Here is a 57,024-nt window from a genome sequence, read left to right as displayed (position 1 = left end):
GCGATGGCCTGCGGAATGCGGGTTTCCGTCAGGTAACCACCCACCACCGCAGAAGCAGCGACCAGCAGCATAACAACGGCCGTTTGCACACCAGCGCTTTTGCAGGAGTCGATGAAGTTTTTGATGGTAAATTCACGATACACAACGGCGCTGATAAAGATGGCCACACAGACGGCCAACGCAGCCCCTTCCGTTGCGGTCACAAAGCCACCAAAAATACCGCCCAAAATAATGACCGGAATTAACAGAGCCCAGACGGCCTCTTTTAATGCTGTCCACAGCGTAGAGAGGCGAAAGCGCCCTTCCGAGGGGAAGTTATATTTACGCGCCAGGTAGTAGCACATGGCTGCTAAGCCCATCGCTCCCAAAAGCCCAGGGAAAATACCGGCGACAAACATCTGAACCACAGACTCACCCGACATCACCGCGTACAAAATCATCGGAATGGACGGCGGCAGAATAATGGCCAAACTGGCGGCTGAGGAAGAGATCGAGGCGGCAAACTCTTTTGAGTAGCCTTTTTTACGCATCGCTGGAATCAAAATACTGCCAATCGCCGACACCCCAGCCACCGATGACCCAGAGATTTCCGCAAAGAACACCGATGCGCCAATGGTCACCATCGACAGCCCGCCCTTAATGAACCCCACCATGGCCATGGCAAGATCAATTAAGCGCCGCGATATACTGGAGGCATTCATAATGGCGCCTGCCAGAATAAATAACGGGATCGCGATGAGAGGGAAGTTGGTCGCCCCTTCAAACATGGTCATCCCAACGGTAGGCATCGCCATACTGCCGTAGGTAATAAAAGTGGCGATAGTGCCCACTAGAGCCAGTGCGACCGCGACGGGTACATTGATCAGAATCAGCGCGATGAGTGCAATAAAGATATAGAGAATAATCATGGTGGTTACTTATCCTCGCTGCTGCGTGCTAACGGCTTCAATGTCATCGGCATCAATACCGGCCTCTTCCAGCTCATGATCGATAAAACCTTTGCCGCGTGCGCTTTTCAGGATATCGGGAAGCCGTAGCAGCTCAGCGATAATGAACAGCACCGATGCAATCGGGATGGCCGACTGAGTTACCTGCATGGAAATAGAGGGCAGGCTGACCATATTCATACCGTCAAGAATCAGCATGACCTGATAGCTCGCCAGTCCCAAAAAGATGAAAAACCCGATGGTGATAGCTTCGGCAAGCAATGCGATAGGCACCCGAATGGAGGGCGGGCACATGTTCAACACGCTAGGGCACGTAATATGCGCGCCCTTTGCTGCCGCCAGCGCTGCCCCGTAGTACGTCACCCAGGCCAGTAACACTGCCGCTAATTCGTCATACCAGCTAAGCGGGGAACCTAGATAGCGAGATACAAACCCAATGGTTACCACCCCCGCTAACGCAATCACCAATACCACTACAACGCCTTCAAGAAACGCGAAATAGGCGTTCTTGAACTTGGTATAAGCGCTCATTGAAACCTCCTATGGATAGAGGCGGCGGCCCTTTAGGGCGGCACGCCTCTAAGAGATGATGACGGGGTTATTCGCGCAGAGCGGCAACCGAGTCCAGCATTTCCTGGCCGCCTTCGACATCATTGGCGAAGGTGTCATAAATCGACTGGGAGGCACTTACGAAGGCATCGAAGTCCACCTCATTGACTTCCATACCCGCATCACGCATCTGCACCAAGGTTTCATCATCCAGGCGCTGGCCCTCTTCCAGGGCAAAGTCTTCTAGCTCAAGCGCGACTTCTTGCAGCACATTCCGGACATCTTCCGGTAGGCGGTTCCAACTGGCACCCGCAGTTAAGTAGGCAGGGGTATAAACGTGATTGGAGATAGAGAGATAGTCTTGCACTTCATGAAAGCGCGAGGAGTAGGTCTGAATCAGTGGGTTCTCTTGGCCATCCATCGCGCCGGTCTGCAGCGCGACAAATACTTCAGACAGCGACATGGGGGAAGGGGCCGCGCCGTAGCTGCGGAACATCTCTATGCGCCAGACACCGCTTGGGGTGCGTAATTTGATACCGCGGAGATCTTCAGGGGTGGTAATCGGCCGTACGTTATTAGTGATTTGGCGGAAGCCGTTTTCCCACACGGCAATAATGTTGAAACCCTTGGCTTGGGCAGCATCATAGAGCGGGCCACGCACTACCTCATCGCGAACGCGCTTCATGTGCTCACGATCCTCAATGAGATACGGCATTTCAAACAGCGCAAACTCTTCAGCTTCTGAGCTCATGACCGTAGAGGGAATCGCAAGATCCAGCGAACCGAGGCGTAAACGGCGCATCATGGATTCATCGCTGCCTAGCTGGCTATTGCCATAGACATTCACTTCAGCAGCGCCGTCCAGGCGTTCATTGGCAAGCTCAGCAAAGCGGTTTGCGGTAATTTCAAACAGCGAGCCAGGCCCACCAACATGCCCAAGCCTGACTTCGATATTCGCGCTGGCAACTGATGCATGTAGCCCGAAGGTGACGGCGGCGGCCGCTAGCGCTGTTTTGATAAATTTCATGGGGGTACTCCAAGTGAACCGTTGTTGTTGTTGGGTCTTCACCACTTCAATTTGAATTCAAAATTCAAAATTAGGTATTAAACTTTCGTATTGCAACGCCGGTCACAATGACAACTCATTGATACACCGTGTATTTAGAAAAGCCGTGTCACAAAAAAAGCAGCGTCTATTGAACGCTGCTTCTCTGAACCACCCCCTGTTGGGCCTAGCTCTCCTCGCCGCCGGGCGCTAGCCCCCAACGCAATTCAGCCGCTTTGATACCGTCAATGGCGACCTGCTGATCCTCGTCAGAAGAGGCCCCACTTACTCCTATGGCCCCAATCACACACTGCTGCGCGTCTAAAATGGGCACGCCTCCCGCTACCGGCACAAAATGCCCGTTAGATGCTGCCGCCACGCTGGCTAAAAAAGCCGGCCTCTCAGTATTGCGCTCACCGATAATACCGCTGGCAATGCCCATCCCAAGCGCGGCGTGCGCTTTACCTTGGGCAACGGGAAAGCGCAGCGGCGCGCAGCCATCTTCACGCTCGGCAACTACCACATGGCCACCGCCATCAAGCACCACCAGTGTGAGCGGCGGTAACCCAGCCGCCCGAGCCTGTGCGATTGCTCCATCTACGATGGCGCTAGCCTTCTCTCGACTTAACTGCACGCTACACATGAAGACATTTATGGCCATATACCGCCTCCTAAGTTGTTATTGGTTGTTATGGGGAGCAGTGCCACCACTCCCACCTACCTAGCATAGCCCGACTTATTGCAATTGAATTCATAATTACTTTTGCAGATCATACAAAGAGTCGCCAATATATCCTTATGGCTTTGTGTTCAAATGGTATTTACAAAGCGGCAGCCGTCGCTTGGGGGGATACCAAGCGGACACACACTAAGGGACAGAACAATGACGAAAATCTTACAGCGCAATCTTTACCGTGAAGTCGCCGACCGCATTGGTGAACTGATTGAGCATGGGGAGCTAGCCCCCGGCGAGCGCATCTCAGAAAAGCAGCTGTGTGAACGGTTTGGCGTGTCGCGTACCCCCCTCAGGGAAGCACTAAAGGTACTAGCAACGGAGGGTCTTATTGAGCTCCTGCCTAATCGCGGCGCTCGGGTGGTGCGCTTAACGTTTAAAAAAGTGAAAGACACCTACGACTTGATGGCAGCGCTGGAAGGTTTATCAGGCGAGCTCGCCTGCCAGCATATTAGCGACTCAGAGATTGCCGCTATTCGCGCCTTGCACGATGCCATGCTAGAGCACTATCGCAACCGGGACTTGGCCACCTACTTTGCCGTTAACCAGCAGATCCACGAAAGTATCTTGGCCGCCTCGCGCAATGAAGTCTTGCAAGAGATGTACAGCAACCTCAGCCAGCGGGTAAAACGCGTGCGCTACTCGAAAAAAATGACGCAAAAGTTTTGGAGCCAAGCCGTTCAAGACCACGAAAACATGATGGCCGCTCTTGAGCAACGCAATAGTAAACAGCTGGGTCAGATTTTACGCGACCACCTGTGCAACAAGCTCGAAGTGGCCACTCTGGCAGGCGTCATCGAAGATGACAGCTTAAGCGCTGCTAACGCTTAGCCTGCTATTGCCACTGTTCAAGACGCATAGCAGAGCGCTCTAAACGGTCGTGCTCCGCCTCTAGCTCACGCAACAGCTCACTAATACTGGTTAAGTGCTCCAACGCGATACGCCGCGCCTGCTCGGCATCACCGCTCACCACCGACTCATGTAGCCGGGCATGCTGCTGGTTAATCATCTCCCGAGGGCCAGGCCGATGGTAAAGGTGTTTCACCGAGGCAAACACAGAGCTAAGCAGCAAATCGGTCAGGCTTTGTAAGGTGTGAACCAATACCGGGTTATGGGAAGCTTGAGAAATGGCGAGGTGAAACGCATGGTCTAACCGGGCCAACTGCTCTACCTCTAATGCGTCTGGCGAGGCCGCGTAGGCTGCCATTTCACGGTAGCGCCGAGTGATTAACACGCGGTCCATGGAGGTGCCGCGCCGCGCTGCTAGGTAAGCCGATTCCCCTTCCAGCAGTGCACGCACTTCTAATAAATCAAACAGCGTGCGTGGATGATCGTTAAACAGATGCATCAGCGGGCTTTGATGATGCATGGGCAGCAGCGACGCCACGGTTGAGCCGTGCCCCTGGCGGGTATTAATAATGGCTTTACTGCGCAGAATGCGTAGCCCTTCCCGCAGCGATGCCCGCGAAACCCCTAGCCGTTCACAAAGACGCCTTTCAGAAGGCAGCAACTGTCCAGGCCGAAAGACGCCTTCCAGAATTAACTCTTCCAGACGAGCCGCCACATGCTCAGGCGTGCGCCGCCCCATGGGAATATCATCTCTATTCAGCACCATTTACCGTTCCTTTGGTTTTACCAAGCTAACCCAGTTGGGTAAGACCATGTCATTTAGGCTGCCCAGGGGGCCAGTCATCGCCTTGCTATCGACCAATTACTGGTCAGACCATTGCACCACAACCTAGACAGGCGCACAAAAAAAGCTCAAATTGAGCGCCATGGTAAAGCAACGCTACCGTTACTTTTAATGATAAAAAACTTAGGGATGTCGCTATGAATATCCTTTACGACGAGCGCCTTGATGGTGAGCTTGTCCGCCGTGATAAAGCCGAAGTGCTCAGCGACCTGCAAGGCGCTGTGCCTTCGTTAACGCTACTGCATCGGGAAGAAGATTTACGCCCTTTCGAGTGCGATGGCTTAGCTGCGTACCGCGTGCTGCCAATGCTGGTGGCCTTGCCAGAAACGCTGGAACAGGTCGAAGTCCTGCTTAAGCGCTGCCACGCGCTGGGTGTACCGGTGGTCACCCGCGGCGCAGGCACCGGCCTTTCCGGTGGCGCACTGCCCCTTGAGCAGGGCGTACTGCTGGTCATGTCGCGGTTCAACCAAATCATTACCGTTGACCCCGACGCGCGCATTGCCCGCGTTCAGCCTGGGGTGCGTAACCTTGCCATTTCCGAGGCGGCTGCCCCTTACGGGCTCTACTACGCCCCCGACCCCTCGTCGCAAATTGCCTGCTCGATTGGCGGCAACGTGGCTGAAAATGCCGGTGGCGTACACTGCCTGAAGTACGGCCTGACCGTGCATAACGTCATGCGGGTGGATGTGCTGACCATTGAAGGCGAGCACATGACGCTGGGCTCTGAAGCGCTGGATGCGCCCGGTTTTGATCTCTTAGCCTTAATGAATGGTTCCGAAGGCATGCTGGGCGTGGTCACGGAAATTACCGTGAAGCTGCTGCCGAAACCGGAAACCGCCAAAGTGTTGATGGCCAGCTTCGACGACATCGAAAAAGCAGGCCGCGCGGTGGGCGATATTATTGCCGCAGGCATTATCCCCGGCGGCCTGGAAATGATGGATAAGCTGGCCATCAAAGCAGCCGAAGATTTCATCAAGGCAGGCTATCCGGTAGAAGCTGAAGCAATTTTGCTTTGTGAGCTGGATGGTGTGGAAGCCGACGTGGACGACGACTGCGACACCGTTCGCCGCGTACTTGAAAAGGCCGGTGCCACCAATATTCAACAGGCTCGGGACGAAGCCGAGCGCGCCAAGTTCTGGGCCGGTCGCAAAAACGCCTTCCCTGCCGTAGGCCGTATGTCTCCTGATTACTACTGCATGGATGGCACCATTCCCCGCCGCGAGCTACCCCGTGTACTCAAGGGCATTGCCGCGCTATCCGAAGAGAGCGGTTTGGCGGTGGCCAACGTGTTCCATGCGGGCGACGGCAACATGCACCCGCTGATCCTGTTTGATGCCAATAAAGAGGGCCAGCTTGCCCTGGCAGAAGACGTGGGCGGCAAGATCCTGGAGCTATGCGTGGCCGCCGGTGGCTCCATTACCGGTGAGCATGGCGTGGGGCGCGAAAAAATCAATCAGATGTGCAGCCAGTTCCAGCCCGATGAGCTGACGGTCTTCCACGCGCTGAAAGCGGCGTTCGACCCCAAACGGCTGCTCAACCCAGGGAAAAACATTCCTACCCTGGCGCGCTGTGCCGAGTTTGGTGCCATGCATGTACATAACAACGAGTTGCCGCATCCGGAACTGCCACGCTTCTGATGCTATAAGGAACCACCATGACCGAACTAGCGATACACGCTGCCGACCGAGATATCGCCAATGAACTGTGCGAACAGGTACGCAGCGCCTACGCCGACCGCACCCCGCTACGCATCGTAGCGGGCAACACCCGGGCCTTTTATGGCCGCCCAGTGGAAGGCACAGAACTCAATGTCGCATCGCATAGCGGCATCGTCTCTTACGACCCTATAGAACTCGTCGTCACGGTGCGGGCTGGTACCCGGTTAAGCGCCCTGAATGCGGCACTTGCAGAAAAACACCAAATGCTGCCTTTCGAGCCGCCCATTTTTGGCGGCACCAGCACCATTGGTGGCGCAGTGGCGACCGGCATGTCTGGCCCTCGCCGCCCTTGGGCAGGTGCCGCACGGGATTTTGTCCTAGGCACACGGGTGATTACCCAAGAGGGTAAACTGCTGCGCTTTGGCGGCGAAGTGATGAAAAACGTCGCGGGCTATGACCTTTCTCGCATGATGGCCGGTGCCCAGGGCACGCTAGGCGTGTTGGCCGACATCTCCTTTAAAGTGCTGCCCATTCCTACCGCCAGCCACAGCCTGCGCCTTGAAATGGGCTTGCAAGACGCCTTAGCGAAGCTCTCTGAGCTTGGCCGCCAGCCGCTGCCGATCACGGCTGCGGCATGGCACGCGGGCGAGCTGTTTATTCGGCTGGAAGGCGGTGAAAGCTCCGTCAAAGCCACCAAAGAGCGCCTGGGTGGCGAAGTGCTTTCTGCGGATTTCTGGCAGCAGCTTCGCGACCAGCAGCATAGCTTTTTTAGCCTCGGCGAAGGGCAAGCACTGTGGCGCTTATCGCTACCGCCCCATACCGCAGCGCTAGAGCTCGCCGTTGATGAAAGCGATATTTTCTATGATTGGGGAGGCAGCCAGCGCTGGGTAAAAACCGCACTGCCCGCAGACACGCTGCGCGATGAATGCCAAAAGGCAGGCGGCCACGCCACCTGCTATACCCCTCATGCCCAAGGGGGCGCGGAATCGCCGTTTACACCGCTGAATCCTGTGGTCGAGAAGTACCATCGCAACCTGAAGGCCGAGCTGGATGCCCACGGCATTTTCAACCCTGGTCGTCTTTATGCGGCATTTTAATCAGGAGAGCTGACATGCAGACGCACTTTACCGATGCCGACCGCCAGAAACCGCATATTCAGGAAGCTGAGCGCATTCTGCGTACCTGTGTGCACTGCGGCTTTTGTAACGCCACCTGTCCCACTTATCAACTGCTGGGCGATGAGCGTGACGGGCCACGCGGGCGCATCTACTTAATGAAAGAGCTGCTGGAGAGCCGCGATGACGATGACCAAGTCACCGAAGAGACTCGCCTGCACTTAGACCGCTGCTTGAGCTGCCGCAACTGTGAAACCACCTGCCCTTCCGGCGTGGAGTATCACAAGCTATTAGATATTGGCCGCGCGGAAATCGACCGCCGTGTGCCACGCCCAGCGGCAGAGCGCGCTCAGCGCTATGCGCTGCGCAAAATGCTGGTCGACCCGAAACGCTTTAAAGCACTCCTGACCCTGGGGCAAACCTTCAAGCCTCTAGTGCCCGGCAAACTGCGTAGCAAAATGCCGCCCGCACCGGTCGATGCAGGCCAGCGACCCGACAGCCAGCGCCATGCCCGCAAAGTATTAATCCTGGAAGGCTGCGTGCAGCCGGGCCTGTCACCCAACACCAACGCAGCCACGGCTCGCCTGCTCGACCGCTTAGGCATCAGCGTCACGCCAATCAGTGAAGCCGGTTGCTGTGGTGCCATCGACTTCCACCTCAATGCCCAAGAAGCGGGCCGCGAGCGGATGCGTGCCAATATTGATGCCTGGTGGCCGCAAATTGAGCAGGGTGTGGAAGCTATTGTACAAACGGCCAGCGGCTGCGGCGCGTTCGTCAAAGAGTATGCTGATATGCTCAAGGACGACTCCGCCTACGCTGAAAAAGCCAAAAAAGTTAGCGCACTGGCGAAGGATATCGTCGAAATACTGCGCGACGAGCCGCTGGAAGCACTTCAGTTCAAAGAGCATCAGCGCTTAGCGTTCCACTGCCCCTGCACGCTACAGCACGCTCAGAAACTCAACGGCGCAGTGGAAGGCGTGCTTAGCAAACTCGGTTTTGCGCTAACGCCCGTGAAAGATGGCCACCTGTGCTGCGGCTCAGCAGGCACCTACTCGGTGACACAGCCAGAGCTCGCTACCCAGCTGCGCGATAACAAGCTGAATGCGCTGGAAGCAGGCAACCCTGAGGTGATTGTGACCGCCAACATCGGCTGTCAAACGCATCTGGCCAGTGCCAACCGCACACCGGTACGCCACTGGGTAGAAGTCGTGGACGCTGCCCTGGTATAACCCTTAACACTCGCTGCGCTTTTCACAACGTATTAACGGTTGGGCGCAGCGCTTTCATCCCTATGATAAAAAGGATCCTTTGATGCAAACTAAAGCTGTTTTAAGCCAAGCCGACGTTATCCAAGTACTCGACGCCGCACAGAAAGAAGCTGACAACAACGGCTGGCCGGTCACCATTGCCGTCACCGACGATGGCGGCCACTTGTTGGCACTGCGCCGTTTAGACGGTGCTGCTCCGTTCAGCGCTGATGTTGCTACCCAAAAAGCGCGTAGCGCGGCCCTGGGTCGTAAAGAGACCCAAGTGTTTGAAGAGATGATTAACGGTGGCCGTACGGCGTTTGTCTCTGCACCGCTACAGGGTCTGCTGTCTGGCGGTGTGCCGATCATCGTAGATGGCCAAGTCATTGGCGCTGTCGGCATCTCTGGCGTTAAGCCAGATCAAGATGTGCAAATTGCCAAAGCAGGCGTCAGCGCGATCGCCTAACGCTTCCATAGTCAGTAACAGCAGTAAGTAACAGCAGCGTGCAGCTCATTGACTGCACGCTGCTTATTAGCGTGTTATGTACGCGCAATAAAAAAGCCCGAATCTATGATTCGGGCTTTTTTGGAATTTTTTCGGCTTTATCAATATGACTGCCGATGGGTGCTTAATGGCGGACCGGACGAGACTCGAACTCGCGACCTCCGGCGTGACAGGCCGGCATTCTAACCGACTGAACTACCGGTCCACTGTAAGACACACTAACCATTTAAATAACATATTAAAGCGGTTCAGAGGCGCTAAAACATTCACTTAAATGGTGGGTGGTACTGGGTTCGAACCAGTGACCCCCAGCTTGTAAGGCTGGTGCTCTCCCAACTGAGCTAACCACCCGGGGTATTGAAAGCTTACCGCTTATCAATAGAACTACTTATCGAGTTATCGTGGCGGACCGGACGAGACTCGAACTCGCGACCTCCGGCGTGACAGGCCGGCATTCTAACCGACTGAACTACCGGTCCGAATAGCGATAACTTATTATGCAAGTAATTATGATGATGGCGGACCGGACGAGACTCGAACTCGCGACCTCCGGCGTGACAGGCCGGCATTCTAACCGACTGAACTACCGGTCCGAATAGCGATAACTTATTATGCAAGTAATTATGATGATGGCGGACCGGACGAGACTCGAACTCGCGACCTCCGGCGTGACAGGCCGGCATTCTAACCAACTGAACTACCGGTCCGAATAGCGATAACTTATTATGCAAGTAATTATGATGATGGCGGACCGGACGAGACTCGAACTCGCGACCTCCGGCGTGACAGGCCGGCATTCTAACCAACTGAACTACCGGTCCGCATATACATCATTTACTGCATCACGTTTCCAGGGCACCAAATAAATGGTGGGTGGTACTGGGTTCGAACCAGTGACCCCCAGCTTGTAAGGCTGGTGCTCTCCCAACTGAGCTAACCACCCGCTGGTCACGTGGCGCTGCATTCTACAGAAGCTTGGTGGATTGTCAATACTTTGCGTTTAAACTTTTGATTTAAACCCGTGTACACAACGTTCCTGCAGCAACCGCTTGGTGAGCGCGGACGAAGGATGCCGCAACTATGGCCGCTTCGTCAATCAAAACCTGCTGATTTATTCCAGACGCCCGCCGAGGTTTAAAATCATGATCGCCATCCGTCAGCCATTGGAGACGTATAGAGGATGGCAAGCCGTAGCTTAACACCTCTGCTCGGGTACCGAAGGGGTCGCGCTCGCCCTGGAGGATAAGGGTCGGGTCAACAATCGCTGACAGGTGCTCCGTGCGCAGTGACTCAGGCTTTTTAGGCGGATGAAAGGGATAGCCTGCTGCCACCACACCTCCACAGCGGCGCTCACTGGCAAACAGTGACGCAACGCGACCTCCCATGGATTTCCCCCCAACCCACAGTGGGCTCTTGTCCAGCGGAGCAATGAGATCGTACCAATTGGCAAAATGCGCGACGGTTTTCTTCACCGGCGGCGGGGGCCGACGTTTGCCCTGCTCATTCATTTGCTGCATATAGGGGAAGTCAATCGCCCAGACCTGAAGCCCTTGGCTGGACAACGTCGCGGCAAATTGCCGCATAAAATCAGATAGGTGCCCTGCACCCGCGCCATGGGCCAGTACGATTCGCCCTATCTTAGGGATGCCTGAAACACTGACAGGCCCGTAGCCATCGACGATAAACCGCTGAATAGCTGGGCTAGTTGCCTGTTCAACCAGCGCCTTTGGCGTCATGCACCTAAACGTGTGATTGGCGTAGTACGACACTCATGACTCCTAATAATTCAGCGTTACATCCATTGGCGTGTTCAGCTTAGGGCGCGGCTGCGATAGAATCTAGGCCGGATCTTGACCTGCATCATCAAGCGGGTGGCCGCACCCGTGCAAAATGCGATGGCAACGTGCGATTGCAAAATGCCATGGGTTACCCCCTAACCGCGTTCGATGGGAACATGAAATGAGCACAGCATTGGAACACCCGACCTACAATTACAAGGTAGTTCGGCAGTTCGCGATTATGACCGTTGTGTGGGGCATCGTAGGTATGACGCTTGGCGTTATCCTTGCCTCCCAGCTGGTCTGGCCGCAACTGAACCTCGGCCTACCTTGGACTAGCTTCGGGCGTCTTCGTCCGTTACATACTAACGCCGTTATCTTCGCCTTCGGTGGCTCAGCGCTTTTTGCGACGTCTTATTATGTCGTTCAGCGTACCTGTCAGACACGCCTGTTCTCTGACAAGCTCGCAGCGTTCACCTTTTGGGGGTGGCAAGCGGTTATCCTGTCTGCGGTGGTGTCACTGCCGTTGGGCTACACCACCACGAAAGAGTACGCAGAGCTTGAGTGGCCGATCAACATACTGCTGGCGGTAGTGTGGATCAGCTATGCGATCGTGTTCTTGATGACGGTTAAGAAGCGCACCACGTCGCACATCTATGTAGCGAACTGGTTCTTTGCTGCGTTTATTCTGACCGTTGGCGTTCTGCACATCGTTAATAATGCTGCCATCCCCGTCACTCCCATGTACTCCACCTCCATTTACGCAGGTGCTGTCGATGCGATGGTGCAATGGTGGTATGGCCACAACGCGGTTGGCTTCTTCCTGACAGCGGGCTTCCTGGGCATGATGTACTACTTCGTGCCAAAGCAGGCCGAGCGCCCGATCTACTCCTATCGTTTATCGATCGTCCACTTCTGGGCGCTGATCATGATCTACATGTGGGCGGGTCCACACCACCTGCACTACACAGCGCTGCCCAACTGGGCCCAGTCGCTGGGCATGATTATGTCGATCATTCTGTTGGCTCCCTCCTGGGGCGGTATGATCAACGGTATGATGACGCTGTCAGGCGCTTGGCATAAGCTGCGCACCGATCCGACCCTGCGCTTCCTGGTGGTTGCCCTGTCGTTCTACGGCATGTCGACCTTCGAAGGCCCGATGATGGCCATCAAAACCGTTAACGCACTATCGCACTACACCGACTGGACAATTGGTCACGTTCACTCTGGTGCACTTGGCTGGGTCGCGATGATTACCATCGGATCTATGTATCACCTGATTCCACGGGTGTTTGGCCGCACCGAAATGTACTCTGTAAGCCTGATTGCCGTGCATTTCTGGCTGGCGACCATCGGCACCGTGCTGTATATCGCCGCTATGTGGGTGAACGGCATTATGCAGGGCCTCATGTGGCGCGCCATTAATGCTGACGGCACGCTGATGTACACCTTTGTCGAGTCGGTCGAAGCAAGTGGGCCCGGTTACTTTGTTCGCCTAGTCGGCGGCCTCTTCTGGGTAACGGGCATGCTGCTTATGGCATTCAACGTGTACATGACCGTGAAGCGCCGCGAAGCCATCGGCCTCACCACGCCGCAAGCCGCTTAAACCGGGGAAGTTAAGACCAATGAAACACGAGATTGTTGAAAAGAACGTTGGCCTACTCGCCGTGTTGATCCTCGTTGCGATCAGCTTCGCTGGTTTGGCCGAAGTCGTTCCGCTGTTCTTCCAGAAGCAGACCAACGAGCCGGTAGAGGGGCTGCGCCCTCTTACCGCGCTTGAGCTGGAAGGCCGCGACATCTATCGCCGCGAGGGCTGCGTAGGCTGCCACTCGCAGATGGTGCGCCCCTTCCGTGCAGAAACCGAGCGTTACGGTCACTACAATGTCGCGGGTGAGCAGGTGTATGAGCACAACTTCCTGTGGGGCTCCAAGCGTACAGGTCCTGACCTAGCGCGTGTTGGCGGTCGTTATAGTGATGATTGGCACCGTGCCCACATGTACAACCCACGTGATGTCGTGCCTGAATCCATCATGCCCGCTTACCCCTGGCTATTTGAGCGGACCCTTGATGGTGAAGCGACTCCGCGTAAAATGCGGACGCTTCGTCAACTAGGCGTGCCCTATACCGATGACGATATCGCCACTGCCACGGCAGAGGTACGTGGCCAGCAAGAAATTACTGCGCTGGTTGCTTATCTCCAACAGCTAGGAACCGTGCTCGAGGGCACACGTTAAGTTATGGATACGGGAACTTTCCGAGGCCTTATCACGTTCTTTCTGATTATCGCTTTCATAGGCATCTTTTTATGGGCCTACTCTAAGCGAAGAAAGCCTGATTTTGACGAAGCGGCTAACCTGCCCTTCGCTGATGATGATAAGCAGCCGACCCGTGATAAGCATGCTTCGACCACACACGAAGCGGATTCCCGCCACGACAGGGGAGATAAAAATAGATGAATAATTTATGGGGTGACTCCCTATCCAGCTTTTGGAGCGCCTGGATTATTGTCATCACACTGGGCACGATCGCGCTGAGCGTTTGGATTTTATTAGCCAACCGCCGGACCGACAAAATCCCTGATGCTGATGGCAATGTCGAAACAACTGGCCACGCGGCTGATGGCATTGAAGAGTACGACAACCCACTGCCTCAGTGGTGGTTCAAGCTCTTTATCCTAACCGTGGTATTTGCACTCGGCTACCTAGTGCTTTACCCAGGTTTGGGCAATTACGCAGGCGTTCTAGGCTGGTCCCAGGAGAGCCAGTGGGAAAAGGAAGTGGCTGATGCTGAAGAGCGGTTTACACCGATTTTTGCTCAGTATCAGGAAGTGCCCATTCCCGACCTAGCGCGAGATGCCGACGCCATGCAGGTAGCTGAGCGCATTTACCTAAATAACTGTGCCGTATGTCATGGCTCGAACGCGCAGGGTGGCTACGGCTTCCCCAATTTGACCGATGACGATTGGCTCTATGGTGGCGAACCCGAGAACATTCTGACCACGCTGAATAACGGCCGTAACGGTTTAATGCCGTCTTGGCAGCAGCTGGGTGAGAACAACATCGAGAACCTGACCCAGTACGTGCTCTCTCTCTCTGGTGAAGAGCATGACGCTGAGCGCGCCGCCAGCGGTGAAAGCACCTTCTTGGCAGCGTGTGCCGCGTGTCACGCCCCAAGTGGTACAGGTAATATCGCCCTTGGCGCTCCCAACCTGACCGATGATGTGTGGCTCTACTTAGCACCAGGCCAAAGCGTTGGCGACTCTATCCGCCAGACGCTGCGTAACGGTCGTAACGGCCATATGCCTGCCCAGGCAGCCTACATCGGTGAAGAGCGTGTTCACTTGGTGGCAGCCTACGTTTACAGCCTGCGTTTCAACGACTAACCCCGTTGATGGGCGTATAACGCCAAGTAGATCGAAGGGGTGCGGTTACATACCGCACCCTTTCTACATCTAACGTCCGCTCAGCTATCAGCCTATCCGTTACACTATTGTTTAGCGATTTGTGTTTAGCGACTTGGCATCCAGCGTCGAGTTCTAGCGTTACGATAGCTACGCTGCCGTCCACTCATGCCTATTGAGCTGCGATCACCGCCATGGAAAAAATACCTAGCCACGATATAACGCCGCCAGCCGTTGGGCACCATACCCCTGGTGAAACAACGACCCAAGAGATGTATGCCAAACGGCGACATATCTATGTGCGGGAGATTAAGGGGCTGTTTCAAAAGGTACGGCGCAGCGCCAACTGGGCACTGATGATGGGGTTCTTTCTCCTCCCTTGGCTTAACTGGGGTGACCGCCCTGCTGTGTGGTTTGACCTGCCAGGCCGAGAGTTCCACATCTTTGCCGCCACGTTTTATCCCCAGGAATTTATCTTGCTGTCGTGGCTGCTGATTATTTGCGCGTTTGGATTATTTTTAATCACTGTGTTTGCTGGACGGGTCTGGTGCGGTTACACCTGTCCTCAAAGCGTTTGGACGTTTCTGTTCATCTGGCTTGAGCACCGCATCGAGGGGTCGCGCAACCAGCGCATCAAGCTGGATAATCAGCCAATGAATGCCAGCAAAGCTTGGCGTAAGGGCGCAAAACATACTGCTTGGCTGCTTATCGCTTTGGCCACGGGCATAACGTTTGTGGGTTACTTTACGCCGATTCGTGACCTAGTGATGGAGCTTCCCACCTTGGAAGCTCATGGCTGGTCCTATTTTTGGGTGGGCTTCTTTTTAGTATTCACCTACCTCAACGCAGGCTGGCTGCGTGAACAGGTGTGTATTTATATGTGCCCCTATGCGCGCTTTCAGTCGGTGATGTTTGATCGCGATACGCTGATCGTCTCTTACGACGAAGCGCGCGGCGAGCCGCGTGGCCACCGCAAGAAATCGCTCAGCCACACCCAAGCTCGGGAGGCCGGTTTGGGTGACTGCATCGACTGCGAGCTCTGTGTGCAGGTATGCCCCACCGGTATCGATATTCGCGACGGCCTGCAATACGAGTGCATCACCTGCGCCGCCTGTATTGATGCCTGCGACAGCGTCATGGACAAAATGGGTTACCCCAAAGGGCTGATTCGCTACACCACGGAAAACGCGCTGGAAGGTAAAAAGAGCCATATTCTTCGTCCGCGCCTAATCGGGTATCTCGTTGCCCTGGTGGTGATGATGGCTACCTTCGCCTGGGCGGTCAATGACCGCACTCCGCTGAGCTTTGACGCTGAACGCGAACGCACACAGCTGTATCAAATGACCCGCGACGGGCAGATTAGCAACGTCTACAGCCTGACTATCCGCAACCTGGATAACCAGGACCATACCTACGATATTAGCGCAGCAGGCTTGCCTAACCTCCAATTGGATAATACCTCGCTGCGCGTGCCCGCCGGAGAGTCTCGCATCCAAGTGATTACGGTGCTGGCTGACCCCGCATCGTTAAGCGAGCCTAGCCATGCCATCACTTTTACGCTGCAGTCGCAGCAAGATGAGACTATTCGCTCAGAGCGTGAAGCACGCTTCTTAGGCGACGTTAGGAGATAATGATTCATGTCCGATACTCCCATCCAGCCCTGGTATAAACAGTTTTGGCCTTGGTTTCTGCTTGGCCTGCTGTTTTCCTCGATTATTGTCAGCACCACGTTCGCAGTGCTATCGATCAAAACTGCTGATGGCATGGTGGTACAAGAGGATTACTACGAACATGGCAAGGCCATTAACATGGTGCTGGCAAAGCAAGAGCGCGCCCAGGAGCTAGAGCTGTCCGCAGAGCTGCGTATCGACCCGGTGACGAGCGATATCGTCCTTGATCTTGCCGGCAATGACCGCCCTGAGACACTCTACCTGACCCTTATTTTCCCTACCCAGGATGACCGCGACCAAGAGTTTGTCCTGCAACATGTGCGCGAAGGCCGCTACATCACCCAAGGCCCTGATAACCTGCGTTACCGCTGGTATATCCAGCTACAGCCACAGCAGACCGAAGCTGATTGGCGGCTGATTGGCGAAGCCCGCTTCCCCAATGAAGAGAGTGTTGCCCTCCTACCCGGAGGACGTACAGAGAGCGAATGAGCACAACCACGCTAAGCCGCCACGACTTAAGCTGCTACCACTGTGGCAGTCCGGTGCCTGATGGGGCACCGTGGCGTATTGTCATAGATGACACACCACACTCCCTCTGCTGCCCCGGTTGCGAGGCCGTGGCCCATGCGATTGTGGATGGCGGTTTAGAGAGCTATTACCGCTACCGTACCGAACTGCCCGAGCGCCCCGACGAGCATCAGGCTGCGAAAGCAGATACCTGGTCGGTGTTTGACGACCCCGGCCTACAGGCTCAGTTTGTTCACCCTGAGGGCGATGAAGGTCACGTTAGAGCCACCCTCGCCGTTGAGGGCATTACCTGTGCCGCCTGCGCCTGGCTGATTGAGCACCGCCTGAATGCGCTGGAAGGCGTGGCTTCAAGTGCGGTCAACCTGACCCATCACCGCTTGCGCATCTCCTGGGATCCCAGCGCCGTCAAGCTCTCGCAGCTGTTTGCTGAGCTTGCCGCCATTGGTTACGATGCGCAGCCCTACGAACCTGACCAAGCCCAGATTCGTCTTCAGCATGAAGAGCGTATGAACGTACGCCGTCTGATTGTCGCAGCAGTCGGTATGATGCAGGTGATGATGTTCTCCATCCCGATTTACGTATCGGGCCCTGGGGAGCTCAGCGAGGACTTCTTTGCGCTGTTTCACTGGCTATCGTTCGCGCTGGCAACGCCGGTGGTGTTCTTTTCAGCATTGCCTTTTTTCCGCAATGCCCTACGCGACTTAAAAGTGGGCGTGCTCGGCATGGACGTGCCCGTTTCCATTGCCATTGGCGGCGCCTATCTCGCCAGCAGCTATGCGGTGCTATTTAACGTGGGCGAGGTCTATTTTGACTCCGTCGCCATGTTCACCTTTTTCCTGCTGTTTGGCCGTTACGTGGAAGGCCGCGCCCGCCGCCGCAGTGGCCATAGTGGCAATGCGCTCAGTGGCGTCCTGCCGGTGTCAGCTACCCGTCTCGAAGCCGACGGTAGTGAACGTATTCTTCCCGCCAGCGAACTGGCCCCTGGCGACCGCGTACTGATCAAACCCGGCCACGGCGTTCCCGCCGACGGCATCATTGAAGACGGCGAGTCTAGTCTTGACGAGTCGATGCTGACGGGTGAGTACTTACCCGTCACCCGCCGAGTGGGTGAACAGGTTGTAGGCGGAAGCCAGAATATGGAAAACCCACTCACGGTACGGGTTACCCATGCAGGCAACAATGCGCGCGTGGCGGGCATTGTGGATTTGACTGACCGCGCCTTTGCCAGCCGCCCACGGTTGGCCCAAATGGCCGCGCGTATGGCGCACCTGTTCGTGCTTCGTTTGCTGTTGGTCACTACCTGCGTCACCATAGCGTGGTGGTTTATCGACCCTTCCCGCATGCTCTGGGTGCTGCTTTCTGTGCTGGTGGTGACCTGCCCCTGCGCCCTGGCACTCGCCACCCCTACGGCTCTCACGGCGGGGCATGGCCAGCTGCGCCAGCGCGGCGTCCTGATTACCCGCGCCGATGCTATCGAGTCACTCTCTAACGTCACGCGGGTCATCTTTGATAAGACCGGCACCTTGACCCGCGGCGAGATGCAGCTCACTCAAACTTGCCCGTTAACGGAGCAAAGCAGCGAGCAACTGCGCGCCATTGCGGCCGCGCTAGAAGCTCACTCTGAGCACCCCATTGCCCGCGCGTTTCGCCCGTTCCGCGACGCAACGCTTCAAGCGCGTCACGTAAAAAGCGTGACAGGAAGTGGCCTAGAAGGCGTACTGAACGGAGCAACGTGGCGCTTGGGCAAGCCCGATTTCGCGACGACTGAACCACTCACGCCGCCCAGTCGCGGGCAGTGGCTACTGCTAAGCGAAGACGACACCCCGCGTGCTTGGTTTAAGCTCCACGACGGTATTCGCGACGATGCTGCCCAAACCATTGCCGCCCTGCAAGCCAAGGGGTTAGAGGTAGAGCTGCTTTCTGGCGACACTCAAGAGGCCGTAGAGAGCTTGGCGGAACAGCTCAACATCACCACTTGGCATGCAGGACAATCGCCGGAGGGTAAGCTTGAGCGGCTTCGTGAACTGCAGGCACAGGGCGAGTGTGTCGTGATGATTGGCGATGGCATCAACGATGTGCCGGTACTCGCAGGTGCTGACGTGGCTATCGCCATGAATGGGGCCACCGACCTGGCACGCACACGGGCAGATGCCGTATTACTTAGCCCACGTTTAATGCGCATTTTTGAAGCCATAGAAATTGCCGGTGTCACTCGGCGTATTATGCGCCAGAACATGATTTGGTCAGTGTGCTATAACTTTTCAGCGCTCCCGCTGGCAGCAATGGGCCTCGTACCCCCTTGGCTGGCAGCGATTGGTATGTCACTCAGCTCCCTTGTTGTGGTAGGTAATGCGCTACGTCTAACGCGCTGGCGAACGCCTCCCGCTCCTCAGGTAGCGCCTGCCACACCGGTGACCGCATGACGATTCTATATCTGCTGATCCCTCTGTCACTCATCCTGCTGGGACTGGCGGTGTGGGCTTTTTTCTGGGCGGTGAAGAATGATCAGTTCGATGATCTAGAGGGCCCAGCCCACCGTATTCTGTTTGACGACGATGAGAATGACCTCTCTGAGGAGCAGCGTGCCGAGCGTAAAAAACCCGCCAAGCCATCCCGCCAACGCGAACCGCCGCCATGAACCCCACCGGACTTGAACTGCCGCCGCTCATGGCGGCGTTTGTCTTTGGCCTGATGGGCGGAGCTCACTGCATTGGCATGTGCGGCGGTATTATGAGCGCCCTGACTTTCGCGGTGCCCCCCAGCATGCGACACCCCGCCCGTATGGGTGGATTATTGCTCAGCTACAACATCGGCCGCATTCTGAGCTACATGGCGGCAGGCGCATTGGTGGGCGCGCTGGGTACGTTGGTATCGCTCTCACCCCAGGCACGTATCGCGCTGCAGGTAGTGGCGGCGGTCATGCTGATTCTAATGGCGCTATACATCGCCAATTGGTGGAAAGGCCTGTTAAAAGTCGAAGCCGTAGGACGCCGGTTATGGCGCTACATTGAGCCTATTGGCAGGCGTTTGATGCCCGTCGTTCATTTACCTCAGGCGTTTGCCTTAGGGGCGCTATGGGGCTGGCTGCCCTGTGGACTGGTGTACTCCATGCTCGCCTGGAGCCTGGCCATTGCCGACCCGCTCCAGGGGGCGCTTCTGATGGGCGCTTTCGGCTTAGGCACGCTGCCCGCCTTGCTGGCCACTGGCCTTGCTGCGCGACAGCTTAGCCAGCTCATACGCCACCCCGCCACTCGCAGCATGGCTGCGCTGATGATTATCAGTTTTGCCCTATGGCAGCTTTGGACGCTGGCCCCCCATACCGGGCATTAGGCACACCCGTATTGGCGCAACCGCCGCTTGATAACGGTCGCCGTTAAACCGCCTTCGCTTGATATAGCTCAACGCTTTGTCTTGCTTGCTGGCATAGCATGAGCGCTCACGTTTATCCGTTTGTACCGTTACGTCGGAGCGCTGTCTATGCCCGTTCACGCCACTGCTGCTCTCGCTCACCCTACTTCCGTAGCGGCTGAGGCCACTGCCTGGGATGACGCGTTGCTGCGCCGCTACGACACCAGCGGCCCTCGTTATACCTCGTACCCCACGGCGCTATCGTTCCACGACCAATTTACCGCAGGCGATATGACCCAGGCGCTGGAGCGCAGCAACGCCAGCCAAAAGCCGCTCTCGCTCTATGTGCACGTGCCGTTTTGTCGCAAAATTTGCTTTTACTGCGCGTGTAATAAAATCGCCACCAAAAATACCCGTCTCGCAGAGCCTTACTTATCGCGGCTAGACCGAGAAATGGTGCTCACCTCACGCCATCTGGACACCCAGCGGCCGGTGCAGCAGCTACATTGGGGCGGGGGGACTCCCACGTTTCTGACCCTAGCCCAGATGAGCGATTTAATCGACCGCTTAGACGCACGCTTTGGCCTCTCCAGCGCAGCGGATCGCGATTACGCTATCGAAATCGACCCACGCGAAGCGGATGTTTTAACCCTGCGCCATTTACAGTCACTGGGGTTTAACCGCTTAAGTCTTGGCGTGCAGGATCTTAACCCACGGGTGCAGGCAGCGATTAATCGAGTGCAGCCACGGGTACTCACAGAAACGTTGATGGATGAGGCGCACCGCCTTGGCTTTCGCTCGCTCAATCTTGATTTAATTTACGGCCTACCGTTTCAAACCCAGCAGAGCTTTGCCGATACGCTCAATCAAGTCATTGAGCTTAACCCTGCCCGTTTGTCAGTGTTTAACTACGCCCATATGCCAACGCGCTTTGCGCCCCAACGGCGTATCAATGAAGCTGACCTGCCAAGCGCAGATGAAAAACTGGCGATTCTACGCACCACCATCGAGATGCTCACCCAGGCAGGCTATGTGCATATAGGAATGGATCACTTTGCGCGCCCCGATGACAGCCTGGCGCAAGCCCAGCGCAACGGCACGTTGCAACGTAACTTTCAGGGCTACTCCAGCCATGCCCAATGCGACTTGATTGGCCTGGGAGTGTCGGCAATTTCTAGGGTGGATGACGTTTACGCCCAAAACCCTACCCAGCTAGCTCACTATGAAGCGGCTTTAGATGAAGGTAGGCTGGCAACCATAAAAGGGTTACGATTAAATAAGGATGACCTAATACGCAGAGAGGTCATTGAGCGCTTAATGTGCGACATGGCCATCGACCTTGATGCGGTCGGCAAGCGTTGGCACATCAACTCTGCTGACTACTTTGCAACCGCCCTTGAGCGGCTGACAAGCGCAGAGCGAGATGGCCTTCTTATGCGCCAAGATCTCTCTTTCAAGGCAACGCCTACCGGACGACTGCTGATTCGGCACTTGGCCATGGCCTTCGATCATCACCTGCAACGCCAGGACAGCCAGCGCTATTCGAAGATTGTATAAGCGCCTTGAGCCACAGGCCCCCTGTGCCTATGATGGCTAATAAGAAGGGAGAATTACATGTCATATCCTGCCAGCCAACGACGTTCACTGCTGCAAGAGGCACGCTGCCAAACCTGTAGCTTAAGCTCGCTGTGCCTACCGCTCGCCCTAGAGCTGGAGGATATGAACCAGTTTGACGCGATTATTCGTCGCCGCTCTCCGCTCAAAAAAGGGGAGCCGCTGTTTCGTCAAGGCGACGCCTTTACCAGCGTTTATGCGGTGCGCTCCGGTAGCTTGAAACAGGTAACCAGCGAAGGAAACGGCAACGACCAGCTCACCAACTTCTTTCTGCCCAGTGAGCTTGTGGGCCTGGATGGGATCGATGAAGAGCAATACCCCGGCACCGTCATAGCGTTGGAAACCACCACGGTGTGCGAAATTCCATTTGATCGCCTAGATACACTCTCAGAAGAGCTACCCGAACTGCGCGGGCAGCTTTATCGCAGCATGAGCAAAGAGCTACGTGACGACCGGCGGATGATGCGTCTGCTTTCCCGCAAAACCGCTGACCAGCGGCTGGCCAGCTTTTTGATTACCCTCTCCGACCGATTCCGACGTCGGGGCTACTCCCCGTACAGCTTCCGGCTCTCCATGTCTCGGGCAGACATGGGTAACTATCTTGGCCTAGCAGTCGAAACGGTCAGCCGTATTCTCAGCCGCTTTCAGCAGCAAGATGTGGTGGCCGTTTCGGGGCGTGAAGTCAATATTTTGGATATGCAGCGCCTCATCACCCTGGCAGAAGAAGAGGCGCAGACGATTACACGTTAAACGCCTGGATGCGGCCTTCCATCAACGCGGCCTGCTTGGCTTCTAAACCGGCAAAGTCGAATAGCTCACGGTCAGCAAGCTGTGAAGGGGCCACGTTGGTGACGGCTTTGAACATGCTTTCTAACCGGCCGGGATGTTTTTTATCCCACTCCGCCAGCATCTCTTTGACCACCTGACGCTGCATATTAGGCTGCGAGCCGCACAGATTGCAGGGGATGATCGGGAACTCCATCAGCCGCGAAAACTCCGCGATATCCGCCTCTTTGCAGTAAGCCAGCGGGCGAATGACAATGTTTTTACCATCATCCGAAAGCAGCTTCGGCGGCATCGCCTTTAAAGTGCCGCCAAAAAACATATTCAAGAACAGCGTCTCAAGAATATCTTCCCGGTGGTGGCCGAGCGCGATTTTGTTCGCCCCAATCTCTTCGGCAAAACCGTACAGCGAGCCACGCCGCAGGCGCGAGCAGAGCGCACAGGTGGTTTTACCTTCTGGGGTTTTCTCCTTCACCACCGAGTAGGTATCGCGCTCAAGAATGTGGTACTCCACGCCTTGCTTATCTAAATATCGGGGCAGCACATGCTCCGGGAAACCGGGCTGTTTCTGATCCATATTGACCGCCACCAGGGAAAAATTAACCGGGGCGTTGCGCTGCAGGTTGCGCAGAATTTCCAGCATCGTATAGCTATCTTTACCGCCAGAAAGACACACCATCACCCGGTCGCCTTCTTCGATCATGTTGTAATCGATGATGGCGTTTCCCACTTCGCGGCGCAGGCGTTTCTGCAACTTATTGAATTCACGCTTCTGCTTGGCATCCTGCAGGTCGTGCTGCTGGGAAAGGTGATCATCAGACACACTGTCTGACGATGCGGGATCAAAGTAGTCAGGTTGTAACATGGTCGTCGCACTGCCGATGGGTGAAGGAGCAGCGCATATTCTAACAACACTCCGAAGCTCTACCCAATACAAACCCTAGGCGGTTAACGCTATCTCGCGCTGCAGACGCAGGTACAGCAACGCACTGGCAGTGGCCTCACTCACCACGCTTGGCCAAATTAATGCAGGCAATTGCCAACGATTCAGTGCATCGCCAAGACGGCTGCTGGCTTCGACATGCGGATGCAGGCGCCGAAGCTGACGACCATGCAGCTTGGCGACATCCACCTGGGCATTGGGCAACCCGAACCCAAGCACGGTACGAAACAGTCCGTTAAGCGGTTCGATGGTGTGATCTAACTGCCACCCCACCAATGGCCGATTACCGACAAACTCAGCCAACTCACTTAAGCACTCAGCGTCAGGCGTGCGGGACGAAACAGTGTCATGCAACTGATGATGGCGGCGCAGCGTGGCAGGTGCCAGCGCCGGTGACGCGGTCAGTGTAGCTACCCACGTTCGGCTGGTATGAACACGCCGCGGGCTCAGCACGACCGCCGCCACGCTCATCACAGCAGGCTGCACAGTGCTTACCTGACACGCCAAGGCCACCGCCTCTTCGCCCATATAGGGCTGAAACAGCCAGGCATAGGGTGAATCAGCCCAGCGGCGACGATCACTCTCCCGCTGCAGCAGCGTGCGCAGCGAACCACTCAATAGCGTCATGTGTCGGTCTAACAAGGGCATTCCGCTCACGAGTACTCCAAATGGTAGCGATGGGAAAGACGCTGTTTAAAGTCTTTCACAATATGTAAGGCTTCACGCAGTAAGTCCCGCTCTAGCGAAGAGAGCTCTTGAACCACCACCCGATTAGTGCGCTTTTGGTTGATGCCATCCAGCTCAAGCAGCTGCTGACGTAGACGCAGTTCAGTGAACAGCGATAGCGCCTCGCCTAAGTCATCAGCGAAACGACGGTCAAGCCGCCCGTCGGTGGCTAAAGCGTCTAAGCGGTCTAGGGTGGAGGTAGCTTTAATGCGCCGTTCAAGGGCCATGGTGCGGACGCCATGCACAATCGGGAAAATCCCACCCTTTTTGATATCAATCCCGTGCTGGGGCTTTTTCAGCGAACCAAACAGCGTCAGCGGCGTTGAAAAACGCAGTGCCGCACGGGCAAAGTAAGAGAGCAGCAGCTCATCGTGGGAACAGCGTTCAAACAGCGCTTCGCGCACCTGTTCCAATAGCGACGGATTCCCCGCCACACCGTGGGAGTCGAGCAGAATGGCCAGCTTCATCAGGCTATCGCCATCACGGGCATTGACCCACTTGGCAATGTTACTTTTCCACTGAGACACCGTGCCTACCCACTCGGGGTTAGAGACCATGATATTGCCAGGGCAAGGTGGGTAGCCCAGCTGTATCAGAGTCTCGGTCAACGTTGCCATGTCGTCAGCTACCGTGGGCCACTGGCAGTCATCGGCCAAAATTAAGCCGTTATCCTGATCGGTTTTAAGAATCTGCTCGCCGCGCCCTTCGCTGCCCATCACCATCAGGCAGCTTTGGGTGTGGTACTGCTCAGGCACCGTAAAGCCCCACGCTTTGCTCATGATGCGGCCATTCAGGGCCGCCAAAAGATCCATGGCAAAACGTAGCTTCACACCCTGCGCCATCAGCGCATTTACTAGCTCCGGCGTGCGCTGGCTGGCAGCGGCCAACGCCTCCATGTTATTGGCCTGCTCAACTTGCAAACTGACGACATAGCTACGACTGGAGAAAAAGCTCAGTACGTCCATCAGCTCTACCACGCCTTGAACCTTGTCTCCTTCCATGACCACTACCCGCGCCACTTTATGGCGGGTCATTAAAATCAGCGCTTCAAACAGATACTGCTCAGGGGCCGCGGTCACCAGCGACATGTTAGCCAGTGCTTCCACTGCCGTTTCCTGCGTACAGTTTTCTAATACCAATCCATTGAGAAGATCGGTTTTAGTCACCATACCCAGCGCGCCCTGAGTGGCCACTAGCAAGCTATCGGCATGGCTATCATTAAGCTGACGAACGGCGTCGTGGATACTCTTTGAGGCGTCAATCAGAAGGGGTTCACGCATACATTCACGCACTTTGGCTAGCATAAAGCCCGCCATGGTGACGCCGCCGTCAGCGCGCTTTTCGGTCAGCAGGCGTGCTTTGTGGGAAAGCGACTGTTTAAAAAATTGCTCAAACGGCGGGTATTGGCGGCACAGCTGGATAAACAGCGCCTTGGGCATCACATAGCATAGGCACTCCTGTTCGGCCTGAAAGCGATAGCGGCTTTTGCCATTAAGAATGCTAATCGCCCCAAACAGGTCTCCGGAGGTGTAGTGCCCAATGCGTGCGCTGGCCGCCGGTAGCGTTGGGTCAAGCTCGGCGACCTCGCCTTTATGAATCAAAAAGACCGATTCACCCGCCTGCCCCATCTCCAGAATAATTTCATCGCGGTCAAAAAAAGCAAGATCCATCCCGCGACGAACGTGATCACGCCCCGCATCATCTAGCAGCGTAAACGGCAGTTGGGATAGATCCACGTCTACCATGGGCGACCTCGCTTAAGCACAATAAGTAAGAAACAGTGAATGGCTTGATAAATGTTCAACCCATCTTTCAACCCGCTTTCTATTCACCCCACTCTCAAACCGACTCTAACCGCACTATCTTTATACTTTATGCTATAGCGCTAACGTCTTAACGACGTTCGTTTAGCGACTAAAGTAGCGAATATTTAACCCAATTAAACCAATTAATCTTCTCTTATCAAGGTAGCAAACATTACTTTTAACCGAGCCATAGACCATTGTCCTATCACCCGGCGAACGGCGTTTAAAGACCGATGAAAATTCATTGAAAATAATGCTTTATATTCACACACACCATTTCCACCACGTTACTAAGAGCACCTGATACCAAAGTCTGGGATTTATTTTTTGTGATTATTGCCCAGTATTATCAAGGAGTCATACAGGGTAATCGCACAACACCTTGTCTAACGCACTTCAAGCCGCTGACGATAACTTGCTGATCACCCAATAACGATACAAGACGGCTTAACAACAAGAAGGTGACGTGCTTGGCAACGCTGCCTAACCGCTCCACACCAGCGCGGTTTTCAATGCGGGGTTGCCCTGATGGACCACACGCTATCTTGAGTTCACTTTCCAACCCTAAAAATCACAACTGGAGAGCAACACAATGGCAGACGATAAATCCAATGCTGCTGAATACTGGAAGGCTAACGTCCGATTGATTTTCGGATGCCTCGTTGTTTGGGCATTTGTCTCTTATGGATGCGCCATCCTCTTTCGTCCGCTGCTAGCGGGCATTCCCGTTGGCGGTACAGACCTTGGCTTCTGGTTTGCTCAGCAAGGCTCCATTCTTACCTTCATCGTGCTGATCTTCTTCTATGCCTGGAGAATGAACAAGCTCGACCAAAAATACGGCCTGGGGGAGTAAGCCAGTATGAGCCAGTTTGCAATTAACTTACTGTTTGTTGGCGCCTCGTTTGCGCTCTATATCGGGATTGCGATATGGGCGCGAGCGGGCTCCACCAAAGATTTCTACGTTGCCGGCGGCGGCGTACACCCCATCACCAACGGCATGGCGACAGCGGCCGACTGGATGTCAGCAGCGTCGTTCATCTCTATGGCGGGTCTACTGGCCTCTGGCGGTTATGCCAACTCCACCTTCCTCATGGGCTGGACCGGCGGCTACGTCATCCTGGCGATGCTGCTTGCCCCTTACCTGCGTAAGTTTGGCAAGTTCACCGTTCCAGATTTTATCGGCGACCGCTTCTACAGCAACACCGCGCGTTTAGTGGCGATTGTCTGCTTGATCATTGCCTCGGTGACTTACGTTATCGGCCAAATGACCGGTGCAGGCGTTGCGTTCTCCCGTTTCTTGGAAGTAAGCAACACGTGGGGCATCTGGATCGCTGCGTTTATCGTCTTCCTGTATGCCGTTTTTGGCGGCATGAAAGGCATTACCTACACGCAGGTTGCTCAGTACGTGGTACTGATTATCGCCTACACCATTCCGGCGGTGTTTATCGCCATGCAGCTCACCGGTAACCCGATTCCGATGTTCGGCATGTTCAGCACACATACAGAGTCCGGCATTCCGTTACTCACGAAGCTTGACGATGTGGTCAATGCACTTGGTTTCCAAGACTACACCGCAGACGTTGATAACAAGCTGAACATGGTGTTGTTCACTCTGTCGCTGATGGTCGGTACTGCCGGTCTGCCCCACGTTATTATCCGCTTCTTTACTGTACCGAAAGTAGCCGATGCACGTTGGTCAGCGGGCTGGGCACTTGTCTTCATCGCACTGCTGTATTTAACCGCTCCTGCGGTTGGCTCAATGGCACGTCTCAACCTGGCTACAACCGTCTATCCAGATATGGCTGGGCAGGTGGAAAACTATGAAGAAGCCGCTCTTAACCCCATCCTCTATGAAGATCGCCCTGACTGGTTCCGCACCTGGGAAGAGACTGGCCTGATTACCCATAACGACCTGAACAACGATGGTCGCATCCAGATGTACAACAATGCGGCTGATTTTTCTGATCGCGGCTGGGAAGGTAACGAGCTAGAAGTAAACAACGACATCCTGGTATTGGCGAACCCTGAAATTGCCAACCTACCAGGCTGGGTAGTGGGCTTAATTGCAGCGGGCGGTATCGCAGCGGCACTCTCTACGGCAGCGGGTCTGCTCTTGGCAATCTCGTCAGCGATCAGTCATGACTTGATCAAAACCATGATCAACCCGAAAATCTCCGAAAAAGGCGAAATGCTCGCGGCGCGTATCTCCATGGGCGGTGCGATCTTGCTGGCGACCTACTTAGGGCTTAACCCACCTGGATTTGCTGCACAAACCGTGGCACTTGCCTTCGGTATTGCCGGTGCCTCGCTGTTCCCTGCGCTGATGATGGGTATCTTCTCCAAGCGCATGAACAACAAAGGCGCAATAGCCGGTATGCTGGCGGGTCTGATCTGCACCCTGCTCTACATCTTCACCTACCTGGGCTGGTTCTTTGTTCCAGGCACCAACATGCTGGCCAACACGCCGGATAACTGGATGCTGGGCATTTCACCCCTCTCGTTTGGTGCTGTAGGCGCGGTGATTAACTTCGCAGTGGCCTTCCTTGTCTCTAACGCCACCGATGCACCGCCGCAAGAAATTCAGGACCTAGTGGAAAGCGTACGCTATCCGAAAGGTGCTGGTGCAGCGGTTGATCACTAAGTCATAATCGTTCCTCGCTATTGCGCCACTGGCCAGTAGCATCATGGGACCACTTACCATCGGGCTTCCTCAGGGGAGCCCGATGGCTTTTAAGAAGGAAACGTTATGATTTGGCACTTAGTGGCCGCTGTTTTTGCAGGCCTTGCGGCTGCCGGTATTGGCTTACTGCTTCGCACCTTGAGCCGTAAGCGGCTTCCTAAATGGATTGTTCCGGTGTTTGGTGGCCTGGGCATGCTGGGGTATCAGGTTCAGTTCGAGTACGACTGGTTCGAGCATAAACAGCTACAGCTACCGGAAACAGCCCAAGTGATTTCCAGCGATACCTCCAGCAATATGTGGCGCCCCTGGACGCTTTTTTTCCCGATCACGACCACCTTTAGCGTGGTGGACAGCGAGAACGTGCGGGCCCAAACCGTCGATGGCGACCTAGTGGCTGAGTTTATTCTTTATCAGTTTGAACGCCGCCATACGGACCTGATCACCACACAACCCTACATCCTCAACTGTTCAAGCCGGGAGCTTATTCCGCGAAACCCCGAGACCGGAGAAGCCGATCTAAACGAGTTACGCCCCCTGCGAGAGACTTCACCGCTGCTCACCACCGTTTGCCAACTGGCCAACGAACGGCAGACGTAGCGCCTCCCCTTCGCCTAGAATGGAGCCCTTTGCTAGGCGAAGTACTGTTTAAACGTGCTGTTTAGACGTGCTGTTTAGACGTACTGCTTAGAAGCGCTATCTAAAGGTACTGTTAAAAGTACGATTGGTGAGGAGACACTATGTTTCATGGCGGGCTGCTGGTCGCAGTGTCACTGCTCTACATCGCAGTGCTGTTTGGTATTGCCTGGTTTGGCGACCGGCGTGCACGCACTCACGGCGCTAGCCGCCGCCGCCCGATTATTTATAGCCTGGCGCTCGCCATCTACTGCACATCGTGGACGTTTTACGGCGCAGTAGGCCAAGCGGCCACCGCGGGCTGGTCGTTTGCCAGTATCTTCGTTGGGCCCATTCTAACGTTTTTACTGTTCTGGCCCGTGCTGGCAAAGATGATCCGCGTTGCCAAGCATCAAAACGTCACCTCTATTGCCGACTTTATCGCCTCCCGCTACGGTAAAACTCAATCTCTAGCCGCGTTTGCCAGCCTTGTGGCCCTGATTGGCACGCTGCCCTATATCGCCCTACAGCTAAAAGCGGTCTCCACCACCTTTAGTGTGTTGACCGATGCGCAAGACATGACCCACACCCCGCTGTTTGGCGATACGGCCTTTTATGTGGCGGTGGTGATGGCGATTTTTGCCATTCTGTTTGGCACCCGGCACACCGATGCCACCGAACACCACGAAGGGTTGATCCACGCAGTCGCCTTTGAGTCGCTGGTCAAGCTAGTGGCTTTTCTGGTGCTGGGCGCGTTTGTCACTTGGGGCATGTTTGACGGTTTAGGCGAGCTGATGGGCCACGCCGAGAGCCAGCTTGAGCTACAGCGCCAGCTCGCCAACCAAGACTTCGGCCAAAGCTTCTGGGCGCAAACGCTGCTCGCTATGCTGGCCATTCTATGCCTGCCGCGCCAGTTTCACGTGGCGGTGGTGGAAAACATCCATCCCGATGATGCCACCAAGGCACGCTGGCTGTTCCCGCTTTACTTGCTGGCGATTGCTTTCTTCGTGGTACCGCTGGCGGCGGCTGGCCTGCTGCTGTTTTCAGAAAGCGGCGTGGAGCCCGATACCTACGTGCTCGCGCTGTCGATGGCCTCGGGCCAGCAGTGGCTCACGCTGCTCACGTTCATCGGTGGCTTCTCTGCCGCCACCGGCATGGTGATTGTGGCGGCGGTCGCCGTTTCGATCATGATCTCGAACGAAATTGTGATTCCGGCGCTCTTCAGGCTGCGCTGGTTTGATACCAAAGCCCGCGACTATGGCCGCTTGGTGCTGCGCGCCCGTCGCCTCACCATCGTGGCCGTGCTGGCCATGGCCTATGGCTTTTATCAGCTGATTGGCGAATTCACCTCGCTGGCCTCCATCGGCATGCTCTCGTTTGCGGCGGCGGCCCAGTTTGCCCCGGCACTTATTGGCGGGCTTTACTGGAAACGTGGCAACCGCTTAGGCGTGATTGTGGGTATGAACGTGGGCTTTGCCATTTGGGCCTACAGCCTGCTCATGCCCGCCATGATTAACGCAGGCGTGCTGCCACAAGCATGGCTGGCCGGTGGCCCGCTGGGGCTTAACTGGCTCTCACCTACAGCGCTGTTTGGCCTGAACCTGGGCGATACGTTTACCCACGGGGTCATGCTGTCGCTGGGCATTAACCTGTTCTGCTATATCTTTGTCTCCCAGGTAACCTCCCAGCGAGTCGTGGAGCGCATTCAGGCATCGCTGTTTGTGGATAGCGTTGAGACCCGCCAGACCTCCGTGAATCGCCCTTGGACCGGTGCTACCACCGTGGGCGATTTGAAAGTGCTATGTGAGCGCTTCTTAGGCGCGGGCCAAGTCGATCGCGCCTTTGATGATTACGCACGCCGAGCAGGCAAGCCGCTGGATGACGGCACCCGTGCTTCCATCGACGTGATTCAGTTTACCGAGCGCTTTCTTGCTTCTGTCTTAGGGGCCTCTTCAGCACGCATCGTGGTGAACTCTGCTCTTCAAGGGCGAGGCATCGGCATTTCCGATGTCATCTCGATTGTGGATGAGGCGTCTCAGGTGCTGGAGTTCAACCGCGCCCTACTCCAGGCCACCATCGAAAACATCAATCAGGGCATTAGCGTGGTCGACCAGAACCTGCGCCTAGTGGTGTGGAATCAGCGCTATTTGGAGCTGTTCCGCTTCCCTGACCATATTATTCGCGTCGGCGCGCCGATGGACCGCATCTTCCGCTACAACGCCCACAACGGCGAGTACGGCCCTGGCGACCCGGAAGAGCACGTGCAGCTGCTGTTAGACAACATCCGTGATGGCCAGCCCCACCGCTACGTTCGCTATCGCCAGGATGGCAGCGTATTAGAAGTACAGGGCAACCCCATGCCCGGCGGCGGCTTTGTGTATACCTATCAGGATATTACCCAGCAAAAGCGTATTGAAGAGGCGCTGATTCGCTCGGAAAACAATATCCGTATCTACACCGATAATGTCCCCGCGCTGATTGCCTACTTCGATAAAGAGAGCCGCTATCTGTTCACCAACCGCGCCTACGAGCAGGCGTTCAGCATTGACCGCAACGCGGTGATCGGGCGGCGCTACGAAGACGTGCTGCCGGTTAAACAGGCCGAAGAGCGCGTACCCTGGGTACAGCGCACCCTGGCCGGTGAGCGAGTCAGTTTTGAAGTCTCCATGCGGGTGAACGACGCCATGCGCTATATGCTGGTGACCTACACCCCGCACTTTGGCGACAGCCAGTCGATTTTAGGTTTCTTCGCGCTGTATCAAGACATTACCGAGCGCCGTCAGGCGGAAATCGCCCTAAAAGAGACCAATGAAACGCTGGAAGAGCGGGTGCGCGAGCGTACTCAAGCGCTCTCGGAGGCCAACGCGGCCCTGCGCCAGGAGAACCGCGTGCGTGCTGAAGCGGAGCAAGCGTTGCGCCAGGCCAAGCAGCTGGCAGAAGACGCCAACGCCTCGAAAACCCGCTTTTTGGCCGCTGCCAGCCACGACCTCCTGCAGCCTTTAAATGCCGCGCGGCTGTTTACCTCGGCGCTGATGCAAAACGTCACCGCCAGCGACACCCAGCGCACCATTGGCCACATTGATAACTCGCTGCAAGCGGCCGAAGAGCTGCTGGGCACGCTGCTGGATATCTCTAAACTTGATGCCGGGGCGCTGACACCACGGCGCAGCCATTTCGCCTTAGCCGATATTTTCCGCCCGCTGCGCGCTGAGTTTGAGGTCATGGCCGATGATCGTGGTTTAGATCTTGACGTTGTGCCCACTCAGCAATGGGTGGATTCCGACCCGCAGATGCTGCGTCGTATCGTGCAAAACTTCCTCTCCAATGCCATTCGCTACACCCAAGAAGGCCGCGTGCTATTGGGCTGCCGTCGCCAGGGGGGAAGGCTGCTGATTGAGGTATGGGACAGCGGCCCGGGGATTCCTGAATCCAAGCTGACGGAAATCTTCCAGGAGTTCCGCCGTCTGGATCAGGTCTCCCGCCACAAGGAGAGCGAAAAGGGGCTGGGGCTAGGGCTCTCCATTGCCGACCGTATGAGCCGCGTGCTGGATCACCCCATCAAAGTGCGCTCCTGGGTCGGCGTGGGAACGGTGTTTTCTGTGAGCGTGCCCACGGTGCCCGCGCGGGAAATCACGATCACCGAGCAGGAGCCCAACAGCCGCCGCAGCGGTAACAAGCTGGCGGGCACACGGATCGTGTGTATTGATAACGAGACGCTGATCCTAGAGGGCATGACCGCCATGTTAAGCGGCTGGGGATGCGAGGTGTTTACCGCCACCAGCATCGGCGGTGCTAAATCAATTTTGCGCAATATGGACGGCGACCCGGACGCTATCCTGGCGGACTACCACCTAGATAACGAAGTCACGGGGTTAATGGCGCTTGAGGCCCTTAGCGAGCGTTTTGCAGGAGCCGTGCCAGGCATTGTGATTACCGCGGATCGCACAGAGGTGGTTGCTGAAGAGGTCAAACGGGCAGGCTACCAGCTGTTGTTAAAACCGGTGAAGCCTGCGGCGCTGCGCGCGCTACTGACCCGCACTCTCCAGGCCAGCCGCGCTAACCCTTAATCATTAGCGCTAAAACGGTATCCCTAAAACAGTAGCCCTAAAACAGCAGCGCCGCGCTTAGCAAAGACTAAGCGCGGCGCTGTGTACTGACCGTTAGCCGTTAAGACTCGACTTTCGGCGGCTCCACTTCCAGTTTCTGAGCGGCAATGACCGCCTGAGTACGGGAGTGCACACCTAGCTTACGTAAAATCGCGGTCACGTGAGCTTTAATAGTCGCTTCTGATACGCTGAGTTCGTAGGCGATTTGCTTGTTCAGCAGGCCTTCGGTCAGCATGTTCAGTACGCGAAACTGCTGGGGCGTCAGGGAGGCAATCGCCTCAGCAAAGCGCGACTCCTCTTCGCTGGTTTCTTCCAGCACATTGGCTAGCGCTTCTGGTAGCCACACTTCACCCTGCAAAATCTCGCCCACTGCTTCTGCAATCAGCTGCAGCGACGATGATTTAGGAATGAAGCCCGAGGCACCATAGTCGATAGCACGGCGCACGACGTAGGGCTCATCACTGCCGGACACCACTGCCACCGGAATATCCGGCATCTGCCCGCGCAGTTGAATAAGACCCGAAAAGCCGTGGGCTCCGGGCATATGAAGATCCAGCAGAATTAAATCCGCATCGGGGTGTCGATTAACGACCTCAGTGGTGGCTTCCATGGTGTCGGCTTCGACAATCTCAGCCTGGGGGGCCAACTGGCGCAACGCCTGGGTGAGCGCTGCACGAAACAGCGGATGGTCGTCAGCGACGATAAACTTATGGGCTACTGCCATGGATATTCCTCCGGTTCCTCGAGCAGCGGGGTTGCCTGCCGCCGCGACGCTAGGCTCATACGGTTGAAGCATGGTACCCCATGGGCTTCATCATGCCCAAGCATCACATGCACAATTTGTCATTGAGTCGTCATCCAAACAGAAACAGCAGTGCCGGCCCTGTGGCCGGCACTGCATCGGACAAGCGCAGTTTGCCTTACATGAATGAGCAAACGCTTGACGTCCGTCATTGAAACTCGCCCCTAATGCTGAATGCCTAGGGGCGAGCCGCTTACTGATTTGCCCGATGCTCGATCAGGTCATCGACGACCGATGGGTCTGCCAGTGTACTGGTGTCACCCAAGCCATCACACTCATTGGCGGCAATTTTGCGCAAAATGCGGCGCATAATTTTGCCTGAGCGAGTTTTCGGTAACCCCGGTGCCCACTGAATAACATCCGGCGAGGCGATCGGGCCAATGTCTTTGCGTACCCACTGAGTCAGCTCTTTCTTTAACTCATCGGTGGGGTCGATGCCGCCGTTCAGGGTCACATAAATGTAGATGCCCTGCCCTTTGATATCGTGGGGGAAACCCACCACCGCTGCTTCGGCGACAGAAGAGTGCGCCACCAGCGAGGACTCAATCTCAGCGGTACCCATGCGGTGACCAGAAACGTTAAGCACGTCATCCACACGGCCGGTAATCCAGTAGTAGCCATCCTCATCACGGCGGCAGCCGTCGCCGGTGAAGTACATGCCGTCGTAGGTGGAGAAGTAGGTCTGAACAAAGCGTTCATGGTCGCCCCAGATAGAGCGCGCTTGCCCCGGCCAGGAGTCCAGAATCACCAGGTTGCCTTCGGTAGCCCCTTCCAGCGCGTTGCCTTCGTTATCGACCAACGCGGGCTTCACACCGAAGAACGGCGTGGTTGCTGAACCCGGTTTGAGGTCGGTGGCCCCCGGCAGCGGCGCAATCATGATGCCGCCGGTTTCGGTTTGCCACCAGGTATCGACAATCGGGCACTTCTCTTTGCCGATCACGCGGTAGAACCACTCCCACGCTTCCGGGTTAATGGGCTCACCTACCGACCCCAGCAGGCGCAGCGAATCACGCTTGCTGGAATCCATGACGCCGTCGCCGTGGGCCATCAGTGCGCGTACGGCGGTAGGTGCGGTGTAAAGGATATTGACCTGATGCTTGTCGACGATTTCGCCCATGCGGCCGTGGGTCGGGTAGCTCGGCACGCCTTCGAACATCAGCGTGGTCGCACCGTTCGCCAGCGGGCCATAGACGATATAACTGTGGCCAGTCACCCAGCCGACATCTGCCGTACACCAGTAAATTTCGCCCTCTTGGTAGTCGAAGACGTACTGATGGGTCATGGCGGCGTAGGTCAGGTAGCCACCCGTGGTGTGCTTCAAGCCTTTCGGTGCGCCGGTGGAGCCTGAAGTGTAGAGAATAAACAGCGGGTCTTCCGCGTTCATGGCCTCGGCAGGGCACTCGGTAGACTGCTGGTCGACCAGCTCGTCAAACCACAGGTCGCGACCTTCCTTCCAGTCGATATCACCGCCGGTACGCTTCACCACCAGCACGTTTTTGCACACGTCGGTGCCGTCGCGGGTCAGCGCGGAGTCGACGTTCTCTTTTAGCGGAACATGTTTGCCACCACGCACAGATTCATCGGCGGTAATCACTAGCTTGGAATCCGCACCAATCACCCGCTGAGCCACGGCGTCTGGGGAGAAACCACCAAATACCACCGAGTGCACCGCGCCAATCCGCGCACAGGCCAGCATGGCCATGGCGGCTTCGGGAATCATCGGCATATACAGCGTGACCGTATCGCCTTTTTGAATACCCAGTGATTTCAGGCCATTGGCCAACTGGTTCGTGCGCTCGTACAGTTCACGATAGGTGATGTGCTTGGAATCGTTGGGATTATCGCCTTCCCAGATAATCGCCGTTTGGTCGCCACGCTTTTCTAGGTGACGATCCAGGCAGTTCGCCGCTACGTTCAGCTCGCCGTCTTCAAACCAGCGGATATCGACGTTATCGCGGGCAAACGAGGTGTTTTTGATTTTGCTGGGGGTTTTGATCCAGTCGAGACGCTTGGCCTGCTCGCCCCAGAAACCTTCCGGGTCGTCCATGGACTGCTGATACATTGCCGCATATTTATCTTTATCGGCCCATGCCTTGGCAGCGATGCTATCGCGCACTGGATAGACGTTTTTATGCTCGCTCATGAAATTGCCTCTGTCCGTGAAGTTGCACTCTCTAGGAAATGGTGCCGGTCTTATTATTGGTTACACCGACGCGCGTAATATTTACCTAGCATAAACCTGTCCAGAGCGGCTTCCCTTTAGACATTGGTATTAACATTTTTAATTTTAAAAACAATAACTTAAAACGCCATCATGGGTTTTCAAATGCACTGTAGACCAAGGTCTGATCACAATGACGGCAGCGATAACGACGCCCTTTTACCACTAAGGCATGACGTCTGGCCGTAAAACAGTGGGTCTGGCAGCCACACTCATAGCGATAAGGGCGCGGCTGAGAGCGCTGTGTATCAAACCGGTGAGTCACCTTTGGCACCAAGCCAAACAGGTCTCGCATCACTGCTTGCCACTCGCGCCCATGGGGTTTCAAGCGTGTGCCGTTGGCTAAGTGAAACACCAGCCAGTGGGCCATTTCGTGGGGAATGACTTCGTCAAAGTAAGCGTCGCGATTATCGCTGAGCAGCACGGGATTGAAGCGCAGCCCGCCTCGCCCCAAATGCGCTTGCCCCGCCGAGGCCCCCTTTAAATCAAACCACACCTTGGGTGCAGGCAGTGTTGGGTACACTTCCCGACATCGGGCTAACGCCTGTGCCACCCGCTGCTGAGCGGCATGCATGAGCGCCTCTTGCGAGAGCGCCATCAGATCATCGCGAGGCCATGGGGGCAGTGGTGCAGTCTTCATAGTGATAAACTAGCCATTAATAACGTTGCTCGATTGTTCTGGATCGACAGCGGTTTCTCAAAGATGACGTTGACCACGAGGCTCCCCATGGCAGAGCGCAATAACGTGCCCGCAGCAAACTCGCCCGACAATGCCCCGCCTCAGCCGCTGCTGGATGATGAACAGCTGGATAGGCTGGACGATTTTCTCGACTCGGATCAAGTAGGCGAAGATGCGCTGGACCTGATCTCAGCCCACGGATTTTTGGTGGCGCTGGCCGTTGCTCCCAGCGAGCAGCCGCCAGCCCAGTGGTTAGAAGAGCTATTTCAGGGCACCCCCCATTACCGGGATGACGCCGAACGCGCCGAGATTGAGCAACTGCTGACACAGCTGCGCGATAACGCCATGGCAGTGCTTGAGCAAGGCGGCCTGCCCGAGCTACCGTTTGAGTTGACCCTCGAAGGCATTCCCGCCGAAGAGACGCCAATCGGCGACTGGTGCGCTGGCTTTATGGAGGCAGTGTTTAGCGACGAGAGCGCTTGGTTCCAGGAAGACGAAGAAGCGGCTGCGACGCTGCTGCTACCCTTTATGCTGCTATCCGGGTTATTTGACGATGAACCCGATATGGCGGAGATGGCAAAAGATCAGGCCAACCAGGAGTCCTTAGTCGCTCAACTGCCAGAGCTCGTACTCGACCTTTACCTGCACTACCGCGTGCCGCCTGAAACCCCTAAGCCTAAACCCCGCAAAAAAACGCCCGCCAAAGCCAAGGGCAAAAAGCGTAAGTAATTGCACGGCTATTTGAGTCGCGTCACCCAACCATCAATCACGCCATATACCCACTCCCTGGCCCGCTGCCCCCAAGGCCGCGCGGCCCAGGCAGCGGCATCGACCTCTTGGCTGGCAGCGAAGTTGCGCTCAAAGAGCGCCTGGACTTCATCCGCAAACCCAGCATCGGCGATCTCCTGATTGGCCTCCAGGTTCCAGTGCAGATTCCAGTGATCAAAATTGCACGAGCCAAGGCTGACCCACTCATCGGCCAGCACGAATTTGGCATGGATAAACGTCGGCTGGAACTCAAAAATGCGCACCCCCGCCTTTAACAAGCCATGATAGAAGCGCTGGCCTGCATAGCGCACGCCGGGATGGTCATGCTTTGCGCCCGGCAGCAACAGGCGAACGTCGACGCCTCGTCGTGCGGCACGAATCAAGCGCCGGCGCAGCGAAAACGTGGGCACAAAATAGGGCGTACATAACCACAGCCGTTGGTGGGTACTGCTAACTCGCTCATAGAGTGAATGGCGAATGGCCTGATAGCGATAGCCCCTGGCTGACATCACCCTTCCCCGCACGCCATCCTCATGCAGAGTGGCGCTGCGCTGTGAGGGCAGCGGGATGGGCATTTGGCCGCCCGACGCCTGGCGGGTAAGCCGAGAATGCCATAGGCGCCGAAACAGCGCTTCCCAGTCCGCCACGGCAGGTCCATCAATGCGCAGTGCAATCTCATACCAGGCTTCCAAAAACTCATCTACCGCGCCAAAGCCGCCGGTAAATGCGACCTCGCCATCGACCACCACGATCTTGCGGTGGTCGCGGCTAAGGTTACGGGCCAAGGAGTGAAAGCCTATGGGGTTGAAAAACTGCAGCGCTACACCCGCGGCCTGCAGGCGTTCACGGTCGTCTCGCGCTAACCCCATGGCACCGTAGCCGTCTAGCAGCAGATAAGTGCCTACCCCCCGCTGTGCAGCGGCTGCCAGCGCGTCAATCACTTGGCTGGCCAGCTCGCCAGATTCCATCAAATAAAGCTCTACGAGCACGTAGTGCTGCGCCTGACTCACCGCCTCAAACATCGCCGGTAAAAAGCGCGATGCTTCTGGCAGCAGAACGACGCGGTTTCCTTCTCGCCACTCGTGTTGCATAGAGACTCCTTCTCTTGCCCTAGATTTGACGATGACCGCGTTTAACGGGCCAATGAGCGATGAACGTACAGGTCGTAGCGACTCGTTTTGCCTTCCAGCATGTGCTGAGGAGCAGGACCCGCAATGGGCGGTGCTTTACGGGGTCGCTTTACGACGACTCGGTGCGTTGCCACATCCAGCGCGGCTTCCAACAGCCGTGGGGCATCGTCGTCATCCCCTGCCAGTTCACGAAACACGCGCATCTCTTTTTTAACGAGTGCAGACTTTTCGCGGTGGGGGAACATCGGGTCCAGATGAATCACCTGAGGCGCAAACTCAGCATCGGCGACGAGTGCGGCCAACTGTTCGGCGGCGTCGCCATGGCGCAGTGCCATTCGCCCGGCAATCAGTGCCGTTTCATCTGCGCTAGCGGCACGTTCAAGGCCATCTTGCAGCAGCGCCGCAATGGCGGCGACGCGCTCAATCATCAGCACCTGCGCGCCTAGGCTTGCCAACACAAAGGCATCTCGGCCCAGACCTGCCGTGGCATCCACCACGCTCGGCGTGATGCCTTTGGCTAGCCCACACGCTTTAGCCACTAGCTGCCCTCTGCCACCGCCGAATTGGCGACGATGCGCGGCCTTACCGGATACAAAATCAACGCTGAGCGGCTTGCCGTACTGACGCTCATCCCCCACTAGTGCGAGCTGACCATTCACATAGCTCAGCGTTAATCCTGGCGGCAGCGCCACCTGCGGTACCGGCTGGCTCATGCCGGTTTTTTCCAGGCGACGTTATTGCGCAAATACACGGGCTGCGCCTCATGGGCCGCCTGGCCTAAGCCTGCTTCCAGGTCGCGAGCGGCTAGCCAGGCCATCTCTTCTGCCTGAGGTTCCATATCCGTGAGGTGCTGCGACATGCTGGCCTGCACGCCCACGGCGAACTCATCCCATAGGCCAAAGCCTGAGCCAACGCCCACCCAGTCGGTCTCATCGGCAGGTAGTCGAAACGCACCGGGGGCAATGACGACTTCGTCGCTTTGTAAGCTTACGGCGTCGTTTAGGCAGTGCCAGGTGGCTGCATACACTTCGCCCATGCGGGCATCCAAGGCGGTCACTACATGGCGGAAGTGATAGCGGCGGTGTGCCTGCAGCGCAAGCGCCTCAAGGGTAGAGACGCCCAGCAGCGGGCAGTCTAATCCAAACGCCAGCCCCTGAGCGGTACCGGCGGCGATTCGCAGACCGGTAAATGAGCCCGGACCACGGCCAAAGGCCACCGCGTCCAACTGGCGAGGCGTAATGCCAGCATCTGCCAGCAGCTCATCCACCATCGGCATGAGACGCTTGGTGTGCGCACGAGGCGTTATCTCATAGCGTGCCAGGCATTCACGTTGACCGCCCACTTGGCGGAGCAGGGCCGCTGAACAGGCGCTGGAGGAGGCATCCAGTGCCAGAAGGTATAACGACGACATAGCGGTTTTGCACTCCGTAAAAATAGGGCTCTAGTATACCGCCACACGCCTTTAACGACGATGGCCCGCAGGAAACCTGCGGGCCATCGTGATGCGTAACGCCGCGGCGTGTTTAGCTCAGGGCTTCTTTCACTTGGCGGGTGATATCCGTCACGCTGCCTACGCCCTCTACGCGGTGGTACTGAGGCGCAGCGGCAGGATCTTCTTTGGCCCACTGCTGATAGTAATCCACCAGCGGTGCGGTTTGGTCGTGGTACACCGACAGGCGGTTACGTACCGTGGACTCTTGGTCATCTTCACGCTGAATCAGCGTTTCGCCGGTCACATCATCTTTACCCGGCTCTTTAGGCGGATTGTGCTCAACGTGGTACACGCGACCAGAGGCCGGGTGAACACGACGGCCAGCCAGGCGGCTGACAATCTCTTCATCCGGCACGGCGATTTCAAGGACGTGGTCGAGTTTCACGCCGCCCTCTTTCATGGCATCCGCCTGAGGGATGGTGCGCGGGAAGCCGTCGAACAGAAAGCCGTTAGCGCAGTCGGGCTGGCTAATCCGCTCTTTGACCAGATCAATGATGATGTCGTCTGACACCAAACCACCGCTGTTCATGATCTCTTTAACTTTAAGGCCCAGTTCGGTGCCATCTTTAATAGCGGTGCGCAGCATATCTCCGGTGGAAATCTGGGGAATCTTAAACTGCTCGCAAATAAATTGAGCTTGAGTCCCTTTCCCCGCGCCGGGGGCGCCCAACAGGATTAAACGCATAGCACTGCTCCTTAATGATCGTACTTGATGGGTGGTGATAGATGAAATCAATGAATTGACAATAACCGTGCCGTTCAGGCGACACAACTCCCCAAAAGCCTGAGAGCACAATTATTTATGTTTTTTTAAGTGAAAACAGCAAAGTGGCGACCTCTTGTACTTTGGTCACCCCCTAGCGTCAGGCTTACGCTTAGGCCACAGTGTTTAAACAGGACGCAAACACAAGCGGCGCCCTAATGGGCGCCGCTTACGACTGACAGTATCACTGCTTACAGCAGGAGACGACGAATGTCAGAGAGCACGTCTGCCAGGAAGGCAGTAAAGCGTGCTGCGTCTGCTCCGTTAATCGCCCGGTGATCGTAGGACAACGACAGCGGCATCATTAGGCGCGGCTGGAAGGCACTGCCATCCCATACCGGCTTCATTTGCGCTTTCGATACGCCCAAAATCGCCACTTCAGGTGCATTAACAATCGGTGTAAACGCGGTTCCACCAATCGAACCCAGGCTCGAAATAGTGAAGCAGCCACCGGTCATCTCATCACGCTTGAGCTTCTTGGTTTGCGCTTTTTTGCCCAGCTCCGCCATTTCCTTGGCAATCTCAATCAAGGACTTCTTATCGGCGTTGCGTACCACCGGCACCATCAGGCCATCCGGTGTATCCACCGCGATACCGATGTGCACGTAGTTTTTCCATACCAGCGTATCGCCGTCGCCTTTCAGGCTGACGTTGAACTGGGGGAATTTACGCAGCGCAAAGGCACACGCCTTGACCATAAACGGTAACGGCGTGAGTTTAGCGCCCTGAGCTTCGGCTTCCGCTTTCATCGCTTTACGGAAGTTTTCAAGCTCGGTGATATCGGCTTCGTCGAACTGAGTCACGTGAGGCACGTTGAGCCAGCTGCGATGCAGATTGGTCGCGCCCATTTTGAGCAGACGGCCCATCGGCTTCTCTTCCACTTCACCAAACTGGCTGAAGTCGACTTCTGGCACCGCAGGAATACCCGCGCCACCACTAGCCGCAGGAGCTGCCGCCGTGGCTTTGCCCTGGTTCGCAATGGCTTGCTTAACGTACGCTTGTACGTCCTCTTTCAGCACGCGGTCTTTCGGGCCGCTGGGCTTGACGAGGCCAATATCCACACCCAGTTCGCGAGCCAACATGCGTACCGCAGGGCCAGCGTGCACTAGCTTACCGTCGCGAGGCTTATGAGAGGCCATTTGCGCTTCGGGGCTGGGAGTGCCGGAAGAGGATTGAGCAGGCTTAGCACTCGATGGGCTGGCGCTGCTTTGCTGCGCCTTTTCAGGTGCCGCTTTCTTCGGTGCTGCTTTTTTGGCACCCGCCACTTCCATATAGCCGATCACGTCGCCTTCAGAGACGGTATCGCCCTCTTTGACGGTGATCTCCAGCACCTTGCCTTTATAGGGGCTAGGCACGTCCATGGAGGCTTTGTCAGACTCCAGGGTGATCAGCGGGTCTTCGACATCAACTTCATCGCCCGCGGCGACGCCAATTTCGATAATCGGCACGTCAGCAGAGCCAGAAAGATCCGGCACGCGAATTTCTTTACGTTCCGGCTCGCCGCTGCCGCTCTCCTCTTCGGCCGCGTCTTCTTCAGCGGGCTCACTGGCAGCAGCAGGCTCGTCTGCTTGTGCAGGCGCATCCTCTTCCGCTGCATCGCCTTCACCAGCGATTTCCATCTGGCCGATGACGTCGCCTTCAGAGACGGTGTCGCCTTCTTTAACGCTCAGCGCCACAATCTTGCCGCTGTGCGGGCTGGGCACATCCATGGAGGCTTTGTCAGACTCCAGAGTGATCAGCGTGTCTTCAGCGTTGACCTCATCGCCCGCGCCGACGGCGACTTCGATGATCTCAACGTTATCAGAGCCACCGAGATCCGGGACTTTGATATCCACGGTTTGCTTGCCACCGCTGGCTTTCTTCGGCGCAGGGGCCGCTTCTGGCTGCTTGGCAGGTGCCTCGGGCTGGCTTTTTTCAGCGGCGGCTTCCGGCTCGGCATCGCTCTCACCGCCGCCTTCCACTTCCAGCTCAACGATATCGTCGCCTTCGGAGACTTTATCGCCCTCTTTCACCAACACTTTGATCACCTTGCCGCCTTTCGGGGCCGGTACATCCATGCTGGCTTTGTCGGATTCCAGAGTGATCAGGGTGTCTTCCGCTTCAATGACGTCGCCTTCTGACACCGCAATCTCGATGATTTCGACATCGGTATCCCCACCGATATCGGGAACTTTGATGATTTCGCTACTCAAGGTCGCGCTCCTTCCAAATCGGATCGAGCCGGCGGGCATCTGCCCGCCGGGCAGCGGTTTAGCTAGTCAGCGGGTTCGGCTTGTTGGCGTCAATGCCATACTTTTTCAGCGCTTCGCCGACATGCTTACGATCAATCTCACCGCGTTCAGCCAGGGCACGCAGCGCCGCTACGGTGACGAAGTAACGGTCTACTTCGAAGAAGTAGCGCAGCTTCTCACGGGTGTCGGAACGACCAAAACCATCGGTACCCAGTACGGTGTAGTCATTCGGCACCCAGGCACGCACTTGGTCAGCGTACAGCTTCATGTAGTCAGTAGAAGCAATCACCGGACCATCACGGCCTTCCAGGCACTTAGTGACGTGGGGCTTGTTGGCTTCAGCATCCGGGTTCAGGAAGGCTTCACGCTCCAGCAGCAGCGCTTCACGACGCAGCTCGTTAAAGCTGGTCACGCTCCAGATGTCCGCACCAATGCCCCAGTCGTTGGCCAGCAGCTCAGCGGCCGCTTCTACTTCACGCAGAATGGTGCCCGAGCCCATCAGCTGAACGCGACCTTTGTCACCCTGGGTCTCTTTGAGCAGGTACATACCTTTAACGATATCGTCAGCCGGTACGTTCTCAAGCTCAGGGTGCTCGTAGTTCTCGTTCATCACGGTCAGGTAGTAGAAGCAGTTCTCTTTATCCGTGAACATGCGCTTCAGACCATCCTGCACGATAACCGCCACTTCGTGTGCATAGGTGGGGTCGTAGCTGCGGCAGTTGGGAATGGTGGACGCCTGAATCAGGCTGTGACCATCCTGGTGCTGCAGGCCTTCACCGTTGAGCGTAGTACGCCCGGCGGTGCCGCCGACCATAAAGCCACGTGCCTGCAGGTCGCCTGCGGCCCAGGCCAAGTCACCGATACGCTGGAAGCCAAACATCGAGTAGTAGATGTAGAACGGCAGCAGGGTAACGTTGTTATTGCTGTAAGAGGTCGCAGCGGCAATCCACGCCGACATCGCGCCTGCTTCAGAAATACCCTCTTCGAGAACCTGACCTTTCTGGTCCTCGCGGTAGTACATGATCTGGCCTTTATCGACCGGCTCGTACTTCTGACCTTCAGAGGTGTAGATACCCAACTGACGGAACATGCCTTCCATACCGAACGTACGCGCTTCGTCAGGAATAATCGGCACGACCTGCTTGCCAAGCTGCTTGTCTTTTACCAAACCATTGAGAATGCGCACAAACGCCATGGTGGTAGAGACTTCGCGCCCTTTAGAGCCGCCCATTTGCGAGGCAAAGGTTTTGTCTTCCAGGCTCGGGATTTCCAGCGCGTCAAACGTGCTGCGGCGGCTCGGCAGATAACCGTTGAGACGCTCACGCTGCAGGTGCATGTACTTAAGCTCGGGAGAGTCGTCTTCCGGCTTGTAGTAAGGCACGTCTTTGAGCTGCTCGTCGGTGAGCGGAATACCGAAGCGATCGCGGAATTTCTTCAGCGCTTCGTACTCCATGCTCTTGACCTGGTGCGCTTCGTTGGCTGCTTCGCCATCGCCGCTACCCATGCCGTAACCTTTAACGGTGTGCGCCAGAATGACCGTGGGCTTGCCGTTAGTGGTGTTCACCGCTTCGTTGTACGCCGCGTAGACCTTGAACGGGTCATGGCCGCCACGGTTAAGCTTCCAGATATCTTCGTCGGTGAGGTCTTTGACCATCGCCTCGGTTTCTGGGTACTTACCAAAGAAGTGCTCACGGGTGTAAGCACCGCCGTTCGCCTTGTAGTTCTGGTACTCACCGTCAACCGCTTCATCCATACGTTTTTGCAGGATGCCTTTCTTGTCCTTCTCGAACAGCGGATCCCAGTGACGGCCCCATACCACCTTGATCACGTTCCAACCGGCACCACGGAAGACACCTTCGAACTCGTCCATGACGCGGGAGTTACCGCGTACCGGACCGTCCAGGCGCTGCAGGTTACAGTTGATCACGAAGATCAAGTTATCGAGATTTTCACGGCCAGCAAGCGAGATCGCGCCCAGGGATTCCGGCTCGTCACACTCGCCGTCGCCCATGAAGCACCAAATTTTACGGTCGTGCATATCTTTCAGCTCACGGTGATGCAGGTACTTCATCACGTGGGCTTGATAGATCGCCTGAATCGGGCCAAGACCCATCGACACGGTGGGGAACTGCCAGTAATCCGGCATCAGCCACGGGTGCGGGTAGGAGGACAGACCGTCGCCGTCGACTTCGCGACGGAACTTGTCCATCTGCTCTTCAGACAGACGGCCTTCCAGGTAAGAGCGCGCGTAAATGCCCGGCGCTACGTGACCCTGGATGTAAATCAGGTCGCCTTCAAAGTCGCCTTTGGGGGCACGGAAGAAGTGGTTAAAGCCTACATCGTACAGCGTGGCAGACGACATGAAGCTTGCAATGTGACCACCCAAGCCCGGGTTAGCCCGGTTGTTACGAATGACCTGTGCAATCGCGTTGTAGCGAATCAGAGAGCGAATGCGACGCTCCATGAACAGGTCGCCCGGCATGGGCGCTTCGCGATGAACCGGGATCGTATTACGGTGGGGGGTTGTCACCGAGAAGGGCACCTTCATCCCGTCCCGGCGCAGGCGATCCGCCAGGCGGGTCATCAGGTAGCGGGCACGATCTTCGCCCTCACGATCCAGTACCGATTCCAGGGATTCCAGCCACTCCGTGGTTTCGACCGGATCGAGATCTTCTCTTGTCTCCAGACTCATAGAGGTCTCTCCGAATGACGATAAATGACAATGAGCCCCGCCAACCCTTCGGGCCTGGGGCGGCTGCGGTGTTTAGCCACCACAGGCCAATCAATGCCACGATGCGTTTGCACCGTGCGGGGGTTTTCGTTCTACATTCAACAAGCTACGCTCGTCTTGATGTAGTAAAGCTACACATGTGTGGTAAAAATTAGCCTTTTGTATATGCGAAGATACCGCAAAGTCGCCACGCTGCCAATTCTAGTGAACTGTAAAAGGCTATCCAAAACAAACTATTGCACTGCAACATAAGCGTTTTATAAGACCTTTGTCGCTGCGACTAACGCCTTTTGAATGTAATTAAACTACCGTTTTATTATCAGCCACCAGAACCACTTAAATCGTGTCTTTAATCTATTTACTCACCTCATGACACACGCCTTGATGACAGCTGCTGACGAAAATAGGCCCAGTCAAATGCAGGCCCCGGGTCAGTTTTACGCAGTGGCGCTACGTGTGCATGGCTAGTGATGCGTTTTTCAGTTAACGCGGGATAGCGTGCCATCAACCAGCAGGTCGCTTCTACCAGGGCGGTATACTGCGCTTTCGTAAAAGGTGTTTGGTCGTCGCCCTCAAGCTCAATGCCGACTGAAAAATCATTCAGCGCCGAACGCCAGGAGGATCTCGTTGAATCCCACCAGTAAGAGCGCCCCGCGTGCCAAGCACGCTGGTCGGTATCAACAAACTGCAGGCACTGGCCATCGCGGCGAATCAAGAAGTGCGCCGACACGCGTAGATGGGCTATGTGCGCAAAAAACGGGTGCGCATGGGGGTCCAGGCGATTGGTAAACAGTGCCTCAATGGCATCGCCGGAGAACTGCCCAGGCGGCAGGCTGATGGCATGCAGTAGCAGCAGCGACACCTCTTGATGGGGGCGCGTATCCTGATTAGGCGATAGCACTTGCCGCGCTTGGGACCACTGCCCTGCCAAGCTTTCTCTGTTCATTGCCAATACGCTCCTCTACGTTCGCGCTCTGTTTCACTATAATGCCCGTCATCGAAGATAACGCCCAGAGAACTCATCGCTATGGATTATCAAACTGCTCTTGCTGAAGAGATTCACGCCTGTGCCGCCCGCCTGCTGGCTGAAGATGTCGGCACGGGCGATATCACGGCTCAGTTGATCCCCGAAAACCAGTGGGCAACCGCTAAAGTGATTACCCGCGAACCCGCCGTCCTCTGCGGAGCTGCCTGGGTTGACGAAATCTTTCGTCTTCTAGATAGCCGCGTCACGCTACGCTGGCAGGCGGCTGACGGCGACGCATTAGATGTAGATCAGTACTTTTTAGAACTGGAAGGCCCGGCGCGAAGCCTGCTTACCGGTGAACGAGCAGCGCTTAACATGCTGCAAACGCTGTCGGCTACCGCGACCGCCACGCGCCGCTATGTGGATTTAATCGAGGGCACCGGGGTTCGCCTGCTGGACACTCGCAAAACGCTGCCAGGCATGCGACTGGCGCAAAAATACGCCGTTACCTGCGGCGGCGGGCACAACCACCGCATCGGACTATGGGATGCGTTCTTGATCAAAGAGAACCACATCGCCGCCTGTGGCGGTATTCAGGCAGCCGTGGCCCAAGCCCGCAAAGTGGCAAGCGACCTACCGGTGGAAGTGGAAGTGGAAACCTTTGAAGAGCTGGACCAAGCGCTGGCGGCGGGCGCCGACATCGTGATGCTGGATAACTTCGCCATTGAAGACCTCCACGTGGCCGTGGAAATCAACGGCGGCCGCGCCACCCTGGAAGCCTCCGGTAACGTAGATGACTCTACGCTGAGAGCGATTGCAGATACCGGCGTCGACTGTATCTCCAGCGGCGCGCTGACGAAAGACGTTAAATCCATCGACCTGTCGATGCGTATCACCCAAACCTTTAACGTATAGCCGTTACGTCTCCACAGCGCTGAGCTGTTTCACCAGCCGGTAGCGGCGCAGCATTTCGCCGCTACGCTCCACCCACTGCTCGCCGAGGTTATCAAAGCCTCGGCGCTGCAGGCGCTCAAAAAGTACTAGGCTTGCTTCAATTTCCACCTGAGACACGCCGTGTTCCAGCAGAATGCGCTCGGCATGGATCAGTAGCGTTGTCCCAATGCCGCGACCCGCTAATGACGGCCACACATAGAGGGTTTCAATACGCCCAGCGCTAATATTGAGCTCTAAAAAGCCGACACAGCGGCCATCGCAAGCGGCCACCAGCGTGGTGTAAAGCGCTTGGCGTGCCGCCCAAGCGGTCGCTTCGCGGGGCAGCGCGTTCGCCCAGGCACGGCGTTCATCCAACCCATAATGAGTGGCAGCCCCTTGCATAACCGCGTGATAAAACACTTCGGCTTGATCAGCGGCGTCTCGCGCCAGCGCTGCGCGGTAGGTCACCCGTGCCGCCGGTGCAGGGGTTGATTCGCGTTCGTTCGTTTTTAACATGCTTCGCCTCAATGGGATTTAGCAGCTGGCAAAGAACGTCTGACTGTCTGTCGCCAGCAGGCTATTTTATACTCGTCGCCACGTTACGAAAGACCCACCTCGTCGACCCTGTCGGTGTCGGTCAACCTTCACAAGGCAGTGCTATGCATGATTGTTCAGACAGCGCATCGTTTGCGCTGACGCCTATTGGCCATATCATCAGCGATTACCCAGATAAATTCGGCGTTCCCCGCCAACCAGGGCTCGCGCCAGCGGCTAATGCGCGTTTAGTGCTCACGGAACCGTTTGATGATCCTCTCACCGTACGGGGCTTGGAAGACTTTAGCCACCTATGGGTGACGTTTATCTTTCATCAAAGCCCAACCCGCTGGACGCCTTTGGTGCGTCCGCCACGCCTGGGTGGTAACCGCAAAGTCGGCGTGTTTGCCAGCCGCAGTACTCATCGCCCCAATCGGCTTGGGCTCTCGTTAATCGAACTGTCGCATATCGACACCCGGCAAGGGGTAAGCCTGCATTTGGCAGGCTGCGACTTGGTCAGCGGCACGCCGGTGGTCGATATCAAACCCTACCTGCCGTGGGCCGAAGCAAAGCCCGACGCACGGGCCGGATTTGCCCCCTGCGCACCGTCACTGCTGCCCGTGAGCTTTAGCCAGGAGGCTCAGGCAAGCCTTGCTGCCCGCGCCGACGGGGCCTCACTGCATGCACTGATTGAACAGGTGTTAGGGCAAGACCCGCGCCCGGCTTACCAGCGTGAAGGGCAAAGCGAGCGCGTGTACGGGGTGCGATTGCGAGACGTGGACGTGAAATTCCAAGCGGTACAAACCACTCCCCTTGAAAACGACACCACCACCCTGAAGGTGGTGGCGATCGACCCACTGACTAACGAAACACGTTAGGCGGGAAAGGTAATACCCAGGCGGCGACCCACTTCTTCGTAGGCTTCAATAACGCCACCCAACCCCTGGCGGAAGCGGTCTTTATCCAGCTTCTCACGGGTATTGGCATCCCACAAACGGCAGCCGTCTGGGGAGAACTCGTCGCCCAATACTACCTCGCCGTTGAACACACCGAACTCAAGCTTGTAATCCACCAGCAGCATATCGCCTTCCGCGAACAGCTGTTTGAGGATGTGGTTCACCTTAAAGGTCAGCGTCTTCATCTTGGCGAGCTGCTCGGGAGTTGCCCAGCCAAAGGTTTCCGCCAGCGACTCATTGATCATCGGGTCGCCTTTGTCGTCGTTCTTGAGGAACAACTCAAAGGTCGGCGGGGTGAGCGTAATGCCTTCTTCCACGCCCAGACGCTTCACCAGACCGCCAGCGGCGATGTTGCGCACCACGCACTCTACCGGGATCATCTGCATTTTTTTGACCAGGCTTTCGTTGTTAGAAAGCTGCTTCTCAAAATGCGTGGGGATACCGCCCTCTTCCAAACGCTCCATGATGAAGGCGTTGAAAATGTTGTTCACCATCCCCTTACGGGCGAGCGCCTCTTTCTTTTTACCATCAAAAGCGCTGGTGTCATCACGAAAGTGCAGTACCAGCAGGTCAGGATCGTCAGTGGTGTAGACGGATTTTGCCTTGCCGGCATAGAGTTCTTGGCGCTTTTCCATGGAGGCTCCGTGAGAGAGTGAGAGTCAAAGGGTTAACGTAAGTAGCCGGAGACACGCTCAAGCAACTCGCGCTGATCATCAGCGCTAAAACTACGCTCGCTGGCGTTGATAGCACGCAGCACGGTTTGGTTACCGTTAGGCTCTAGCGCTAGGCGAATCTGCTGTGACATGCGACGAACATCAGGGCTAAAGACGATCTGCAGCGGGTTACGTCCACGCTCGGTTTCCGTCATGTACTCCACCAAAAACTCATAGTTCTCGGCAGACGTATCCAGTAGGTCACGCTGTCCCTCTTGGGTAAAATCAAGCGACAGGTAGTGGTTCAACTCGGCCCAGACGCGGTCAATGGGTTGCGGAATCACGACTTCCCACTCATCCCCCTGCTGACGCATTTGCAGCGTTTGCTCGCTGGCAAGGCGCTGTGCCGTCCAAGAGGAGGAGCTTGCCGTGGCGCTACGCGCACCCAGATACTGCTCCAGCGCGGCCAAACAGCTCTCTACGCTCTGCCCACCCTGGTCGCAGCGTATTTCGCTGCTACCCGAACGCAGGGCGCTTTGCAGACGCAGCGTCGCTTGTGAGGTCACAATCACGCCTTGGGTAGCGCTACTCTCTTGAACACCTAGCTGACGGCTACGCACAAATGCCTCCAGCTGCGGCCAAACGGTACCGGGGTCTGCGGCGACCACTAGCCAGCTTTGGCCACCCACCTGACGGCGCTCAACGAACTCAGGCTCTAACCCACTGCCAATCGCGAGCGACTGCGGCGGCGCTATTTCTGCCGGCTCGTCTAGCTGCGTGCCCTGCATCGCTACCTGAGGAACCGGCATGGCATCCTGGTAACGCTGGGTATTACGGGTTTCAGGCAGTACAAGGGGCGGCGCTGGAGCCGCTTCGGTGTAGTCCAAGTTGCGGTCGTGGTAGTAACCATCGCGCGCGCAGCCTGCCAGTGTGACAGCGGCTGCGAGTGCCAGCGGTATCCATTTAAGCGCACGTTGTTCAAGCACAGAGCTCATCAAGCCACCTTAACAGTCAACAGATCAGTTACCCGGCAGGACACGCCATGGCCGGGTAGCATAAAGATTCGTAGCGCCGGGGGTTACTCCTCTACGACGCCCGCCAGCTGCAGCGCTTCGCTCACCGTGCCGTGGTACTTCTCTGATAGCCACGTCAGCGGCAGACGAATGCCGGCATCCATATAACCCATGCGGTTCAGCGCCCACTTTACGGGAATGGGGTTGGACTCGATGCCTAAGTTGGTATGCAGCGGCATCAGGCGCGTATTGATTTGGTGGGCCTTATCGGCATCCCCCGCCACCGCAGCAACGCACAGGTCGTGCATGGCTTTGGGAGCAACGTTCGCCGTGACAGAGATATCACCATGGCCGCCCATCAGCATGAAATCGCACGCCGTTGCGTCGTCACCTGAGTAGAGCATGAAGTCGCTGCCTTTCAAGCGTGAGATTAGATCCTCTGCGCGCTCAAGGTTCCCGGTGGCGTCTTTCAGGCCGATAATATTGTTCACTTCCGCTAACCGAACCACCGTCTCGTTGTAAAGATCAGAGCAGGTGCGGCTCGGCACGTTATACAGGATGACCGGCAGCTTGCTACCTTCAGCCACCGCTTTAAAGTGCTGGTACAGGCCTTCCTGAGTGGGCTTGTTGTAGTAGGGGCACACTGACAGGCAGTAATCAGCGCCTACTTCGCTGGCATAACGCGCCAGTTCAACTGCTTCAGAGGTGGCGTTCGCCCCCGTACCGGCAATCACCGGAATGCGGCCATTTACCTCTTCCACCACGCTGCGGATCACATCAAAGTGCTCAGCAAACGACATAGTGGTGGGCTCACCCGTGGTGCCCGCAGCGACGATGGCATCGGTGCCATTATCGAGGTGGAAGTTCACCAGACGACGAAGCGCCTCCCAGTCGATGTCGCCATTGACCTTCATCGGCGTCGCCAGGGCGACAATGCTGCCTGTGATCATCCGTATTTTCCTCACCTGCAAAAAGTTGAAATCAAGCTGCCACGCAGGATGCAATGACGTACATTGAGTTAAGACGCGGCGCAGATACCTTGAAGGAGCGCGATTACCCCTGCCCACAAACAGCAAATGGTACTCAGGCGACTCGAACCTGTACAGCGTAAAGCGCTGCGAGTTTACTTAACGTCGACCATCCGCTTTGACAGAGGCACTGCGCTTACGTGTAATTTGCCATGAAAGTCACCCCTACTTAGGAGTCATTATGCCTCTCGAACTCGGCCAACCCATCGCTGATTTTTCTGCCACGGCCACTGGCGACACCACCATCACGCTGTCTGACCTGCGTGGCCAGCAGGTGGTGATTTACTTCTACCCCAAAGCCAGCACGCCAGGCTGCACCACTGAGGGTGGCGACTTCCGTGATCGCAACGCCGCCTTCGATGCCGCCAATACCGTGGTGATCGGTGTATCACGCGATGGACTACGCGCTCAGGAAAACTTTAAAGCCAAGCAAGATTTCAATTTTGAACTGATTTCCGACAAGGACGAAACCGTCTGCCAACTATTTGACGTGATTAAGCTCAAGAAGATGTACGGCAAAGAGCATTTAGGCATCGAGCGCAGCACGTTCTTGATTGATCGTGACGGCAAGCTTGCCCAGGAGTGGCGCGGCGTTAAAGTGCCCGGCCATGCCGAAGAGGTACTGAGCGCTGCTCAGGCACTCAATAATAAGTAAGCGTGTCCATGGCTGTGTCCAATGGTGGGGCACAGCCATGCCCATCATTAATCCTGCTTAAGCGCCGGTGGCGATACATACGCGTTTCGCTCTTCCATCCCCCTTGGCCACGCATATACCAATGCCTTGAGCAGGGTCGCCAGCGGAATGGCAAAAAACACGCCCCAAAATCCCCAAATACCGCCAAAGAACAGTACCGCCACGATAATAGAGACCGGGTGGATGTTATTGGTTTCTGAGAACAGGATGGGGGCCAGCACGTTGCCATCCAGCGCCTGTAACACGCCGTAGGCCACTAAAACGTAGATAAACTGCTCGCTAATACCGAAATGGAAGCCCGCTACCGCCGCCACGGGAATGGTCGCCACCGCAGCGCCAATGTAGGGCACCAATACAGAAAAACCGACCAGTACGGCCAGCAGCGCCGTATAGGGCAAACCAAAAAACGCGAACGTGATATACGCCACCGTGCCAACAATCACGATCTCAATAGACTTACCGCGGATATAGTTGGCGATTTGGCGATCCATTTCGTGCCAAATACGGGTCAGCAGCGTACGCTTTTGTGGCAGCAACGAGAGCGTAAACCCTACCAGCGCCTCGCGGTCCTTCAACATAAAAAAGACCAGAATCGGCACCAATACCAGATAAATAATCAGCGACATAATATTGCCAAGCGACGCCAGCGACAGCGTGAGGGCTCGCTGACCTAGCTGACTAATCTCCCGCCCGGCGACACCAATCCAGCTCTGCATTTGATCAGGTGTCACAATATTAGGGAAACGCTCTTGCAACTGATCTAACCAGCCCTGACCGCTGGCAAACATGCGCGGGGTCTCTTGCACTAGCCCTACTAACTGATTCCAGATCAATGGCATCAAAATAAAGGCAAGGGTGAGCAATACGCTGACAAAGGCTAAAAACACCAGGATGACCGCCAGCAAGTGGGGCACTCCACGCCGCGTGAGGGGGCTGACCACTCCTTGCAGTAAAAACGCCAATACCAGCGCGGTAAAAAAAGGGGCCAACATACGGCCAAACCAAATAATGGCGGCAAACCCTGCTACCAGTACCACCAGAAGAATTAACGCCTCTTCGTCTGAAAAATAGCGCTCGACCCAGCTTTTCAGAATACTGCGCATGGTCATGAGTGGGAGTTCCCTGCTTTACGTATCCAAAATACATACACATCGCCGCGCTGTACCCGCGCTTCCATCACGTGGTCGCTTAGCTCGGTAAATGCCGCCATATCCCGCCATGCACCCGCATCGGTTGCGCTCACTTCCAGCAGCTGACCTGGCGCAAGACCCGCCAGTGCCTGCTTCGCTTTTAACAGCGGTAGCGGGCAGTGCAACCCGGTGGCGTCCAACACCCGATCAGGCTGAACCCCTTCGGCCAACCCAGACGCTGTTTGCTCAGACATACCCTCTCCCCCAAAATACTGCTTCACGTGTTGCTAAATCGTCCGATGACTACATAACGACAGCATTGTTGCATAAACTGTTTTTTTGCGATGCCCGCCGTGGAATTGATTTAACGGCACTTCCCTGCCTGAATCAATGTCACACCGTTGTTCGCTGTGCTTATTACCTGAACTCATGGGGATGCCATGCTGCACTTTAGACCCGTTCATACTCGTTGGGCCTGCGCGCTAGCGCTGTCGCTTGGCGCACTGTGCGTTAGCCCGCCTAGCCACAGCTATGACGACTACCAACTGCCCAGCCTAGGTGGCGCATCGGCCTCAGTGAGCAATGAAGAGTTTCGTCTTGGCCGAGCATGGCTGCGCCAATTTCGTGCCCAGGCCCCTCAGTGGCAAGATCCCATTGTGAGCGACTACCTAGGGAGCCTGGTGGCCCGCCTTGCGCCCTATAGCCAGCTTGGCAGCCTACAAACCACGACGGTGATGGTGGATAACCGCTCACTCAACGCCTTTGCCGTCCCAGGGGGCGTAGTGGGCATTAACTCAGGGCTGTTTGCCTTTGCCGAAGATGAGGGTGCCTTTGTATCGGTCATTGCCCATGAGCTTGGTCACCTCTCCCAGCGTCATTACGCCCGTGGCAGCGCTCGCGCAGAACAGACGCAACTGCCTGCTATGGCGGCCATGCTGGCCGGCATGCTGATTGCCGCCAGCGGCGGTGGCGATGCGGGCATTGCCACCGCGATGGGCTCCCAGGCAGCGCTTATTCAAGACCAGCTTGCCTATTCACGGCGCTTTGAGCAGGAAGCTGACCGTATCGGCTTACAGGCTATGGCAGAGGCAGGCTACGACCCAGAGGCCATGGTACGCATGTTTGATACCATGCAGCGCCTGTCGCGGCTTCAGGGCGGCACACCGCCTGAGTTTTTGCTAACACACCCCGTATCGGATAGCCGTTTGAGCGATGCCCAGGCACGAGCCTCCCAGCTTAGCGTGGCCAGCCGCTACACCAGCGACACCCTGTACGACATGATGCGAGCCCGTGCACTGCTCAGCATTTACCGCAACACGCCCCAACAAGCGGCTTCTCGGTTAGCACAAGAGGAGGCTGAAGAGCCGGCTCTACGCTATATCGACGCACTGATTGCAGCGCAAAACGGCCAGACCGATCGCGCCCTGCAGGCCCTTGACCAGCTCGCCAACGAGCTGCCCGACTACGGCATGCTACCCGCCACTGCTGCAAACGTTGCGTTGGAAGCACAGCGCTATGATGACGCCATTAACCGCAGCCAGCGGCTGCTGCGCTTGATGCCCAGCTATCTGCCTGCTCAGCTCACCCTGGCCGAAGCACAGCTTCAGCGCGATCCAGAGGCGGCCTACAACTTGCTAAGAAATATCACCGCACAGCACCCGGAAAACCCACAGGGCTTTAACCTACTCGCGGAGGCTGCCGGGCGCAGTGGATTTAACGGCTGGGGCCACTTAGCCCGCGCCGAACATCTACAGCTAACGGGGCGTGTGGACCGAGGCATTCGCCAACTGAGCATTGCCAAAGACGCTGCCCAGCAGGAAAACGACACCCAGGCACTGGCACGTATTGAACAGCGTCGAGAAGCGTTTCTTGAGTACCGAGAGGCGCTGGAGAGGTTTTAGCGCCTCATAAAAAAAAGCCCGACACAGATAGCGTTCGGGCTTTCTAAACAACACTGAGAGCGGGCGTTAAGCTCAAGCGTTAAAGTTCAGCATACGCTCAAGAGGCTTTAACGCCTGCTGACGCAGGGCATCATCAACAAAGATCTCGCCGCTGCCTTCACGCAGCGCGCCTGCCAGGTTATCCAGCGCATTCATCGCCATCCAAGGGCAGTGGGCACAGCTACGACAGGTAGCGCCATTACCCGCGGTGGGCGCTTCAAACAGCGTTTTGCCCGGCACTGCCTGCTGCATTTTGAAGAAAATCCCCCGATCGGTGGCCACGATCAGCTTATCGTTAGGCAGCGTTTGTGCTGCTTTGATAAGTTGAGAGGTGGAACCTGCCACATCGGCTAACCTCACTACGGATTCTGGCGACTCTGGGTGCACCAGTACGGCAGCATCAGGATAAAGGCGTTTTAAATCTTCAATGCCTTTTGCTTTAAACTCTTCATGGACGATGCAAGCACCGTCCCACATCAGCATATCGGCACCGGTCTTTTTCTGAATATAGCCGCCCAGATGCTTATCGGGTGCCCACAAAATCTTTTCACCCTTCGCCTGCAGGTGTTCAATGACGTCTACGGCAATCGAAGAGGTCACGACCCAATCCGCACGCGCCTTCACGGCCGCCGAGGTATTGGCATACACCACCACGGTACGATCCGGATGGGCATCGCAGAACGCGCTGAACTCATCGATAGGGCAACCGATATCCAGCGAGCAGGTGGCTTCGAGTGTTGGCATCAACACGCGCTTTTCTGGAGAGAGAATCTTGGCCGTTTCGCCCATAAAGCGAACCCCTGCTACCACCAGCGTGGTGGCATCGTGGCGCGCGCCGAAGCGGGCCATTTCAAGGGAGTCAGCGACACAACCG

General features: G+C 56.3%; 51 protein-coding genes and 7 tRNA genes (2 of these 58 only partly in view). 25 read left to right on the top strand and 33 right to left on the bottom strand.

The window, feature by feature from the left end:
* From IEW65_RS08400 to IEW65_RS08385, 4 genes are all read right to left on the bottom strand, one after another.
* Positions 1 to 908 carry the 5' portion of a TRAP transporter large permease gene (locus IEW65_RS08400; RefSeq protein ID WP_188639033.1) on the bottom strand. Its footprint begins 376 nt before the window's first position, so the window shows 908 of its 1,284 coding nt (coding positions 1-908); it begins with the start codon at positions 906 to 908; the stop codon falls past the left edge of the window.
* Positions 909 to 917: 9 nt separating this feature from the next.
* Positions 918 to 1,478: a TRAP transporter small permease gene (locus tag IEW65_RS08395; protein ID WP_188639032.1), complete on the bottom strand. Its 561-nt coding sequence runs from the start codon at positions 1,476 to 1,478 to the stop codon at positions 918 to 920.
* Positions 1,479 to 1,545: 67 nt separating this feature from the next.
* Positions 1,546 to 2,523: a TRAP transporter substrate-binding protein gene (locus IEW65_RS08390; RefSeq protein ID WP_188639031.1), complete on the bottom strand. Its 978-nt coding sequence runs from the start codon at positions 2,521 to 2,523 to the stop codon at positions 1,546 to 1,548.
* Positions 2,524 to 2,728: 205 nt separating this feature from the next.
* Complete coding sequence (locus IEW65_RS08385) at positions 2,729 to 3,202, bottom strand: GlcG/HbpS family heme-binding protein (RefSeq protein WP_188639030.1); 474 nt, start codon at positions 3,200 to 3,202, stop codon at positions 2,729 to 2,731.
* Positions 3,203 to 3,424: 222 nt separating this feature from the next.
* On the opposite strand from IEW65_RS08385, the gene IEW65_RS08380 reads away from it, so the two are divergent.
* Positions 3,425 to 4,105, top strand: coding sequence for a GntR family transcriptional regulator (locus tag IEW65_RS08380; protein WP_188639029.1), 681 nt, complete (start codon positions 3,425 to 3,427; stop codon positions 4,103 to 4,105).
* 4 nt (positions 4,106 to 4,109) lie between these two features.
* Here IEW65_RS08380 and glcC read toward each other — a convergent pair whose 3' ends face one another.
* Complete coding sequence (glcC, locus tag IEW65_RS08375) at positions 4,110 to 4,889, bottom strand: transcriptional regulator GlcC (RefSeq protein WP_188639028.1); 780 nt, start codon at positions 4,887 to 4,889, stop codon at positions 4,110 to 4,112.
* A gap of 215 nt (positions 4,890 to 5,104) precedes the next feature.
* Between glcC and glcD the strand changes: the two genes are divergently transcribed.
* From glcD to IEW65_RS08355, 4 genes are all read left to right on the top strand, one after another.
* Complete coding sequence (gene glcD, locus IEW65_RS08370) at positions 5,105 to 6,604, top strand: glycolate oxidase subunit GlcD (protein ID WP_188639027.1); 1,500 nt, start codon at positions 5,105 to 5,107, stop codon at positions 6,602 to 6,604.
* A 17-nt stretch (positions 6,605 to 6,621) separates the two neighbouring features.
* Positions 6,622 to 7,722 (top strand): glycolate oxidase subunit GlcE, encoded by a 1,101-nt coding sequence (glcE, locus tag IEW65_RS08365; RefSeq protein WP_188639026.1) that lies wholly within the window; start codon positions 6,622 to 6,624, stop codon positions 7,720 to 7,722.
* A 14-nt stretch (positions 7,723 to 7,736) separates the two neighbouring features.
* The gene (glcF, locus tag IEW65_RS08360; protein ID WP_188639025.1) at positions 7,737 to 8,969 is read left to right on the top strand and encodes a glycolate oxidase subunit GlcF; all 1,233 of its coding nucleotides are present in this window, start codon (positions 7,737 to 7,739) and stop codon (positions 8,967 to 8,969) included.
* An 82-nt stretch (positions 8,970 to 9,051) separates the two neighbouring features.
* The gene (locus IEW65_RS08355) at positions 9,052 to 9,453 is read left to right on the top strand and encodes a GlcG/HbpS family heme-binding protein (protein ID WP_188639024.1); all 402 of its coding nucleotides are present in this window, start codon (positions 9,052 to 9,054) and stop codon (positions 9,451 to 9,453) included.
* A 167-nt stretch (positions 9,454 to 9,620) separates the two neighbouring features.
* On the opposite strand, the gene IEW65_RS08350 is transcribed toward IEW65_RS08355, so the two are convergent.
* From IEW65_RS08350 to IEW65_RS08315, 8 genes are all read right to left on the bottom strand, one after another.
* Positions 9,621 to 9,697 (bottom strand) — tRNA-Asp (locus IEW65_RS08350).
* 70 nt (positions 9,698 to 9,767) lie between these two features.
* A tRNA-Val gene (locus IEW65_RS08345) sits at positions 9,768 to 9,843 on the bottom strand.
* A 51-nt stretch (positions 9,844 to 9,894) separates the two neighbouring features.
* A tRNA-Asp gene (locus tag IEW65_RS08340) sits at positions 9,895 to 9,971 on the bottom strand.
* Positions 9,972 to 10,008: 37 nt separating this feature from the next.
* A tRNA-Asp gene (locus IEW65_RS08335) sits at positions 10,009 to 10,085 on the bottom strand.
* A gap of 37 nt (positions 10,086 to 10,122) precedes the next feature.
* A tRNA-Asp gene (locus IEW65_RS08330) sits at positions 10,123 to 10,199 on the bottom strand.
* Positions 10,200 to 10,236: 37 nt separating this feature from the next.
* Positions 10,237 to 10,313: transfer RNA gene (locus IEW65_RS08325), tRNA-Asp, on the bottom strand.
* Positions 10,314 to 10,359: 46 nt separating this feature from the next.
* Positions 10,360 to 10,435, bottom strand: a tRNA-Val gene (locus tag IEW65_RS08320).
* A 70-nt stretch (positions 10,436 to 10,505) separates the two neighbouring features.
* On the bottom strand, positions 10,506 to 11,261 hold the full coding sequence (locus IEW65_RS08315; protein ID WP_229755508.1) for an alpha/beta fold hydrolase: 756 nt from the start codon (positions 11,259 to 11,261) through the stop codon (positions 10,506 to 10,508).
* Positions 11,262 to 11,451: 190 nt separating this feature from the next.
* On the opposite strand from IEW65_RS08315, the gene ccoN reads away from it, so the two are divergent.
* From ccoN to fnr, 11 genes are all read left to right on the top strand, one after another.
* A complete protein-coding gene (ccoN, locus tag IEW65_RS08310) occupies positions 11,452 to 12,876 on the top strand; it encodes a cytochrome-c oxidase, cbb3-type subunit I (RefSeq protein ID WP_188639023.1) in 1,425 nt (474 codons plus the stop codon).
* A 19-nt stretch (positions 12,877 to 12,895) separates the two neighbouring features.
* Positions 12,896 to 13,504, top strand: coding sequence for a cytochrome-c oxidase, cbb3-type subunit II (gene ccoO / locus IEW65_RS08305; protein WP_188639022.1), 609 nt, complete (start codon positions 12,896 to 12,898; stop codon positions 13,502 to 13,504).
* A 3-nt stretch (positions 13,505 to 13,507) separates the two neighbouring features.
* Positions 13,508 to 13,726, top strand: a complete 219-nt coding sequence (locus IEW65_RS08300; RefSeq protein WP_188639021.1) for a cbb3-type cytochrome oxidase subunit 3 — start codon at positions 13,508 to 13,510, stop codon at positions 13,724 to 13,726.
* Positions 13,723 to 14,652 (top strand): cytochrome-c oxidase, cbb3-type subunit III, encoded by a 930-nt coding sequence (gene ccoP / locus IEW65_RS08295; RefSeq protein WP_188639020.1) that lies wholly within the window; start codon positions 13,723 to 13,725, stop codon positions 14,650 to 14,652. The genes IEW65_RS08300 and ccoP overlap by 4 nt, the downstream gene beginning before the upstream one ends.
* Before the next feature lie 212 nt (positions 14,653 to 14,864).
* The gene (gene ccoG / locus IEW65_RS08290; RefSeq protein WP_188639019.1) at positions 14,865 to 16,301 is read left to right on the top strand and encodes a cytochrome c oxidase accessory protein CcoG; all 1,437 of its coding nucleotides are present in this window, start codon (positions 14,865 to 14,867) and stop codon (positions 16,299 to 16,301) included.
* Between the two features lie 6 nt (positions 16,302 to 16,307).
* Positions 16,308 to 16,829 carry a FixH family protein gene (locus IEW65_RS08285; protein ID WP_188639018.1) on the top strand — a complete coding sequence of 174 codons (522 nt, stop codon included), beginning with the start codon at positions 16,308 to 16,310 and terminating at the stop codon, positions 16,827 to 16,829.
* The gene (locus IEW65_RS08280) at positions 16,826 to 19,291 is read left to right on the top strand and encodes a heavy metal translocating P-type ATPase (protein WP_188639017.1); all 2,466 of its coding nucleotides are present in this window, start codon (positions 16,826 to 16,828) and stop codon (positions 19,289 to 19,291) included. The genes IEW65_RS08285 and IEW65_RS08280 overlap by 4 nt, the downstream gene beginning before the upstream one ends.
* The gene (gene ccoS, locus IEW65_RS08275) at positions 19,288 to 19,506 is read left to right on the top strand and encodes a cbb3-type cytochrome oxidase assembly protein CcoS (protein ID WP_188639016.1); all 219 of its coding nucleotides are present in this window, start codon (positions 19,288 to 19,290) and stop codon (positions 19,504 to 19,506) included. Before IEW65_RS08280 ends, ccoS begins: the two co-directional genes overlap by 4 nt.
* Positions 19,503 to 20,198, top strand: coding sequence for a sulfite exporter TauE/SafE family protein (locus IEW65_RS08270; RefSeq protein WP_188639015.1), 696 nt, complete (start codon positions 19,503 to 19,505; stop codon positions 20,196 to 20,198). Before ccoS ends, IEW65_RS08270 begins: the two co-directional genes overlap by 4 nt.
* Before the next feature lie 147 nt (positions 20,199 to 20,345).
* Positions 20,346 to 21,773 (top strand): oxygen-independent coproporphyrinogen III oxidase, encoded by a 1,428-nt coding sequence (gene hemN / locus IEW65_RS08265; protein ID WP_188639014.1) that lies wholly within the window; start codon positions 20,346 to 20,348, stop codon positions 21,771 to 21,773.
* A gap of 57 nt (positions 21,774 to 21,830) precedes the next feature.
* Positions 21,831 to 22,580: a fumarate/nitrate reduction transcriptional regulator Fnr gene (fnr, locus tag IEW65_RS08260; protein WP_188639013.1), complete on the top strand. Its 750-nt coding sequence runs from the start codon at positions 21,831 to 21,833 to the stop codon at positions 22,578 to 22,580.
* Here fnr and ttcA read toward each other — a convergent pair.
* The 3 genes from ttcA to IEW65_RS08245 form a co-directional block, all read right to left on the bottom strand.
* The gene (gene ttcA / locus IEW65_RS08255; RefSeq protein ID WP_188639012.1) at positions 22,570 to 23,478 is read right to left on the bottom strand and encodes a tRNA 2-thiocytidine(32) synthetase TtcA; all 909 of its coding nucleotides are present in this window, start codon (positions 23,476 to 23,478) and stop codon (positions 22,570 to 22,572) included. The genes fnr and ttcA overlap by 11 nt on opposite strands.
* Positions 23,479 to 23,553: 75 nt before the next feature.
* On the bottom strand, positions 23,554 to 24,204 hold the full coding sequence (locus IEW65_RS08250; protein WP_188639445.1) for a 3'-5' exonuclease family protein: 651 nt from the start codon (positions 24,202 to 24,204) through the stop codon (positions 23,554 to 23,556).
* A gap of 5 nt (positions 24,205 to 24,209) precedes the next feature.
* The gene (locus IEW65_RS08245) at positions 24,210 to 26,027 is read right to left on the bottom strand and encodes a putative nucleotidyltransferase substrate binding domain-containing protein (RefSeq protein WP_188639011.1); all 1,818 of its coding nucleotides are present in this window, start codon (positions 26,025 to 26,027) and stop codon (positions 24,210 to 24,212) included.
* A 652-nt stretch (positions 26,028 to 26,679) separates the two neighbouring features.
* Here IEW65_RS08245 and IEW65_RS08240 point away from each other — a divergent pair.
* The 4 genes from IEW65_RS08240 (at position 26,680) to IEW65_RS08225 (ending at position 33,446) form a co-directional block, all read left to right on the top strand.
* The gene (locus IEW65_RS08240; RefSeq protein WP_188639010.1) at positions 26,680 to 26,940 is read left to right on the top strand and encodes a DUF4212 domain-containing protein; all 261 of its coding nucleotides are present in this window, start codon (positions 26,680 to 26,682) and stop codon (positions 26,938 to 26,940) included.
* 6 nt (positions 26,941 to 26,946) lie between these two features.
* Positions 26,947 to 28,728: a sodium:solute symporter family protein gene (locus IEW65_RS08235; RefSeq protein ID WP_188639009.1), complete on the top strand. Its 1,782-nt coding sequence runs from the start codon at positions 26,947 to 26,949 to the stop codon at positions 28,726 to 28,728.
* A 105-nt stretch (positions 28,729 to 28,833) separates the two neighbouring features.
* Positions 28,834 to 29,364: a hypothetical protein gene (locus IEW65_RS08230; protein WP_188639008.1), complete on the top strand. Its 531-nt coding sequence runs from the start codon at positions 28,834 to 28,836 to the stop codon at positions 29,362 to 29,364.
* A 140-nt stretch (positions 29,365 to 29,504) separates the two neighbouring features.
* Positions 29,505 to 33,446 carry a NahK/ErcS family hybrid sensor histidine kinase/response regulator gene (locus IEW65_RS08225; RefSeq protein WP_188639007.1) on the top strand — a complete coding sequence of 1,314 codons (3,942 nt, stop codon included), beginning with the start codon at positions 29,505 to 29,507 and terminating at the stop codon, positions 33,444 to 33,446.
* A 100-nt stretch (positions 33,447 to 33,546) separates the two neighbouring features.
* On the opposite strand, the gene IEW65_RS08220 is transcribed toward IEW65_RS08225, so the two are convergent.
* The 3 genes from IEW65_RS08220 to IEW65_RS08210 all read right to left on the bottom strand — a co-directional run bounded on the left by IEW65_RS08220 (position 33,547) and on the right by IEW65_RS08210 (position 37,148).
* A complete protein-coding gene (locus IEW65_RS08220) occupies positions 33,547 to 34,209 on the bottom strand; it encodes a response regulator (protein WP_188639006.1) in 663 nt (220 codons plus the stop codon).
* 271 nt (positions 34,210 to 34,480) lie between these two features.
* Positions 34,481 to 36,430 (bottom strand): acetate--CoA ligase, encoded by a 1,950-nt coding sequence (gene acs, locus IEW65_RS08215; protein WP_188639005.1) that lies wholly within the window; start codon positions 36,428 to 36,430, stop codon positions 34,481 to 34,483.
* Positions 36,431 to 36,599: 169 nt separating this feature from the next.
* Positions 36,600 to 37,148 (bottom strand): SprT family zinc-dependent metalloprotease, encoded by a 549-nt coding sequence (locus IEW65_RS08210; RefSeq protein WP_188639004.1) that lies wholly within the window; start codon positions 37,146 to 37,148, stop codon positions 36,600 to 36,602.
* An 87-nt stretch (positions 37,149 to 37,235) separates the two neighbouring features.
* Here IEW65_RS08210 and IEW65_RS08205 point away from each other — a divergent pair, with 87 nt between their 5' ends.
* On the top strand, positions 37,236 to 37,916 hold the full coding sequence (locus tag IEW65_RS08205) for a YecA/YgfB family protein (RefSeq protein WP_188639003.1): 681 nt from the start codon (positions 37,236 to 37,238) through the stop codon (positions 37,914 to 37,916).
* Between the two features lie 8 nt (positions 37,917 to 37,924).
* Here the strand turns inward: IEW65_RS08205 and IEW65_RS08200 are convergent, their stop codons facing one another.
* From IEW65_RS08200 to ampD, 7 genes are all read right to left on the bottom strand, one after another.
* The gene (locus IEW65_RS08200) at positions 37,925 to 39,046 is read right to left on the bottom strand and encodes a phospholipase D-like domain-containing protein (RefSeq protein WP_188639002.1); all 1,122 of its coding nucleotides are present in this window, start codon (positions 39,044 to 39,046) and stop codon (positions 37,925 to 37,927) included.
* Between the two features lie 41 nt (positions 39,047 to 39,087).
* Positions 39,088 to 39,798: a class I SAM-dependent methyltransferase gene (locus IEW65_RS08195; protein WP_188639001.1), complete on the bottom strand. Its 711-nt coding sequence runs from the start codon at positions 39,796 to 39,798 to the stop codon at positions 39,088 to 39,090.
* Entirely contained in the window at positions 39,795 to 40,496 is a 702-nt protein-coding gene (gene tsaB / locus IEW65_RS08190) for a tRNA (adenosine(37)-N6)-threonylcarbamoyltransferase complex dimerization subunit type 1 TsaB (protein WP_188639000.1), read from the bottom strand. Before tsaB ends, IEW65_RS08195 begins: the two co-directional genes overlap by 4 nt.
* A 112-nt stretch (positions 40,497 to 40,608) precedes the next feature.
* Positions 40,609 to 41,262, bottom strand: a complete 654-nt coding sequence (gene adk / locus IEW65_RS08185; protein WP_188638999.1) for an adenylate kinase — start codon at positions 41,260 to 41,262, stop codon at positions 40,609 to 40,611.
* A gap of 269 nt (positions 41,263 to 41,531) precedes the next feature.
* The gene (gene aceF / locus IEW65_RS08180; protein ID WP_188638998.1) at positions 41,532 to 43,532 is read right to left on the bottom strand and encodes a pyruvate dehydrogenase complex dihydrolipoyllysine-residue acetyltransferase; all 2,001 of its coding nucleotides are present in this window, start codon (positions 43,530 to 43,532) and stop codon (positions 41,532 to 41,534) included.
* Positions 43,533 to 43,590: 58 nt separating this feature from the next.
* Entirely contained in the window at positions 43,591 to 46,263 is a 2,673-nt protein-coding gene (gene aceE, locus IEW65_RS08175; protein ID WP_188638997.1) for a pyruvate dehydrogenase (acetyl-transferring), homodimeric type, read from the bottom strand.
* Positions 46,264 to 46,669: 406 nt separating this feature from the next.
* Positions 46,670 to 47,248, bottom strand: coding sequence for a 1,6-anhydro-N-acetylmuramyl-L-alanine amidase AmpD (gene ampD, locus IEW65_RS08170; RefSeq protein WP_188638996.1), 579 nt, complete (start codon positions 47,246 to 47,248; stop codon positions 46,670 to 46,672).
* A gap of 81 nt (positions 47,249 to 47,329) precedes the next feature.
* Between ampD and nadC the strand changes: the two genes are divergently transcribed.
* Entirely contained in the window at positions 47,330 to 48,184 is an 855-nt protein-coding gene (nadC, locus tag IEW65_RS08165; protein WP_188638995.1) for a carboxylating nicotinate-nucleotide diphosphorylase, read from the top strand.
* A 3-nt stretch (positions 48,185 to 48,187) separates the two neighbouring features.
* Here nadC and IEW65_RS08160 read toward each other — a convergent pair whose 3' ends face one another.
* The gene (locus tag IEW65_RS08160) at positions 48,188 to 48,718 is read right to left on the bottom strand and encodes a GNAT family N-acetyltransferase (RefSeq protein ID WP_188638994.1); all 531 of its coding nucleotides are present in this window, start codon (positions 48,716 to 48,718) and stop codon (positions 48,188 to 48,190) included.
* Positions 48,719 to 48,861: 143 nt separating this feature from the next.
* On the opposite strand from IEW65_RS08160, the gene tsaA reads away from it, so the two are divergent.
* Positions 48,862 to 49,614, top strand: coding sequence for a tRNA (N6-threonylcarbamoyladenosine(37)-N6)-methyltransferase TrmO (gene tsaA, locus IEW65_RS08155; protein ID WP_188638993.1), 753 nt, complete (start codon positions 48,862 to 48,864; stop codon positions 49,612 to 49,614).
* Here the strand turns inward: tsaA and purC are convergent.
* The 3 genes from purC to dapA form a co-directional block, all read right to left on the bottom strand.
* A complete protein-coding gene (purC, locus tag IEW65_RS08150; protein ID WP_188638992.1) occupies positions 49,611 to 50,327 on the bottom strand; it encodes a phosphoribosylaminoimidazolesuccinocarboxamide synthase in 717 nt (238 codons plus the stop codon). The two genes, tsaA and purC, sit on opposite strands and share 4 nt — an antisense overlap.
* Positions 50,328 to 50,359: 32 nt before the next feature.
* Positions 50,360 to 51,340, bottom strand: a complete 981-nt coding sequence (locus IEW65_RS08145) for an outer membrane protein assembly factor BamC (protein WP_188638991.1) — start codon at positions 51,338 to 51,340, stop codon at positions 50,360 to 50,362.
* Positions 51,341 to 51,423: 83 nt separating this feature from the next.
* Positions 51,424 to 52,308: a 4-hydroxy-tetrahydrodipicolinate synthase gene (dapA, locus tag IEW65_RS08140; protein ID WP_188638990.1), complete on the bottom strand. Its 885-nt coding sequence runs from the start codon at positions 52,306 to 52,308 to the stop codon at positions 51,424 to 51,426.
* A gap of 259 nt (positions 52,309 to 52,567) precedes the next feature.
* Here dapA and IEW65_RS08135 point away from each other — a divergent pair, with 259 nt between their 5' ends.
* Entirely contained in the window at positions 52,568 to 53,041 is a 474-nt protein-coding gene (locus IEW65_RS08135) for a peroxiredoxin (protein ID WP_188638989.1), read from the top strand.
* 47 nt (positions 53,042 to 53,088) lie between these two features.
* Here the strand turns inward: IEW65_RS08135 and IEW65_RS08130 are convergent, their stop codons facing one another.
* Positions 53,089 to 54,189, bottom strand: coding sequence for an AI-2E family transporter (locus IEW65_RS08130; protein WP_188638988.1), 1,101 nt, complete (start codon positions 54,187 to 54,189; stop codon positions 53,089 to 53,091).
* Positions 54,186 to 54,464 (bottom strand): sulfurtransferase TusA family protein, encoded by a 279-nt coding sequence (locus IEW65_RS08125; RefSeq protein WP_188638987.1) that lies wholly within the window; start codon positions 54,462 to 54,464, stop codon positions 54,186 to 54,188. The genes IEW65_RS08130 and IEW65_RS08125 overlap by 4 nt, the downstream gene beginning before the upstream one ends.
* Positions 54,465 to 54,650: 186 nt before the next feature.
* Between IEW65_RS08125 and IEW65_RS08120 the strand changes: the two genes are divergently transcribed.
* Positions 54,651 to 56,111, top strand: a complete 1,461-nt coding sequence (locus IEW65_RS08120) for a M48 family metalloprotease (RefSeq protein WP_188638986.1) — start codon at positions 54,651 to 54,653, stop codon at positions 56,109 to 56,111.
* A 72-nt stretch (positions 56,112 to 56,183) separates the two neighbouring features.
* Here the strand turns inward: IEW65_RS08120 and nadA are convergent, their stop codons facing one another.
* Positions 56,184 to 57,024, bottom strand: partial view of a quinolinate synthase NadA gene (gene nadA / locus IEW65_RS08115; protein WP_188638985.1) — the 3' portion only. Its footprint extends 188 nt past the window's final position; 841 of the gene's 1,029 nt are visible here — the last part of the coding sequence; its start codon lies off the right edge, out of view — the gene reads right to left on this strand; its stop codon occupies positions 56,184 to 56,186.

This window comes from Vreelandella lutescens (genome assembly GCF_014640815.1).
Classification (GTDB): domain Bacteria; phylum Pseudomonadota; class Gammaproteobacteria; order Pseudomonadales; family Halomonadaceae; genus Vreelandella; species Vreelandella lutescens.
Note: the sequence above shows the minus strand (reverse complement) of the source record. Positions and strands in the feature narration are given on the sequence as shown.

Coding starts and splice junctions, on each gene's coding strand:
- IEW65_RS08395 (WP_188639032.1), bottom strand. CDS start 1,478: ATGAGCGCTTATACCAAGTTCAAGAACGCCTATTTCGCGTTTCTTGAA.
- IEW65_RS08390 (WP_188639031.1), bottom strand. CDS start 2,523: ATGAAATTTATCAAAACAGCGCTAGCGGCCGCCGCCGTCACCTTCGGG.
- IEW65_RS08385 (WP_188639030.1), bottom strand. CDS start 3,202: ATGGCCATAAATGTCTTCATGTGTAGCGTGCAGTTAAGTCGAGAGAAG.
- IEW65_RS08380 (WP_188639029.1), top strand. CDS start 3,425: ATGACGAAAATCTTACAGCGCAATCTTTACCGTGAAGTCGCCGACCGC.
- glcC (WP_188639028.1), bottom strand. CDS start 4,889: ATGGTGCTGAATAGAGATGATATTCCCATGGGGCGGCGCACGCCTGAG.
- glcD (WP_188639027.1), top strand. CDS start 5,105: ATGAATATCCTTTACGACGAGCGCCTTGATGGTGAGCTTGTCCGCCGT.
- glcE (WP_188639026.1), top strand. CDS start 6,622: ATGACCGAACTAGCGATACACGCTGCCGACCGAGATATCGCCAATGAA.
- glcF (WP_188639025.1), top strand. CDS start 7,737: ATGCAGACGCACTTTACCGATGCCGACCGCCAGAAACCGCATATTCAG.
- IEW65_RS08355 (WP_188639024.1), top strand. CDS start 9,052: ATGCAAACTAAAGCTGTTTTAAGCCAAGCCGACGTTATCCAAGTACTC.
- ccoN (WP_188639023.1), top strand. CDS start 11,452: ATGAGCACAGCATTGGAACACCCGACCTACAATTACAAGGTAGTTCGG.
- ccoO (WP_188639022.1), top strand. CDS start 12,896: ATGAAACACGAGATTGTTGAAAAGAACGTTGGCCTACTCGCCGTGTTG.
- IEW65_RS08300 (WP_188639021.1), top strand. CDS start 13,508: ATGGATACGGGAACTTTCCGAGGCCTTATCACGTTCTTTCTGATTATC.
- ccoP (WP_188639020.1), top strand. CDS start 13,723: ATGAATAATTTATGGGGTGACTCCCTATCCAGCTTTTGGAGCGCCTGG.
- ccoG (WP_188639019.1), top strand. CDS start 14,865: ATGGAAAAAATACCTAGCCACGATATAACGCCGCCAGCCGTTGGGCAC.
- IEW65_RS08285 (WP_188639018.1), top strand. CDS start 16,308: ATGTCCGATACTCCCATCCAGCCCTGGTATAAACAGTTTTGGCCTTGG.
- IEW65_RS08280 (WP_188639017.1), top strand. CDS start 16,826: ATGAGCACAACCACGCTAAGCCGCCACGACTTAAGCTGCTACCACTGT.
- ccoS (WP_188639016.1), top strand. CDS start 19,288: ATGACGATTCTATATCTGCTGATCCCTCTGTCACTCATCCTGCTGGGA.
- IEW65_RS08270 (WP_188639015.1), top strand. CDS start 19,503: ATGAACCCCACCGGACTTGAACTGCCGCCGCTCATGGCGGCGTTTGTC.
- hemN (WP_188639014.1), top strand. CDS start 20,346: ATGCCCGTTCACGCCACTGCTGCTCTCGCTCACCCTACTTCCGTAGCG.
- fnr (WP_188639013.1), top strand. CDS start 21,831: ATGTCATATCCTGCCAGCCAACGACGTTCACTGCTGCAAGAGGCACGC.
- ttcA (WP_188639012.1), bottom strand. CDS start 23,478: ATGTTACAACCTGACTACTTTGATCCCGCATCGTCAGACAGTGTGTCT.
- IEW65_RS08250 (WP_188639445.1), bottom strand. CDS start 24,204: ATGCCCTTGTTAGACCGACACATGACGCTATTGAGTGGTTCGCTGCGC.
- IEW65_RS08245 (WP_188639011.1), bottom strand. CDS start 26,027: ATGGTAGACGTGGATCTATCCCAACTGCCGTTTACGCTGCTAGATGAT.
- IEW65_RS08240 (WP_188639010.1), top strand. CDS start 26,680: ATGGCAGACGATAAATCCAATGCTGCTGAATACTGGAAGGCTAACGTC.
- IEW65_RS08235 (WP_188639009.1), top strand. CDS start 26,947: ATGAGCCAGTTTGCAATTAACTTACTGTTTGTTGGCGCCTCGTTTGCG.
- IEW65_RS08230 (WP_188639008.1), top strand. CDS start 28,834: ATGATTTGGCACTTAGTGGCCGCTGTTTTTGCAGGCCTTGCGGCTGCC.
- IEW65_RS08225 (WP_188639007.1), top strand. CDS start 29,505: ATGTTTCATGGCGGGCTGCTGGTCGCAGTGTCACTGCTCTACATCGCA.
- IEW65_RS08220 (WP_188639006.1), bottom strand. CDS start 34,209: ATGGCAGTAGCCCATAAGTTTATCGTCGCTGACGACCATCCGCTGTTT.
- acs (WP_188639005.1), bottom strand. CDS start 36,430: ATGAGCGAGCATAAAAACGTCTATCCAGTGCGCGATAGCATCGCTGCC.
- IEW65_RS08210 (WP_188639004.1), bottom strand. CDS start 37,148: ATGAAGACTGCACCACTGCCCCCATGGCCTCGCGATGATCTGATGGCG.
- IEW65_RS08205 (WP_188639003.1), top strand. CDS start 37,236: ATGGCAGAGCGCAATAACGTGCCCGCAGCAAACTCGCCCGACAATGCC.
- IEW65_RS08200 (WP_188639002.1), bottom strand. CDS start 39,046: ATGCAACACGAGTGGCGAGAAGGAAACCGCGTCGTTCTGCTGCCAGAA.
- IEW65_RS08195 (WP_188639001.1), bottom strand. CDS start 39,798: ATGAGCCAGCCGGTACCGCAGGTGGCGCTGCCGCCAGGATTAACGCTG.
- tsaB (WP_188639000.1), bottom strand. CDS start 40,496: ATGTCGTCGTTATACCTTCTGGCACTGGATGCCTCCTCCAGCGCCTGT.
- adk (WP_188638999.1), bottom strand. CDS start 41,262: ATGCGTTTAATCCTGTTGGGCGCCCCCGGCGCGGGGAAAGGGACTCAA.
- aceE (WP_188638997.1), bottom strand. CDS start 46,263: ATGAGTCTGGAGACAAGAGAAGATCTCGATCCGGTCGAAACCACGGAG.
- ampD (WP_188638996.1), bottom strand. CDS start 47,248: ATGAACAGAGAAAGCTTGGCAGGGCAGTGGTCCCAAGCGCGGCAAGTG.
- nadC (WP_188638995.1), top strand. CDS start 47,330: ATGGATTATCAAACTGCTCTTGCTGAAGAGATTCACGCCTGTGCCGCC.
- IEW65_RS08160 (WP_188638994.1), bottom strand. CDS start 48,718: ATGTTAAAAACGAACGAACGCGAATCAACCCCTGCACCGGCGGCACGG.
- tsaA (WP_188638993.1), top strand. CDS start 48,862: ATGCATGATTGTTCAGACAGCGCATCGTTTGCGCTGACGCCTATTGGC.
- purC (WP_188638992.1), bottom strand. CDS start 50,327: ATGGAAAAGCGCCAAGAACTCTATGCCGGCAAGGCAAAATCCGTCTAC.
- IEW65_RS08145 (WP_188638991.1), bottom strand. CDS start 51,340: ATGAGCTCTGTGCTTGAACAACGTGCGCTTAAATGGATACCGCTGGCA.
- dapA (WP_188638990.1), bottom strand. CDS start 52,308: ATGATCACAGGCAGCATTGTCGCCCTGGCGACGCCGATGAAGGTCAAT.
- IEW65_RS08135 (WP_188638989.1), top strand. CDS start 52,568: ATGCCTCTCGAACTCGGCCAACCCATCGCTGATTTTTCTGCCACGGCC.
- IEW65_RS08130 (WP_188638988.1), bottom strand. CDS start 54,189: ATGACCATGCGCAGTATTCTGAAAAGCTGGGTCGAGCGCTATTTTTCA.
- IEW65_RS08125 (WP_188638987.1), bottom strand. CDS start 54,464: ATGTCTGAGCAAACAGCGTCTGGGTTGGCCGAAGGGGTTCAGCCTGAT.
- IEW65_RS08120 (WP_188638986.1), top strand. CDS start 54,651: ATGCTGCACTTTAGACCCGTTCATACTCGTTGGGCCTGCGCGCTAGCG.